Here is a 57,671-nt window from a genome sequence, read left to right on the forward strand (position 1 = left end):
TCGACTATTTACATTCTCAACGGTAATAATTTGATGTCTCTTAATCTTTAAATATTTCATTTGTATTTACATCAAGATAAATTTTTTTTTCAAGAGATAATCCACCACAGTAAATAAAGTAGACATCACGATCTTTATACCGAACTGATTTGACCCAACCACCTAGCTCTTCAAAATCACCAGGTTCGCATTCACCTTCAGAGATCAACTTAGCAACGGAATTGCGAAATGTCTCTTGGTATAGCTTAAGGTCATCAGATTTAACCAAATAAGAGTCCAATATCTCTTTGTTTTCTTTCTCAGAAATAATCACTTCATCATTCGATAGGCCAGACATGGAAACCCACTCTGCTGTTTGTGAGCCACCTTCTTTTAAAACAATGTAATCCGAGATGCGTCCCCAATCACCTTGCTTCTCAAGCACTTCTACTTTTTCACCTTTATAGAGATAGTCCGTTATTAACCCGTCAACCTCAGGCTGCTCTACCACCTTCAGCTTCCTATCTGATACATAAAACTCTGTCTGCTCTGGCTCCGGTTTTAGCTCGATAATGGGCTTTAAATCAGCTTCGGGTTGCTCAATCGTTTCAACAACTGGCTCATCAACCTTTTCTGGTGGCGTTGGGTCTTCTTTCATAACGAAGAAGTAATACGCAGTTCCTCCTCCGCCTAGTACTAACAACACAAGTAAAGCGATCAGCGCTTTTTTCATTCAATCCACCAGCTCTTCCGTTTGAAGTCAATGTCCAGTGTACCTCAACTCATTGTACAGCTCATCTATACTGTCTATAGAGAACACCATAAGTAGAGGAAGGTCATGAGTTTCTGGGGAAAAGTTCTGATCATAAGTGTGTCTGTTAGTACGAATACCGTACTTGCAAGCGGATGTAACAGTGAAGATTGGCGAACGCTGCTAGCTCGTCAGTTCGCTTTTGAAACCCGCTATAACCAATACACAAAAGAATTTAACCAAGTTCTCTCAACCTATGAGTCACAGACCCTACTGTCGAAACATTTCACTGGAGAGCAAGTCGTTGAACTTTGGGCAAAGTACGAGCAAAGATTTAACACACAGCTCAACAGTCACATGAATACCGCTTACGATATCTCCGAAGTTCTGCTTAAACAGTCATATGTAGTATCGACCGAGCTAGAAGGCGCTCGTTCTCTTGCTCGATTATGGGAAGCAATGGCTCAAGATTGTGATAAAGCCAAGCTAATGCGCCAATCAGAGAGTGCACTGTCACATGTAAAGAGCTCGCAATCTCTCTCGCAAGACCTTAATGTCCTGAGTGAGAAGTTCAGGCAACTATCGTCTAGGTATCGTCAGGAAGCCACAATGATAGATGCTGCTCGCCAATCAAATGAACGGGAAAGCGTGCAATCAAACTAACCGCTTCGCCAGATTTATCTGCAAAATCAGCTACGTCTGATGAAAGCGTATTCAACTCAGACTTAATCAACGCTTTATCAATAACTTGTAAAACTAATGTTCTAACTATCAGCAACAAAGTTCAATTTCCAATCAATGCAAGTAATTATGTGAGATATTCATCACAAAATAGATTTACAAACGCCAGAAAATTGTTATCATGAATCTTCATATAACTTAATAACAAGAAACATTTTGGCTAGGTAATATGCAAAAAACTATGGCTTTCAACTGCTTGAGTAACACGGAATGGACTGCAGAGATAAGAGGTAAACTTTTATCTGTAGCTAAACACATGGAAGAGTTCGGTTCAGTAAGTGAGCTAGAGCTATGTAAGATATTTGGAGAGACAATTTGGAATGACGGCGTGGATTATCATTCACATGCTTTTTCATTCAGAATTAATGCACAAACTGGGGATTGTTCAATCTCTAACTTTAAGTATCACTAAGTTTTGCACCTATCATATACGGAGTACCTTTCACGAGGTGCTCCGTTTTTTATTGCCGTGAGTTTGTCATTTTGTGGAAGATCTTTGGTCACCTTCGCATTGTTATCCAAAGATCAGCCCATTTCGTTTTCAGCTCACTCTACTCGATAACACTCATCCTTTCCTTCTGCTTAGTCGGTGTAAACAGGAAGCGGCGCGTTACCTTTCACTTGTCTTATCGCGAGATGAGTATGGATATCTTTAACATTAGAGAGACGTTGAAGCTTTCTGGTAAACGCTTCATAGGCCATTAGGTTCGGGCTAACGACTTCTAGCAGATAATCATAAGCGCCAGACACCACATGGCAGCTGATCACCTCTTCCATCTCGACAATGGCACCTTCGAATTTATCGATCGACACTTCTTGGTGGTTGTTTAGGCTCACTTCGACAAACACACTCATCGCCACACCTACCTTTTCTCGAGACAAGCTCACGCGATAACCGTCGATAATGCCTTTTTCTTCAAGCCTTTTGATACGTCTAGCACAAGGTGACGGGGATAAGCCGACTTCATCCGCTAACTCAGCCGTGGTCAATCTACCATCCTTTTGTAGCAACTCGAGAAGATGCCTATCAATCCTGTCCATAGCAAAAGCCACCCATTGGTTAAATTTGTTAATAATCCAAGGAATGTTAGCAGAAATCCTCAATGATAGATCAAGTTAGAACCAAACTTGCCAACTTGAGGCAGGTGCTCTCCCTCATAATGAGTCATCATTCACTTCCATTGTTTACTATGAATCTTGGCTATCTATCAATTACCGTCACTCTGCTCATCTGGGCAAGCTTTTTTCTTTCTCTTAAAGGCGGTGCGAATTCAGCTTTAACGCCCGCAGACATCGCACTGACACGCTTCCTTATTCCTGCCTTGGTCTTATTACCTTTGGTGTGGAAAGCGCGTAATACCATTACAGCAGTGCCTAACCGTTACTTAGCAGGTATGTTCATCGGTAGTGGCCTGCCTTATTTACTGGTTGCTGGCACAGCGATGCAATTCGTTCCAGTTTCTCACGGAAGTGCTTTAGTGCCCGGCACGCTACCTCTGTTTGTAACCGGGATTGCGGTGCTCTTTTTCAAGCAACCACTTAGCCGCCACCGAATCGTTGGCCTAGCTTTGGTGTTACTTGGTATTGTGTTGTTCTTGGGGAGCAGTTTGAGTAGCTTCAATTTTGAGCACACCAAAGGCCACTTACTGTTCCTGTGCGGGAGCTTAATGTGGGCAACCTTCACTATCTCAGCTCGCGTTGCCAACTTAAATGCTTTGGTCAGTGCGGGCTTTATCTCTCTCTGCTCTACTTTGTTATTAGCCCTTCTTATCCTGACAGGAACACTCCCTAGTCACTTAATGGACGCACCTTTCGCTCAATGGCCTTTTGCAGAGCTTGCCATTCATTCAGCAGTACAAGGTGTCGGAGCGGGTTTAATTGCCGCATTCACTTACCTATATGCGGTTAATACCTTAGGGGCTGAGCGTTCTGCTGCGTTTGGCAGCGCGACACCTGCCGTGGCGACACTATTGGCGATTCCATTGTTCAACGAGATCCCAGATGCGATGACCTGGCTTGCCCTTGGTTCTATTTGTATTGGTAGCTTGGTCGCGAGCAATATCTTCATGAGAAACGACCAATCCATGCAATATCAGCCGCCAAGTCATAGTAAAGCGTAGCGCTGTTTATATTCACCATTTCCGCTAGTTTTCAGGTATGCGGCATCCAGATAAGCCTACAAAGGTAGGCTTATCTAAAATCTGCTTTTTCTAAGCTCGCTTCTCCATTAAACTGTCCGACCTTTTTGCTGATTCAAGAGAACACCATGCAACGCGACTACACCTTAAATTGTTTAATCACCATGCCTCGTCATGAACTAGAAGAGTTTAGTTTAAGAATGATCCATCGCCTTGTTCCTGAAGACGCAATGACAGAATTGTTCACGTTCGAACAAGAAGAAGTGACCAGCGAAGAGCGCATGCAGTCGGCAAAATTCGATGCGATGCTGCGTATGACGGCAATTGCTCTTGGTGAAGTAAACCTAGCGTTTTCTGAGTCGGACAATTCACAACAGAACATTGAGCGCATGACTCGCCTACTACTTTGGCACTTCTACTCAATCTCTTTCAACCTTGAAGAAGCTATTGCGATTGAAGTGCACTGCGAGAAAGTAGAGAAGATCTTAAAGAACGCACCAAAAGATGCATTCGGTTGGGTTAAAGAGTTAACTGAGTTGCTTCACTTCTACGCAAAAGTAAATGAAGGCAACGAAGAGAAGAAAGACGCGTAACCTTGCTTAATCTTTAGCTGGCTGCAATTCAAAAACAGCCCAGCGAATACCAAAGGCAGAAAGAGCTATATCGAAGGCAAGTAAAAGCTTTGCTGAAATGAGTTCTCTGCCTTTGTTGTTTCTAACACACTGTGATGCAACATCAGTATAGACTGCGCGATCTTGGTTCCTATTCCCAATGAACCATTCGGTGCTTCCTGCTCCACCTCATTTTGAATCACGACCCTCACCCGCTTTGAATCCGGTTCTAAATCAACACTCAGTGAAACTGCTGTCCCACTTGGGCTATGCCTCAACGCATTATCTAGCAAGTTCAAAATCAACCTTTCAAGCAAGTCACTGTCACCAGCCGCTTTTACTCCATCAGGCATATCCACCTTAAGTTCGACATCTTTGTGGCGGTACTGGCTTTGAATCGTTTCTAAGCACTCACTCAGCAACCCATTCAAATCTATCGACGCGTATTGATAGGTAGGGACAGGATTGTCATGTTTGGCACTATCGAGCAGCGAATGCAGTTGTTCAGACAGTTTATTGCCATTGCGGTAAGCCACGTCAATCAGAGGATCTGAATGTGGATTTTGGATCTTCCATGTTTCTAAGTAACCCAACACACTCGACAATGGTGTTTTCAAGTCATGACTTAACTGCAATAAGCTTTGTCTGCGATGCGAAGACTGATACTCAAGCTGTAAGAATTGCTGCTGAATGTGTTTCGCCATCAACTGATAAGAACGTGCGATCGGCACCAACTCCGGTACTTGATGTATGAAGTTGGGGTCGAGGCGGAAATCTTGCTCTGCTTGCTGTTGTAGCTTATTGGTGACCTCTTCAATAGGGTTCAACAGGCTACGTTTCACGAGCAGGTAAGCGCCAATCGCAAAGCCTAAGATAGAGATCAGCATAAGTCCTGCTAGCGCCATATAAGGCGTATCGACTTGTGAATTGGCAATGACGGTATGGCGGTTACTGCCAATCAACACATACAGATACCCCACCGTAGAACCCAACTCTTCAATCGCAGCAACAGAGAATACCTTGTGAGAACCGGGGTTGATCGGGTCATCCCCAAGAATAGGATAAGGCTCGTTGTTTAAAAATTGTTTGATAGGCGCTAAGTCGATCTGGCTCGCTAATACTGTCCCTTCTGGCGCCGCGTGTGTCGTGATATTACCCTGACTATCGAGAAAGTAGATGTCGAAATCGGGACCAATCAACATCAAGGTATGAAATATGGATTTAAGGGCTTTTGGGTTGTAGTCCGTGCCAATCATCAGAGGGTTATCATCACGCATGTGCAGCGCGAGATCTTTATGTAAGCTCTGCTTAGTTCTTTGTTCTATGGTCTCTTTTTGCCAATGATAGGTATAGGCGATAACCACACTCACGAGCAGAAACCACAAACTGCTAAACAACACTAAACGCGATTTGAAACTCATGTTCTCTCCTCGATGGCTCTTAAGCTTAGGACGCGACACATAGGCCTAAACTTTCGATTCGAACTTATAGCCCACACCCCAAACGGTTTTGATGAAGTCATCGTCGCTATTCGGCATGGCCAACTTTGTTCTCAAGCGGTTAACCGTGCTACACACCGTGTGGTGATAACCAGAATGGTCGGTATTCCAAACGTGATTGAGCAGCTCGTCTTTGCTATAGACTCGCCCCGGTCGGGTGGCTAAAAAGTGAAGTAAGGTAAATTCGGTTGCAGTCAGTGGGACATCTTGATTATTCAATGAAACCTGATGACGCTCAGGTTGGATGGTAAGCCCGCCAAAACTCATTACGGGTTCGGTTGATTGTGCATCTTTCACTGTTGATTCAGAGTGACTTAAGCGACGCAATACGTTCCTCACGCGAGCTTGAAACTCGAGCACGCTGAAAGGCTTAGTAATGTAGTCATCAACCCCAGCTTCTAAGCCCGACACCTTATCTAGCTCAGTGTCTCTTGCTGTAAGCATTAGCACAGGCGTCCAGTCTTCTTGCTGGCGTAACAATCGACAGAAATCGAGACCATCGCCGTCAGGTAAGCCTCGATCAAGCACGATCAAATCAAACTGGCTTCTGTGATATAACGCTTGAGCCTTTTCAATTAAGTTGGTTCTTACAACATCATGCCCTTGGAACTTAAGGTGCATCTGCACCAGCTCAGCCAAATCGTCATCGTCTTCAACCAACAATATGTTTGCCATCAAATTTACCGCAGCACTATTCATTATCCCTGCTCTATTCGGAGTCTGCCCACCTTTCAATTGACCGGAACAGAGCAGGAATTCTTTCATCGTGTGTTCACCCTGTTACTCGGTGCGAGTAATAGTGATTCGTGCACCGGGATTAAGGAAACGATGGTTGCCACTTAATGCAGAAGTCGCCAAACCATCATCTTGGCTAATAACACCAGAGTGGAAGCTCACTACATCTGTGTCGTTTCTAACACTGTTAAAGCCCTCACCACCGCCTGCAGGCCCAGGAATCGTTGCTGCAAGTTCGTCATTGAGTTCCGTTCCTGAATCCCACACGTTCATATTCATCGTGAAAGTGTCACCCACCGCTAACGATTTCAGCGATAAACCAGATTCGCCAACAAACGCATCATTGGTGTTCACTAACATTGAAGCAACAGAGATATACCCTTCTTGATTCGGGTCGACGCGAATAGACACCGTGTCTTGTTCTCCGGAAAGAATCAGCCCATTGCCTGAGATGCCTTGATAAACATTGTCGTCGCTATTGCTGAGCGCGATGAGTTCAGCATTACTACCACCTTCAGCTAAGTATTCAAGGTCAACAGAAGCACTTTGGCCGATTTCAAACAGATCAAAACTGGTGTTGTGCGTCAGTACTGCAAGTGGCGACATAGGTTGGTTGGGCGTGAGGTTGGTAACACTCACATCGTAACGGTAGTAATCACCGTCATCATCAGGACAACCGGCTAACACGGCGACAGAAGCAGCGATAAATAAAATTCTAGCTTTCATACATCCCCCTTACTTCACAACGATCGTGATGGTTGCCACAGGGTTTAACCAGCGATGGCTGCTGCTATCGAGGTCACTAATACCGCCTGCAGCATCACTATCACCAATGTTGCCCGGATGAATATGTACCTTAGCGTTAGACACGGCAGTCTCTACACCTGTACCACCAGCGCCAAAGGTAATGAATGGTGGGTTTGGCATGCTGCCTGCTAACTCATCATTGGCTTCAGTCCCCGCATCATAACCATTCAGTGAGGCTTTATAGGTACCTGCTTGCGTTGGGATCTTCCAACTGTCTAATCCAACAAAGCCATCGTTGGTTGGCAATAACATCGCGCCGAGTGACAAGTAAGCTAAATCACCCGTATCGATATCAAACGTAGTTGCGACACCTGGGTTAAGAATGCCACTCGCAGGGTTCTCAACGACGACACCACCCGCATTGGCGATTACACCAGATAATCCCGAGATGTCTCCGCCTTCCGCCATGGATTCCAACTCAGCAGAAGCTGCCTCCCCCGTTCTAAACATGAACAAGCTTGAATCATGGGCCGCTGCCAAGATTGGCGTAAAGTAGATTCCTTTAGTTGCATTCGTCACTGTCACCTCAAGCTGGGCTGCCTGGGCTTGAACAGCTCCAAAAACGAACATCGCAGAGCCGATCACTAAGCTGATTTGAGTACGTTTATTCATTTTGATTCCATCCTTTACTGAGTCCTTTCGTGACTGGCAAATCAATAACATCGAAATACGTGTTATCTAGTCAGCCACGAACTGTGGTGGTGTTGACTCTAAGAATGACGCCCAAATCTATCAGCAACTTCATTGAATTCTCATAAAAGTCTCACAAGTTTATACAAACTTATTACAGCCCAGATAAGTACCCATAGAGCGCTGATATTTAAGTGAAATTAGTCGCCTCGCAAAGCAAAGCAAAGCAAAGCAAAGCAAAAGAGAAACATTAAAAAGAGAATAAGGAAGGAAGAAAACGCAAAAAGGCCGAATCGATTTACCGATTCGGCCTCTGTTTGGGTGTATTGTTGCTCGTTCTAAAAGCCGTGTAGGCCCCTAAGTGAAGCTAACAGTACAACATCAATTTAGAACGCGTAGTTTGCGTCAATAAGCTCGCTAACTTCAACTTTTGTTACTTCAGCACGCGCTTCAAGCCATTGTGCAACTTGCAGTTGCTCTGCTTCAGTTACAGAACGGTAACGCTCGATAGAACATAAGAAACCTTCAAACAGCTCAAGGCCACCGCCACCAAAGCATAAGCCGATGCTGTCGATGAAATCGATGAACTCGTCAATGAACACATCGTATTGGTCAAAATCAGCAATCGATGTCTTGCAGCTTACTTCAAAACCCAGAATCGCGAATTCACCTAGGTATAGCTTTTTGCGTAGGCGACGATTTTTGTTTTCGATTTTATCTAATTTCATAACTGTCTCTCTTTTCATTTGATTAAGCATTTATACACAGTTCTAACCCAATCCCCAAGTGTTTTGTCTTGCATGAGAAGTGTTATGGCAAAAATCGTGCTACAGAAACAAAAGCTTAATAAAAACTATAAAAATCTGTCACTTAACTGCTTCACGATTGGTCACACATTTACCCAACTTATTAACCAATCAGTTAGTACGAGGGTAAGTCATAAATAACGAATAATAAAATCAGCCAATAGGAAGCAGTCGCGATGAGCAAGGAAACATTTGATAGCACTCGTTTTAACAAGAGTAAAAACAAACCCTTCGAAGAAGTTCTAGATGCAAACCTTTCAAGAAGAAACGTATTAAAAGGCGGTTTAGGCATCAGTGCAATGACCGCTTTTGGCGCGTTTGGTTTAGCGGGTCACAGCACAGCTAACGCCGCAACAATGCAAGCAACAGGCGCGCAAAAAAGCACCGCAACTTTAGCGTTTGAATCGGTTAAAGGCTCATTGACTGACAGTGTTGTTGTGCCTAAAGGCTACACAGCACAAGTGCTCGTTCCTTGGGGCACACCACTTAACAAACATGGCAATGCTTGGTTAAAAGACGGTACAAACAACGCACAAGACCAAGCTAACGCACTGGGAATGCACCACGATGGCATGCACTTCTTCCCGCTTGATGGCAACAGCAACGATGGCTTATTGGTAATCAACCACGAATACATTGACCAAAAAGCATTGCACGCTAATGGCCCGACATACAATGAAGGCGCTCGTCCTAACATTGATGAAGTACGCAAAGAGATCAACGCGCACGGCGTAAGTGTGGTTCGCGTGAAGCTTGAAGACAACCAGTGGGTAATGGTCGATAACGACCCACTAAACCGCCGCTACACTGGCGCGACCGTAATGGATCTTTCTGGCCCTGTCGCTCACAGTGAGTTTGCCAAAACCAAATTCTCACAAGACGGCAGCCAAGCTCGCGGCACTTTGAACAACTGTGGTAATGGCTACACGCCATGGGGAACTTACCTGACGTGTGAAGAAAACTGGCCGGGTTATTTCGTTAATAAAGGCGAGACAACGCCAGCGCAAGAACGTATTGGAATCGCTACCGACAAAACGCGTTACGGTTGGGACACACTTTCAGGTAACAAACAAGAACGCTTAGACGAATTTGCACGCTTTGACGTAACACCAACAGGTGAGTCAGCGATGGACGATTATCGTAACGAAGCACACGGTCACGGCTACATTGTTGAGATCGACCCTTACACTGCAAACTCTCGTGCGAAGAAGCGCTCTGCTCTGGGGTGCTTCCGTCACGAAGGTTGTACCTTTGGTAAGTTAACCGAAGGCGAGCCAATCGTATTCTACTCTGGTCACGATTCTCGTTTCGAATACCTCTACAAATTTGTTTCTGAAGCGAAATGGGACCCGCGTGACGCTGAGCCAAGCAACCGCCTAAATGCTGGCGACAAGTACATGGACAAAGGCACGCTTTATGTAGCCAAGTTCAACGACGACGGTTCAGGCACATGGTTACCGTTAACTCTGAGCAGTAAAACCACCAATGGTGGCAAGCTAGGTGATACGTTTGATTCTCAAGCAGCACTTATCGTTAATACAGCAGGCGCAGCCGACCTTGTAGGCGCAACGCCAATGGATCGCCCTGAATGGTGCTCTGTAGATCCAATGACAGGTACGGCTTACCTAACGCTAACCAACAACAATAAGCGCAAAGAAGCCAATTCAGCGAACCCTCGCGTAAACAACAAATTTGGTCATGTTATCCGTTGGGATGAAGGCAAAACGGCGAGCGAATTCGATTGGGATATCTTTGTATTCGGCTCTCCTGCAGTGGAAGACAAATCTATCAACCGCTCAGGTCTAACAGACATGAACCAATTCGCGAGCCCTGATGGCTTAGCGTTTGATGCTCGCGGCATTTTGTGGATTCAGACTGATAACGGCGCAGACGAAGTAACAGGCTACACTAACGACCAAATGCTGGCTGTCGTTCCATCGCAGTTAACGGATGACCAAGGTAACAGCGCGGTAATTGATGCTAACAATCAAGCACAGCTAAAGCGCTTCTTTGTGGGTCCAAACGGTTGTGAAGTGACTGGCTTTACCATCAGCCCAGACTTCAAATCACTGTTTGTGAACATTCAACACCCTGCGAACTGGCCATCATCAGACGATGCAACGGCTCAGACTCAAGGCAACGTTCGTCCGAGAGCATCTACCGTTGTGATTCGCCGTGAGGACGGTGGTGAAATCGCGGTTTAATCGGTAGAACTGGCTAAGATCGGAAACATTTCTAACATCTAGCTATGTAAAACCAAAAAGAGCGATAAGGCCAAATGCCCTATCGCTCTTTTTCTATTCTATTCAATCTTCGGTTTAAGTAAGAATCCTAGCATTCAAGTTCATCGTCATACCAAGCTCTCGTTAATCACAGTTAACTCACGAACAACCACACACCAACACCCATCATCAAAGTGCCGGCAATGCGGTTCATCAACTTCACATTATCAGCCTTACCGAGCATGTGCTTAAGGCTCTTACCGCCTGTCGCGTACAGAGTCATACAAACAAACTCAGAAACAAGAATAATCGACACGAGAATGAACAACTGCGGTGCTAAGTCTTTACTGCTGTTAATAAAAGGAGGCAGCAGAGAAATCATAAACGCCCAGCCTTTCGGGTTTGCAATCGCAGTAACAAAGCCTTGAACCACCAGATCCCAATCATTGTTCACTTGGGTGTCTTGATTATCAGTACTGATCGCCAGTTTGCCTCTTGAGCGCCACATCTGAATACCTAGGTAGAACAAATATGCTGCACCAACGAACTTAAAGCCAGCAAATAACCACGGGTAGTTCAGCATTATTGAAGCAATACCCAATACAGCGGCGACCGACACAACAGCAACACCTGCCAGCTCACCGATCATCATCCATAATGTGCGCTTGTAACCAATACTCATACCAAGCGTTAAGGCCAAAGTCATACACATGCCGGGCGTGATTGATACAAAGAAAAACGTGGGGATGAAAGCCCAAAGTAGCGCGCTATCCATATTATTACCTTATCGACTTATTTTTATTTGATTGTTTAGCTTGTTGAGCTGTCTTTGTAAGGAGCGACCTTATACTTAGCGACACAACGAAAAAGAGCCACAATACAGTGGCTCTTTTTCATTACCAACCGTAATTTTACTTACGACGGTTTTTAATTCGCTTCATCATCGCTAGGCGACGTTCTGCACTTGCTTGGTCTTGTGGAGCATCATTCGCGTTGTTCTTACGACCTTGGCGGTTTTTGTATGCCGCTTTCGTGTTTAGCTTCTCAATGTAAGCATCACGTTTCTTAGGCTCATAACCTGGTTGCTCAACACGGCGAATACGTTGTTGAATCAGTTTCTCAACTTGAACAACTGTCAGTTCTTCTTCGCGGTTAACGAAAGAGACAGCATGACCTTGTTTACCCGCGCGACCAGTTCGGCCAATACGGTGAACGTAATCTTCAGCTAAGAAAGGCATGTCGTAGTTAATCACGTGTGGTAAGTCTTCAATATCAAGACCACGAGCCGCAACGTCGGTTGCCACCATCACACGTGCTTTACCTTCTTTAAAGTCATCTAGAGCACGACGACGAGCACTTTGTGCTTTATCACCGTGACACAGTACAGCTTTAATGCCGTCTAACTTAAGCTCTTTAACCACTTCATTTGCGGTTTCTTTGTAGTTCACAAACACCAACACTTGGCGCCAGTTTTTACGACCAATCAGCTCAGAAAGTAGCTCTGTTTTACGCTCTTGATCCACAGGGTAAACTACGTGACCTACCGTTGCAGCTGTTGAGTTTTCACGCTCAACACTGATACGTTTTGGCTTACGTAAGATATCAACCGACAGTTGGTTTAACTGAGTTGATGTTGTCGCAGAGAACATCATGATTTGTGGAGAAGTTTCTACATCTAACATGATCTTGCGAACCGCATTGATAAAGCCCATATCTAAGATACGGTCAGCTTCATCAAATACTAGGAATTCTAGGTTAGCAATAGACACGTTACCCGCTTCTAAGTGCTCTTCTAAACGGCCTGGTGTCGCAACCAGAATGTCCACACCCAGTTCTAATTGACGAACCTGTGAAGACATCTTGTTACCACCGTATACCGCAGAAACGCTTAGTTCTGTGTATTTAACGTAATCTTTAATGTTTTGAGCAATCTGCGCTGCTAGCTCACGAGTTGGAGCTAAAATAAGGCCACGAGCCGTTCCTCGAGATGCTTTTTTACCACTGTTCAGTAGATGCTGGATAACAGGCAATGAGAATGCCGCTGTTTTACCTGTACCGGTTTGAGCAGTAGCAAAAATATCATGGCCTTTACGAGCCATTGGAATTGCTTTTTGTTGAATTGGAGTGAGTTTTTCATAACCGCACTCAGTCAGCGCTTTGACTAATTCAGGAGCAAAACCTTGAGAGGAAAATGACATTGTTACGAGTTCCTTAAGCAGACAGCCTACATTCTTATTTCAGCCGAGCACTATAAAGTAATTAGAGTGATTTATCTCACATTTATCGTGATATAACGCAAATTTTCTCACTTAATCTGGTGTTTACCACACGAACCGCGAAGCAAACACCCGATTATTGGGCTCAAACAGAGAATAAACCCTATTTGATGCCACACAGCTTGAGCAAGATCTGCTCTAGGTCGCCCCAAGGCATAAGCTGTGAGTCGATCACTTCTAATCGTGATTCAAAACCATCAAGTGTGATTTCATTGACTGAAACAACTTGATTCGCGACGTTGAAAGCAAAGCAACCTTGGTCAGTGTTGACCACCGCTTTAACGCGCTCAGCCGTCAAATCAGACAGCATTGAGAATAGCGCATCGAAATCAAATTTATACTCTGCACCAAATAGCCAACCACAGCTGAAATACCCCTGCCCTTTGTTTTCCTTTCGGATGAACGCTTCGCCAGGCGGAAGTTCGAATTGAGGTTCTTGTTCAGCGTGATCATGATGGTGCGATTCAATATGAGTTGAAGCGCTACCGTATACACGTTCGATGTCCAGCACTTCCAAAGGCACTTCACCATCGTGAATCAGCTTATGGAATACTTTTGCGGGTGTTTGATCGGTCACCCAATCGTTAAATACATCGATGTCTTCAGAGTGAACAAGGTCAACTTTAGTACCAAGAATCACATCAGCACTGTCTAACTGATCATTAAAGTTCTGATTAGAGGTGTACTTTTCGTTGGATAAGTTACGCGGATCAACCAAACCTAGCGTCGCTTTAAGATCAACGTATGGCGTGTATTGATCTGAAGTCAGGGTCGCAATAACCTGCTTTGGGTGCCCTAGACCTGTTGGCTCAATCAGTAAACGGTCTGGCTTTTGACGGAGCAACGCATTAATGCCCACCGACATCGGCACGCCAGCAGTACAACACATGCAACCACCTGGTACTTCTTTAATCAAAGCACCTTGGTCTGTCATCAATGCACCATCAATGCCGATCTCACCGAACTCATTTACCAGTACAGCCCAGTTTTCATTCTCAGGTTTGTTTTTAAGTAAGTTCAAAATAGCTGTCGTCTTACCAACACCTAAGAAACCCGTAATTATGTTTGTAGGAACTTTTTTGGTCATATCAGTTCTCCTTTTTTAGGGAGTATATACACAATTACCGAAAAGTTGACCCCAATCACTTGTTTATACTCATATTGAATCGCAAAGCGTGGGTTCGCAAAATGGAGAGTCGGGCTGAGAAGCTGAAAATTGACCAATAAGGAATTAACATCAGGGAGAGGTGAGTGTTGGCTGATGGCTAGCAAAATAAAGAAAAGCAGATTTTGGATGCTCCAAACGAACTAAAGGCGTACTTCATGAGTACGCCTCACCCTCGTTACTCAATCGTGAGTTCGCGAATCAGGAAGCCTTAGATATCGACCTGAACATTTAACGAGGAACTAAAAACTTTGTTTCTGAATCCATCCAAATTGTGTGTAAAACCTCACTTCTCCTTGCGGTTCGTTATGTTGCTTTACGATTTAACTATGGTTCATTTTTGCGGTAATTCAAGTTACCACCCGAGAAACGATCAAAATTGTGACGGTGATTCCACTATATTGTCCATAGATCTTATTTATGTAATACACTACTTTCATAAATGAAATTCAACTTTGCATCTTTGCTGCTATAGGATAAGCAAGGGAGGCGTATAATTTACGACAGCCCCACCGCATCAACTCAGGAACCAACCTTCAATGACCAATAGAGAGAAATTTAAGCAATCCCTTTTAGCAAAAATGCCAAGGGGTGCTATTAACCAATTTCTTTCTAGAGACAAAGCTCCCGTTTCAGTTCTCATCCTCTCGTGCATTGTTGGTGTCCTTGCCGGTGTCGTTGGTACCTATTTCGAAGTTGCGGTTCATTTCATCACAGAAACACGTACCGATTGGCTAAAAGACGAGATTGGAAGCTATTTACCACTTTGGCTAGCTGCCTTTCTTATCAGTGCTGCATTCGCCTTTATTGGCTATTTCCTCGTTCATCGCTTTGCTCCTGAAGCCGCAGGATCTGGTATTCCTGAGATTGAAGGCGCAATGGACGGGATGCGTCCGGTTCGTTGGTGGCGAGTATTGCCCGTGAAGTTCTTTGGCGGTATGGGCGCTCTCGGTTCAGGCATGGTGTTAGGTCGTGAAGGGCCAACCGTGCAAATGGGCGGTAGCATTGGTCGTATGGTCACTGACATCTTCCGAGTAAAAGATGATGACAGCCGCCACTCTTTACTAGCTTCGGGTGCGGCTGGCGGTTTAGCTGCTGCATTCAACGCACCACTAGCTGGGATTATGTTCGTTGTCGAAGAGATGAGACCGCAGTTTCGCTACTCGCTTATTTCTATCAAAGCCGTCATCATTTCTGCCGTTTCAGCCAACATTGTATTTCGCTCTATCAATGGGCAGTCGGCTGTTATTACCATGCCTCAGTATCAACAACCGGATCTGAGTGCGCTTTGGTTATTCTTATTATTGGGCGTACTGTTCGGTATGTTTGGGGTGATATTCAATAAACTTATCACCCTTTCACAAGACATGTTTGTCGCAATACATAAGAACGACCGTAAACGTTACTTGATTACAGGTACTTTGCTTGGCGGGTGCTTTGGCCTATTGCTTCTCTATATTCCAGAGTTGACTGGTGGTGGTATTGGCATTATCCCAAATGTCACCAACGGCAATTACAGTACCAATATATTACTGCTTATCTTTTTAGGGCGCGTACTAACCACGTTACTCTGTTTCGGCTCTGGCGCACCGGGCGGTATCTTTGCGCCGATGCTAGCACTGGGCACGCTCTTTGGTTACGCATTCGGGCTTATCGCGGCAGCACTCTTTCCTGAGCTGAATATAGAACCGGGCATGTTTGCGATTGCAGGTATGGGCGCACTGTTCGCAGCTACTGTACGTGCACCGATTACAGGGATATTACTGGTTATCGAAATGACCAATAATTACTACCTGATCTTACCGTTGATCATCACTTGTCTTGGTGCCGTAATCATTGCCCAAATGTTAGGTGGTCAGCCGATTTACAGCCAACTCCTCAACCGCACACTAAAAAACGAGAAATTGAGACAACAAGATCTCCCTCAACAAGAGGAAGTTCGTTAATAACAAATAACTCATGAAACAAAAGCACACATTCAACGTGCTTAATGTCCCGATTTCGCATCAAAATCAAAAAAGCAAACGTTAAACTTGGTATCATCCACTCAAAATTAGTTGAGCGCCCTCAACATCTATTGAAGGCACAACTGCACGCTCTAACTAGAGCAAAAATTCTAATGTTTGATAAATAACTAAGTTGGAGCAAGTCGTTGAACTGGAGAAGATTAACCCAAGTAAAAAATGTGCCGCCATCACAGGCGTCTTTAGCACTTGGTGTTATTGGGCTAGGACAGGCGTGGGCACTGTATCTCCCGGGGGTTGGTGAGATCATTCGTCCTTATCTCGCCGCATTCGGCGCGTTATTATTACTGCCAGTTTTACTTCGTTATCTCACCAGCTTTAATACCTTCATCAATGATATCCGTCACCCGCTTAGTGGAAGCCTAATGGCACCAATGAGCATGGCACTGTTGATCCTGTGCGACTATTTAGCCGAGATCTCCACCATAATCGCCTACCCAATATGGTTCTGCGCTCTATTGCTGCATTTTACTATGATGGTGTTGTTCTTCAGTTTCCAGATCATCAACTTCAAAATGTCGAACATTGTTCCAAGTTGGTTCCTATATCCAGTAGGCTTGATCAGTAGTTCATTGGCAGGCACACAGTTTGGCCACACCGTATTTTCAGAAACGCTTGCAGCAACCTGTATTGGTATCTATTTCTTCATGCTCCCTGTGGTGCTATATCGCTTGGTGTTTGAAGGGAACCTTCCACGCAGAGCAAGGCCAACACTGGCAATCATGGCTGCTCCGGTAAACTTGTCTTTAGCCGCGTACTTGGTCAACTTTAACAATCCAGATCCTATTCTCACTGGCGCATTGTCAGGTATCGCCATCACCATGACATTGTTGATTTACCTATGTTACATCCGCTTAATGCGCTTGAAGTTTCAACCTTCAATAGCGGCTGTCACCTTCCCTTCTGTTATCAGTGCCATCGCCATGCATCGTTTAACTACATTTTTCGGTGCAGAATACCCACAATGGTACTGGCTACACAAGTTTGGCTTCTTCGAGCTCACCATCGCAACTATCTTAGTGATTTGGGTCGCAGGCGGTTACGTGAAAATGTACTGGCCCGAGCTTTTTGACCCCGATTACATGTCTAAGAAAGTGAAACGTTCTTAATCAACTCAAAAACACTTTCTAACTCGCTGAACACATTATTCATGCCAAACGGAAAAAGGCCTCACACTGTGAGGCCTTTGAATAGGCAAGGTTTTTAATAGATCAGGCGAGTGTTAACACAACTACCGAGAGATCTTAGAAGTTCGCGTGAGGGCCAAATACTTCATAGTGAACTCGTGAACGACAAACGTTTAGCGCGTCTAGTTGCTCTACGATGTTCTTCATAAAGCCAACCGGACCACAAATGTAGAAGTCGCTCTCTTCAAAACCTTTCGTGTCAGAAATAGACGCTAGGTTCATTTGACCTTCGTGCGTATTCTCACACGCAGATGCTTCTTTGTTCATGTACCAGGTTTTCGCTTCCCAGCCTTTATCGGCAACGATATCTTTCACACGTTTAGTGAATGAGTGTTGGCCTTCATTTTCACAAGCGTGTAGGTAAAGTACTGGCTCATTTTTCTCTTCAGTATTCAGGAACTCAAGCATTGACTGCATTGGCGTTACACCAACACCTGCAGAGATAAGCGTTACTGGCTTACTGCGCTCTTGATACATGAAGTCACCTGCCGGAGCGTAAAGGCTTACTTCATCACCGATAGCAACCGTGTCGTGTAGGTGGTTAGAAACCACGCCCTGTGTTTCTTGACCATGGCCTTCACGCTTCACAGAGATGCGGTATTGCTTACCGTTCGGCTTATCTGATAGTGAGTATTGACGAATTTCGCTGTATTGCGCGCCTTCTGGCTTAACTTCGATACCTATGTATTGACCAGGCGTGTAGTCTAGAACATCACCGCCATCTTTTGGTTGTAGAATAAAGCTTGTTACTAGTGCTGATTCTTCAATCTTATCTGCAATCACGAATGTACGTGCCGCTTCCCAGCCGCCAACAGCTTGTTTGCGTTGTAGGTAAAGTTCAGCTTCACGATCGATGAATACTTGAGCCAAGAAAAGGTACGCCGCTGTCCACGCTTCTTCTACTTCAGGAGTAAACGCGTCTGTTGCCAATTCGCGTAGTGTTTCAATCAGGTGTAAACCAACAATTTGGTAGTGTTCTGGTTGAATGTTAAAGCTTGTATGTTTGTGAGCAATGCGTTCAACCGCTGTTGTTAACGCTGCTAGGTTTTCAATGTTCTTTGCATATGCCGCGATAGCTTCAAACAGTGCTACGCCTTGGCGACCTGTTCTTTGGTGAGTCATATTGAAGATATCTTTTAACTCAGGGTTATGTGTGAACATACGTTGATAAAAATGCTGAGTTAAAGCCGGGCCTGCGCTCTCAAGTAGAGGAATAGTAGATTTGATGATTTCGATATGTGCATTGTTAAGCATGAATTTACTCCGAACACTGAGCCTTATGACCTATTATGTCATTTTGACTACTTAAAAATTAAGAATGACTTATCGATTTTCTGAAAGCTTAGTTATTCTTAGAAACTGAGTTATTTTGACTCGTTTTCATTTCAAAAAATCGCGAAACCTGATTAATGCCACCTGATTGATTGAGATCAAGAATAGTCTGTTTAATCAGCGCTATAATTGGGCTTCACTGTCTATTCAGCACAATCAGTGCCAACTTTTTCGAGCCCCGCCACCACTCGCTTTATTCTCAAAACCGCCTTTATAAAAATGTCAAAAAGACCTTTTTTTTAAGTCAATAAGACTCTATAGTGTATATAAACACACACAGTTAGAGTTTTTTATGCAAGATATCTCCGCATCTACCCTCATGGAAATGACCATTGGCCTCGCAAGTGGTGTGAACGATCAAGATCGTTTTAACCGCCTTATCGATGCCATTCGTAAAACCATCACGTGTGATTGTGTCGCGCTATTAAGCCTTCAAGGTGACACGCTAGTCCCCGTTGCAATGCAGGGGCTCAGTCGCGACACGTTCGGTCGTCGGTTCATCATTTCAGAGCACCCACGCTTTGCGGAGATATGTGCATCTCGCTCTCCTGTTCGTTTCGATTCTGACAGTTCACTGCCTGACCCTTTTGATGGTCTACTGATCGACCATGATGGCGACCTTCCAATGCACGCTTGTATGGGACTGCCTTTACTATTTGGCGATAAACTATTGGGCGTTCTGACGCTAGACAGCCTAAAACCAGACGTCTTCGCTAACATTCCAGCACGTAACCTTGAAGTATTAGCAGCCATTGCGGCGTCAAGCATGCAGATGGCATTGACCTTTTCTCAGCTTGAACACCAAGCAAAACAATCCAAACAGTTGTTAGAAGAGTTGAACGTTGAAGCTTGGGAACGCGACGGCGGTGAGTTGATCGGTAACAGTGACACCATGGTTGCACTTAAAAACGACATCGCTGTAGTAGCACCTTCAGAATTCAATATTCTGATTCACGGTGACACCGGTGTAGGTAAAGAACTGGTCGCTCGCACTCTGCACCATCAATCGCAGCGTAAGCGTAATCCATTGGTTTACGTAAACTGTGCTGCGATTCCTGAAAACCTAGTTGAAAGTGAATTGTTTGGTCACGTACGTGGCGCATTTACAGGTGCAGACAAAAACCGTTTAGGTAAGTTTGCGTTAGCCGATGGCGGCACACTGTTCCTTGATGAGATTGGTGAGTTGCCTTTGGCTGCTCAAAGTAAGCTCCTGCGTGCTCTACAAAACAACGAAATTCAACCTGTTGGCCAAGACAACATTCAAACCATTGATGTGCGAGTATTGGCAGCGACAAACCGAGATCTAAAACAAGAAGTTGAAGACGGTCGATTCAGAGCCGATTTGTACCACCGATTGAGTGTGTACCCTATCGCGGTGCCTGCACTGAAAGATCGTGGTGACGATATCAGCCTATTAGCGGGTTTTTTCTTAGAACAAGCGCGTCGTAAGCTTGGTATCAACCAAGTTAAGTTCCGTTCCGACGTTCTTTCTTTCCTAAACCGTTATGGTTGGCCGGGTAACGTGCGTGAACTTGAGCACGTGATAAGTCGTTCCGCATTGAAAGCGTTAGCGCGCAGCACCAATAAAAACCTGGTGACAATCACCAAAGAAGATTGTGGTCCTCTAGACCAAGATCAGCCAATTGCGACGACACAGGTGAAAAACACACCATTATCGACACCAACGATCGACCTTTCTGCAGGGCTACGTGGTGCAACGGACGATTTTCAACGCAGTATCATTACTGAGGTGTTGGAAGATGCCAACTTTAACTGGGCACAAGCAGGGCGAGTTCTGAAAACAGACCGAGCAAACCTGACTCGACTGTCTAAGCGTTTAGGGCTAAATGTGGCTAAGTCTCACACGATCGAACGGACAAAATAGATATTAGCGGTTTGTTGCGAGCATCTGACAAAACTTGTGTATATAATGCTGCAAATTGTAACGCTAATTTTAAATATGTAGAGAGAGTTATGAAGTTTATCCGTTGGTTCTTAGGTCGTGTGATTTTGCTATTAAATTTTATTTTTACCCCTCGTGGCGTGAAGCGTTCTCAAGAAGAACAAAGCCAAGTGAATGAGCAAGCAAAAACGCACACGTTATACCAATTCGAAGCGTGCCCATTTTGTGTAAAAGTGCGCCGCGCGATGAAACGTCAATCGGTTCAGTTTGAACTTCGTGATGCTAAAAATAACGAACAGCACCGTGCAGAGCTTGAAGCGGGCGGCGGTCGTGTGAAAGTGCCTTGTCTACGTATTGAGAAAGACGGAAAAACTGAGTGGATGTACGAGTCTTCAGACATCGTTGCTTACTTAGAAAAGCAGTTTGCATAAGCTGAAAAGCTAAGCGAAAGTCAGATACAAAAAATCCCTCAAATGTGAGGGATTTTTTATGTCTGTTATTTGCGTATTCTTCACTTGGGAACAAAAACGCTAAAGGTTATTTGGCGACGATCAGCATCAGTTCCACGCGGCGGTTACACGCCTTACCTTGCGGTGAAGCGTTGGTACATGCTGGAACATACTCACCAAAGCCGCGAGTGTAAATAGAACGACTCGATACATAGTTGCTCTCTAAGCGAGCTTTCACCTCTTTTGCACGCTGCTCTGACAAAGGATCATTAATACGATCTGTGCCTGTATTATCAGTATGACCTTCAATCACGATATCGATGTCTTGGCGCTGAGAAAGGTAACTACCAAGTGTGTCCAACCATTGGTTATAAGCCGGCTCTGGGAAGGCTGACCCTGTCTTAAAGTTCACGTGTTGCTCAAGCTTAACCATCACGTGGTTACCCGGCAGTACTTCAAAATCGATACGGTTTTGTCTTAAAAACACTTCTAGCGGATCATTCGTCGACACACCACGACCATAGTTAGTAGTTATGGTTTTTTGATGAGAATGGCTCTGCATTGAGTAACCGCGGTTGCTCGCTGTACCTGTAGTTTGAACCACACCCCACTCTGGGTGCATCAGGTCATAGTCGGTTTGCGGTGCCGTCTCTAACAGGTTATCACCTAGCATACCGGTTGGTAATGTTGTCTCACACCCAGCCAAAGCTATGCTTAACATTATCGCTAAATATCTCATTACTTCACCAACCACTCATGCAGATAAATCATTTACTAATGTCTATATCGGCATCGAGAAAAAAACTTTAGACAAAATGAGAACACATCTTAAAAAAGTGCTTTTGATCACAGTTAACCGTCAACTAGCCTGTCTTCGCTCGCTAGTTCGAACTGTTTGCATTTATTTACCTTATAATTGTTTTCCAATTCCGACTAAATAGTTAGAATCTCACGACTTCTTAACGCTAGAGTAAACATCATGTTTAAACCATTTACTAAATTCATCACTGCAATTGTTGCTGTACTTGTTATCGCCGGTTGTAGTGAAACAGACGAGCCACAAAAAGGTGTTCAATACGAAGCACTTCCTACCGCTCTAACAGAATTTAACTTGTCTCCGATCACTGAAATCTTCTCTCTAAACTGTGGTCACTGTCGTCAAATGGAAAGTGCAATTCCAGAGATTGAGTCGCTTACAGACCAAACCATTGGCAAGATGCACGTAACATTCAATGAAAGTGCTCAAATCAGCGCAATGATCTACTACACAGCAGTGATGCAGCTTGATGCAACGCCAGACCACGCTTTCATGGACGACTTATTCGGCGCTGTTCAAATGGGTGCAGACGCAACACCAGAGCAACGTCAACAAGCGCTAGAAACCGCTTTTACTTCTCGCGGTTTGGTTAGCCCTTACCAATTGAACAAAGAACAACAGGTAACGCTTTTTGACTATGTTAAAAAAGCAGAAAAAGTTTCAGTAAAAGGTCAGATCAACTCAGTACCAACGTTTATCGTTAACGGCAAATACCAAGTACTGACAGCAGGTCACCAAGACGTTGCTGGCATCGCAAAAACGATCAACTACCTTTTGACTCAACCATAAGCGCGGCTTTAGTCAGCTCATTAATAAACTAAGCAATAAATACAATAGGTTTTACTATGTCTAAATTTGTCATCCCGGTCATCGTCTTTCTTTTGGCGGGTTTCATGATTTACCGTACTTGGACAAATCATAAGTCTGGTGCAGAAAACTTCGAACAAGGTCAGCTGTTCCTGCTAGAGAACGGAAAAAAAGAAGGTGTGATCACGACTGAAAGCGGTCTTCAATACCTAGTTCTTGAAGAAGGTACAGGTACAGAGCACCCAACTAAAAACAGCAAAGTAACGGTTCACTACCACGGTACTCTGATTGACGGTACGGTTTTCGATAGCTCTGTAGAACGTGGCGAGCCAATCTCATTCGCTCTTAAGCAAGTAATCAAAGGCTGGCAAGAAGGTTTGACTTACATGGTAGAAGGCCAAAAGGTTCGCCTATTCATTCCAAGCACGCTAGGTTACGGCAAAGGTGGTACAGGTCCTATCCCACCATCAGCAACACTGATTTTTGACGTTGAGTTAATCTCTATCCAGTAATCTACTCGCTTGAAAGTGAGCATTACGTTAAGCCCCGACATGCAGAACATGCCGGGGCTTTTTATTCGTAAGTCATTGCTTTAAGGCACCTTATCACTGGAAACCATCCAGTTGACACGAATAATTAAGTAAAAACACAGCTGCTAGACGACTGGTCTAATTTAAATTATAGTATCGACCATGAACGAGAAAACGAATGACACACGCCTGCATATTTTGAATGTTGGCTATCAATTAATAGTGAACAACGGCTTCAATGGCGTTGGCTTATCACAATTGCTTAAAGAAGCGGAAGTACCGAAAGGATCGTTTTACCACTACTTTAAATCGAAAGAGCAATTTGGTGAGGCGTTAATTCAGCACTATTTTGAAAACTACATCACTAAGATTGAATCCATTTTAGTGCACGGTGAAGGCAACCATTATCAACGAATTCTGGGTTACTTTTCACTATGGGCGAAAACTGAAGATGGCACCTGTAACGCACACAAGTGTTTAGTGGTTAAGCTCAGCGCTGAAGTTTCTGACCTTTCTGATCCTATGCGCCAGGCTCTGCTAAAAGGTGCTGAGAAAGTCACAATAACCATTCAACAATGTATTGTTGGCGGTATTGAAGATGGCTCTATCTCGGTAGAAAACAGTCAAGAAGCGGCCCAGAACCTATACTCAATGTGGCTAGGCGCTAGTTTATTAAGCAAGTTAAGCCAAAGTTCACATAGCTTAGAATCGGCATTACGCCTTACCGAACAAATTTTAAAAGGTGAAAGCCATTAACGCGCACTGCGTTTTATTGGCATTGACTTTTTTAGCTCAAAAGAAATCACCCGCCCTCTTATCAATTTGATGACGGCGGGATTTTTAGGAAACAAAACTAGACGACTGGTCTAATTCTAAATAAACACAATATAAAATTAAGGACATCCAATGACTCAACAAGACAATCGTCGCATCGTATTGGCTTCTCGCCCTGTCGGCGCACCAACTCAAGATAACTTCCGCTTAGAAACCGTTGCCGCACCAAAAATCAATGATGGTGAAATGTTACTACGCTCGGTTTACCTATCTCTCGACCCTTACATGCGTGGCCGTATGAGTGATGCAAAATCTTACGCCGATCCAGTTGCTATTGATGAGGTGATGGTTGGTGCAACTGTGTGTCAGGTCGAAGCATCCAACAACAGCAATTATGAAGTTGGCGAATGGGTATTGGCTTACACAGGTTGGCAAGATTATGGCGTGTCGAACGGTGAAGGTCTTATCAAGCTAGGAAAAGCGCCAACTCATCCTTCTTACGCACTGGGCATCATGGGCATGCCAGGCTTTACCGCTTACATGGGTTTACTGGATATCGGCCAACCGAAAGAAGGCGACACGTTAGTGGTAGCGGCTGCAACTGGTCCAGTTGGCGCTACCGTAGGACAAATCGGTAAACTAAAAGGCTGTCGTGTCATTGGCGTAGCTGGCGGTCAAGAAAAGTGCCAGTACGCGAAAGAGGTTCTTGGTTTCGATGAATGTATCGACCATAAGGCAGATGACTTCGCAGAACAATTGGCGAAAGCGTGTGACAACGGCATCAACGTTTACTTTGAAAACGTTGGCGGCAAGGTATTCGATGCAGTAATGCCTCTACTTAATACAGGCGCTCGAATTCCTGTTTGTGGCCTTATCTCACAATACAATGCGACATCACTTCCTGAGGGTCCAGACCGTATGTCTAGCCTAATGGGTACTCTTCTAGTTAAGCGCATTAAGATGCAAGGCTTCATCATCTTTGACGACTACGCACACCGTTACAACGAGTTTGCAACTCAAATGACTGAATGGTTGTCTCAAGGAAAAATGCACTACCGCGAGCACCTAATTGAAGGCCTAGACGAAGCACCACAAGCATTCATGGGTCTGTTAGAAGGTCAGAACTTCGGCAAACTTGTTATCAAAACTAACGAACCAAAATAGCTCAAGGATAGAATAGGCAGAACTATGATTACTTTACATCACCTTAATAAGTCACGTTCTAAGCGCATCATCTGGCTACTGGAAGAGCTTGGTGTCGACTATCAAATCAAACCTTACCAACGAGACAGTGTCACGTTTTTAGCACCACCTGAACTGAAGTCTGTTCACCCTCTTGGTAAATCTCCAGTCATTGAAGACGATGGCGTCGTGATCAGTGAATCTGGCGCGATTACTGAGTATCTCATCGACAAGTTTGGCGGAGGTAAATTTGCACCAGCACGTGGCACAGCTGAATACGTTGAGTATTCTCAGTGGCTACACTTTGCTGAAAGTTCGGGGATTTTACCAATGCTGCTTAAGATCTTCGTGATGAAAGACGGCGCCGAAACAAACTTTCTTGGTGGTTACGCTGATGACGAAAATCAAAAGATCCTGACCTTCGTAAACCAATCTCTTGAAGGCAAAACCTACCTTGTAGGGGAGAAGCTCACTGGCGCCGATTTTATGATGTCGTTCATCGTTGAAATCGTCGGTAACTTTGGTGCAACTGCGCTTTACCCTAACATTGCTAAATACGGCGAACTTTTGGCGAGCCACCCTGCTTACCAAAAGGCGGAGCAACTCGAGTTAGAACACTCCAATTAATCGAGATTTTGTCTATTCAATGCTTCCATAGCATGAAAATGACTGTCTAAATGAAGCCAAAGCCGATTTATCTTTCGCTTTGGCTTCTCATTTACCTTCATTTCGACAACAATATCGAGCTCTAAACTGAATACCCATAGAGTTTGATCTTCATGTCAGCAAACCTTGCTCAATACACACCACTGCACACGTTAAACCAAACAGCGAATCAAACCTTATCGCTGCCAGAGCGTTTTACATTCCCGTATTACTATACTCCGCATCCACTGTGTGAAATAGCGATGCAGCAGCTTCAACAGTCACTGCTTGACTGTGGTGTGAATGAAACATCACAAGGTAATCTCTATGCCGTTCTTCTGGTTCAACACCCTCAAACTCAAGAATTGGGCTACCTTTCTGCGTTCTCAGGTTTGCAGCTAGATTCGTCTTTGGAGCCTCTGATATCGAGTACCGCCTTTGTTCCTTCTGCTTTTGATAAGCAGCAGTTTAAGGCGCTAAACACACATGGCTTAATCCTACAAGCGACATTAGCTAACGACATTACGAACCTAGAGCAAACTCATAACCTAAATGAACTGACTTCAATGCTAAGCGGGCTTAAAAACGACGCAAGCAAAGCAATAGAAGCCTTTCAGCTCACCATCGCCACCAACAAAGCACAGCGTAATGAGCTTAGAGCGCAAGCAGCTCAAGAGAAAGCTCTAGGAAACCCAGAATCTGCGGCCAACCTACTTAAGCAGTTAGGAAATCAAAGCAGCCAAGAGAAGCGCGACCTAAAAGCACTTCGTATCGAGTGGAAACAGAAGATCGCTGAAAAACAATCACAAGTAGACGCTATCGAGAGCGAGCTTAAAAGCCGTAAGAACGACTACCAGGCCATTTCTGCAGAGTTAGAAACACAGCGCTTGTCTCACTATCGTTTTATCAACCAAGCGGCAGAGTCAAAGAGCCTAGTTGAATTGTTGGATGGTAAAGACGCGCTTGAAGGCTCTGGCGACTGCTGCCTGCCAAAGCTGCTTAATTTTGCCTTTGAATACGGCTTTAGTCCGTTGGCTTTAGCTGAGTTTTGGTGGGGATTACCACCAACAGATATCATTCGACAACACGGGAACCTCTACCCAGTTTGCCAGAGCAAAAGCTTTGAGATCCTTGAACACCAGCTAAACGGCATTGATCTTGAAGATAATCCGCTTATCGTAAACCCTGCGATGGGTAAGTCGTTTGATATTGTTTATGAAGATGAAGAAATCGTGGTCGTGAACAAGCCTGAAGAGTTCTTGTCTGTTCCTGGTAAGTTTATCGAAGACTCAGTGTATACGCGTATAAAAGCGCGCTACCCAGGTGCTACAGGACCTTTGATTATCCATAGATTGGATATGTCGACATCTGGCTTGTTGGTCTTGGCGCTAACAGCCGAGTCCAACAAGCACATCCAAAAGCAGTTCATCGATAGAACGGTCGAAAAGCGTTACACCGCACTACTTGATGGCGAAATAACGGGTGAATCTGGTGACATCAGCCTTCCTTTGCGTGGCGATATCACCGACAGGCCAAGACAGCTCGTTTGTCATGAGCACGGACGTAACGCAGAAACGCATTGGCAAGCCGTCAGCACTAATAACGGCAAAACCAAGGTGCACTTGTATCCTAAAACAGGCCGTACCCACCAGCTACGCGTACACTGCGCTCACCCACAAGGACTTGGCGTACCTATTCGTGGTGATGATCTATATGGCTATAAGCGCGAACGACTGCACCTTCATGCGGGTTACCTAAAACTCATTCACCCAACAACCGGGGAATGGATGGAATTTGAAGTGCCTTCTGAGTTCTAAATCGACTCGTTCTCACACAAAACTAAATCAGTAAAACGAATCAGGGCTCTATATCAAATCGAGATATAAAGCCCTGACTTTCAAGAAATCGTGTATTGATATTAATAATATGGATCAACCGGCTGCCAACACAACCTAACCCATCACCTCTTTACGCTGGTCGACACACTCAAACGAGCCCATTTCGAACTCACGGCAGATCCATGGTCGGTTTTCATAGATAGTGCACATCAGTGTTTCCCTATCTACCGCTGAACACCAACCATCATCTAAACGTTTCATGGTTTCACCGCCCCACTCATCGTAAGCAATATGCTCTTCTGGGACACCGGTATCTGTGATGATCATAACCTCTAAACGACAACAGCATGCCTGGCAATTGGCGCAAGTTACTTCAGGTTCGGTGATGTTCTTTATCTCTATGGTCATAAGTAACTACACTGCTAAATTTTGCGTATAGTAATCGAAACCATCAGCGACTGCTAATAAAGAACGTTATTCACCTCGCTTTGTCCCGTTCTAAAACAACAAAAGGCGCTGTGATCAAATCACAGCGCCCAGTCGTTTTACTTTTCTCTCTGGTGCCAGTTCGTTTAGAACAGACTTGAGAAGAACAATTTAATGTAGTCCATCAAACGTTTGAACAAGCCACCCTGCTCAACCGATTCAAGTGCGATCAAAGGCTGAGTTTGAACATCTTCACCATCAACCGTGTAATGAACGACACCTAAAGTCTGACCTTCTGCAATCGGCGCTTTGAGTTCCGAGTTTAGTTCGATAGAAGCGGTTAGCTTTTTGCTGTCTGACTTAGGTAGCGTGATAAACGTGTCTTCTGCAACCCCAAGCTTCAATGTGTCTTGGTCACCAAACCATACTTTCTCTTCAGCCACTTGGTCCCCACCTTGGTGGACATTAAGCGTATCGAAGAATCGGAAACCGTAGCTTAAAAGCTGCTTGCTGTCTGACTCACGGCTTTTAACACTCGATGCGCCCATCACTACTGCAATAAGCCTCATTTCACCTTGTGTTGCCGAGCTCGCTAAGCTGTAGCCTGCACCAGAGGTGTAACCCGTTTTCATACCATCAACCGTCAAGCTTCTATCACGAAGCAAGCCATTACGGTTGTGTTGAGTGATGCCGTTGTAACTGAAAGAACGTTCGCTGTATAAGCCATAGACATCTGGAAGATCTTTAATGATTGCTCGGCCAAGTAGCGCGATATCGTAAGGTGTTGAATACAAGTCTTCCGCATCTAAACCGTGTGCATTGGCGAAATGGGTATTTTCCAATTTCAGAGAAGTCGCCCAAGAGTTCATCAAATCAACAAAGGCATCTTGAGAACCCGCGACGTGTTCTGCGATTGCAACACTGGCATCATTACCCGATTGAATAATCAAACCGCGGTATAGATCCATCATCGCCACATCGGTATTTACTTCTATGAACATTTTTGAGGAGTCTGGGAAATTCTTCGCCCAAGCGTTTTCACTGATTCTTACTTTGTCATCTGCAGAAATGTTACCTCGCTTCATCTCTTGACCCGCCACATAGCTGGTCATCAGTTTGGTTAAACTTGCAGGGTTTAGCTTGGTATGTGCATTTTTTTCGACGAGCACATCACCAGAATTAAAGTCGATTAACACATAGCCTTTGGCGCCTAAACTAGGCGGAGCCGGTACGATAGAAGGTGCGGCGATAGCTGCTGTGCTAACCATCGCTGCGTTACTTACAATGAATATACTTAATAGAGGAAGAGAGTATTTTGAGAACAGTTTCATTGAATTAAACCTAAGTTAACGTTTTGACCAGTATAGACAAATGCCAGCAAAAGAAGCGCGAACTTTACGTAGCTTTACGCAAATGTACCTTTAGTTACAAATAAAAAAGTATATTCTGCGATTTGTCTATTTTTTCAACTGTTAATATTGACCAGGAAAATACTCTCTTGTTCAAACATTCTTAATTTATCTTTGGCATCCGTCTAAATAGCATCTCAACAAAGCCAGAAATGCGCTGTTTGCTCTCGCTTGCTTCTAGGTCAGGCTTAATCCCCGATTGAGCTAACGCTTGCCATTGGATCATCTGAGAATTTGGTAGCGAAAATACAATGTATAATGAACCTTTTTCTGTGAGTTTTCCTTTGCCATCATAGAAAGGAACGCCCGTAGAAAGCTGTACCGCCTCGAAAATTGAATTGTCATTCAGCTCTGACTCTTCTGCCAGTCCAAATCCAACTACCACATCACCGATGCCACCGCCCGACTCCAAGCGATACCCTTTTTCCGTTAGCTGCGCTTCAATTGCGTCACGCACCATATCGGTAACCACAGTTTCATTGTACTTCTTAGAGAGGAATACCTGTTCCGATTGTGGGTGCCATGAATAAGTTGATACGCCATTTTTCATGAACTCAAAGTCGCCGCTGATCACGACACCATAATCATGGACGGGCGGCTGTTCTTGGGTAGTACAAGCTGTCAGCACAATGCTCATCAAGGTCACAAGCACAGCGGTCTTTATGCTTTTTGTTGCACAAATGGATCGTTTTATCATGGTTAGAGCCTTTACCTATATACCAATAACTATCAATTTAACCACCAACATAAATGGTAATTATGTTAGTAGAAAGTGCATTAAACGTTTGCGTAATCGCTAACCTTCACTTCTACCTATTTTGGGGGTTTAATCACAAAAACGGAGTTGGTATAGTCTACCCCGTAAAACATAACCAGACCATTCGAGGCACGGAGCTTCCTCAATCATCTCATGAAGAGAAGAATTGGTACCGACAAAGTATCGGCAAATTTAAGAGGGTCAAACAATGGAATTCAATATGGTTGAGATTTTAGGTTACGCTGCGTCTATTATGGTCGCAATTTCATTAACAATGAAAGATATCGTTCGCCTGCGTGTCCTTAACTTTATTGGCTGTGCACTCTTCACAGCATACGGCGTTATGATTGACGCTTGGCCAGTGGTTGCAACCAACGGCTTCATCGCATGCGTAAACATCTACTTCCTTGCAAAAATGCAAAAGGAAAAAAAAACGGAAGCGATGAAAGAAGCAAAAGCTTAATTTAGCGACTAGCGATTTCAAACTATTCTGAAAAAGCCCAAATAGAGCGATCTATTTGGGCTTTTTTATTCGTGTTGTTCTAAATAGATGTTTTTAGACTCAATATGACGAGTGATCTCACAGGTAAGCAATTCGATATTCGTTCTCTTTATAGATTTGGGTATTGTTACGCCCACTCGCTTTGGCTTTGTATAACGCTTGATCGGCTTTTTCGATTGTCCCTTCTATCTGGAATAACACTTGAGCATAACAACAACCAGCGCTAACCGTCACAGGTGAAACGACTCCCTGAACTTGCTCAATCCTCTTCCTCAAAGTTTCTGACAGTTCGAACAACTGTCGCTCATCGCAATCAAAGGTCACCAAAATAAACTCTTCCCCACCATAACGCGCAATCAATCTGTCTTTGCTAGACAAATGCTTCAACGTATCTGCTACTGCACAGATTACCCTATCGCCCTCTGCATGCCCGTATTGGTCATTCACTCGCTTGAAATGGTCTATATCCAACAAAATGACACCAACACCTTGTAAGGGGTATGGCGAGTTATCAGATATTTTAAGCTTTACCTGCTCAATGAAACTTCGGCGGCTATAAAGACCAGTGAGATAATCGAGGCTCGCAACATCCAGTACCTTTAAGTGGCGATGGCGTAAGTAAAGTACCAAAACAACAATAATGCTGAGCAAACTAACAACCAGCGTCACCAAGCTCAACAGCAACAAACTATGGTTCTTGTTCAGCTCTTGTTCTAAAACCCCAGCTGAAATCACCCAATTCAAATATGGGTAGAACTTATAAAATACGTTTTTGCTCGTTGTTCCATTCGAATCAGAAATCGAGTAGCTAAAATGCCCTTCGGGTTCAGTGCCCACTTTATTGATAAGTAACTCTGAAGAGTCGTCAATTAAGGCCTTTAAATGCTCATGTTCAACGCTAGGTTGCAGAACTAGTTCACCTTGTAAATCGACGATGTATACATAACCGCTATCGCCATAAGAGTACTTTCTTAGTTTGTCTTTTAATGCATCTAGATCAACCAAATACATCAACTCTTCTTTGTAGGTCGTCGCCACCAAAGTATTGCCACTTGGTAGTCTTATTGAATAAGCAACTTTGGCTCGTCGACTTATCTCGTGAGGGTTGGCGTGGAAGTATTCGATCATACCAGACTCAATACTGAGTTGTTTTTGTATATGGGTAAGATGTCCTCGCCTTTTTCCTTGCAAAAAAGGGTGATAAAGATGAACACCTTGTGGAGACGTCAAATAGATATAGCCTGACTGGCCAATGTGCAACTCACTGGCTATCTGGCTTATCTGTTCAATTTCTTGATCTTCGGCCGCATGCCACACGTGAGACGCAACAGTGTCCGTAATACCTTTTAAATAGGTTTTTATCGCTTCGTTTACTGTGGTGTCGACGATGTCATAGCTCGCATTCACAATAGTACGAAAGAAGAACTGATTGGAATCCAATAGTGATTCTTGGGTTCGATTAAATTGAACTGCAGAAAGGAGCAGAGAAACAACGGCTAGCACAATTGAGAAGCTAAGAATGTATTTACGTCTGACTTTCAAGATTACCCCATCATCTCTAATTTTAGGTAACACTCATATTTTTCTAATAAGCAGACTGTTTTATATCATGATTGATGTTTTTACTGAACGAATGTCTATATTTTAGAGCCTTTCAATGTGCAATCTGTGACTTATAACAAAAACGCCGAACTGTTTTCAGTTCGGCGTTTGCATTGTCATCTAAAGTCACACTAAACGACTGATAAATATAATCAAAGTTATTTGCATCTACCATTCATCATCATTGTGAAAATGTACTTTTAATGACTCCTATTATTGATATCAGCTATTAACTAATACGAGGTTACGAACACACTTTGGTCCAGCTACCATCACTACCTGGTTCAGAACTTGTCCACCAGTTAGCTTGGTAAATGCTACCGTTGTGAACCACTTGGTCACCCGTGTTTGCATGGCTTGGGTTACCTGCCCAGTCTTTCTGAGGTAGATCTGGGTACACAGTTAAGCCTGCAGTATCACAAGTACCAGGGTTTGTACCACCGTCGCCAGGGTTGCCGCCACCAGAACTGATATCACCTAAAGGTAAATCTGGTTGCTCAAAGCTGAAGGCATAATCGACACCACCTACGTTAACGGCATAGTTTGCAGGGCCTGAAATTGGCAAGTAATACACCATATCCAGCTCATATACACCACCAGCAGGCAGTTCTTTCCATGCAGGTAATGTGAAGGCCACACGGTGCATAGTACCGTCTAATCCGCCGATGTTATCCGCACGAGTATGACCCGAAGCAATCACAGTCAAACCACCACCAGATTGATCTTTCGCATTGTCTGGTGCAGATACTGGAATGTCGAACTGGAACTCAGTTCCGCCAGGCAGTGCTTGCCCCGTATTGTTGGTAAACGTGATCTTAGGATTAATTGGGTAGTTTTGGTCACCGACTTTGAAGCCACCAACCGATACTGCGATGTCTAGTGCTTCGGTAGGAATTGCACCAGTCGCGACTTTGTTTCCATATGGCGTTGCCGACTTAAACTTATCGTAGATAGCTTTAGTCATTGTGTTACCCATGTGGAACTCACCGTTACCGCTGTTACACGCTTGCTCTGTGGTATCAACCGTTGTTCGGTTGCCACTTGCATCAAGTACATAACAGTTGTAGTCGCCAGCCAGTTCCCAGAACATGATGCCGCCGATTTCTTTGTCGATAACGTAGTCCGCTTTCACGTTGATAGACTCTTTATCTTCCGTAGAAAGGAACACGCCTTTTTCAGCATTCCATAGCCAAGGTGCAACCGCCACGCTGTCGTAGTTACGCGTGTAAGTGCCTCTTAGAACATCCGTTGGATCGTTTACAGGATCTAGCTTGTAGGCGTCCGCATAAGAGCCCCAAATACCTTTCTCTAGGTTCTTCGCATGCCACATTGGGTTCGAACCTGCGCCCATTTCGTTTCCTTTAGGGTCGGTATCATGCCACATGTTATCGATACCAATCGCACCGTGACCACAGTTGTTCTTCTCACCTTCACCAGTACCAGCGGCACATTCAGATTGATTAGGCAGTGCAGCTCGGCCCCAAAGACCATTTTCACCACCTGTTACGCCCTGCCAACCACGCGTGTAATATGGAACACCGATGTTAATACGACCTGCTGGCATTGAACCACGGAAGTAATGGTAAGCCCAATCCGTGTTCAGGTAGCCGATACCACCATAAGCCGCAGTATCGTATACATTCCACTGCGCTAGTTCTGAATCTTTACCTGTATCAAACAAGGCTGCATTATGCCCAACGTGGTCGTTCCAAGCGCCGTGAAGGTCGTAAGACATGATGTTCACGTAATCAAGATATTGAGTGACATCGAATGTTTCCATACCGCGCAACAGGTAACCAGAAGAAGGTGCCGCGATAGTTAACATGTAGTGATTGCCATCTTCGGCAGACGCCACATCAAGCTTCTCACGCAATACTTTCATCAGCACTTGGTAGGAAGCCCATAGGTACTCACGACGCGGTTCCATGAAGTCTTTGTCGTATGGGTTACCCGCACCGGCCATTGACGTTGGGTACTCATAATCAATATCTAGGCCATCGAATTGATATTTACGTAGCATTTCAACCGCTGAAGTCGCGAATGTTTCAATGCCTTGGTGGTTGATAGATCCATCAGCATTGGTCGTCATAGTATAGAAGCCACCATCAGCAACTCGGCTTCCGTCAGTCGCGAAGTGACCGCCCGTTTCAGCCCAACCACCAATTGAGATTAGCGTTTTAACACCATGTTTTTTCTTCGCGGTTGCCAGCGCACCAAAGTGACCTTTGAATCCTAATGCAGGGTCGACTTCTACACCCGGCCACTCTTTACCTACAGCAGCATTATTTGGATCATTTACGTCACCAACGTTCACTTTGCCATCTGAACCGATGCTTACAAACGCGTAGTTAATATGTGTGAGTTGTTCCCAAGGAATATCATTAACCAGGTAAGCCGCTTGAGGGTCGTCTCCTGCACGCCAGCTGGTGAAGTAGCCAATCACACGGCGAGGGTGATCCGCGCCCATTTTCTCACGGCCTTCATCATCATAAATCGTACAGTAAGGAACATCGACACCTTGCGTTTGATACAAGCCATCAGGACGACATGTACTCACCGTTGGAGCGCCATTCACCGTTAAAGAAGCTAACGCTGAATCCGTTGTTGCACCTTGATCGTCGGTCGCTTTGGCGTAAACAGACAAGGTACCTGCTTGAGTGGTTGTGTAGTCAAGCGTGTACGGGCTTGTAGCCGCTGTTCCGACTAGAGAACCTGCTACATAAAAATCGACCTTATCAACCGTACCATCACTGTCTGCAGCCGTTGCAGTGAGTGTTACCACGCTACCGACATCAACAGAAGCCGCTGAAAGTGAAACTGATACTGTTGGCGCTTCATTACCTGGTTGTAGTGAATCAACAGAAATGGATACTGCACTTGCGACACTTGCCGCGCCTTCATTATCTGTTGCAACAACAGAAACCTGATGGTTACCCGACGTTGCAGCCCAAGCCGCTTCAAATGGTGCCGCAGTAGCTACAGCAACTGAAGTTCCATCGACAAAGAACTCTACTGAAGCAACACTGCCATCAGTATCGAGTGCTGTTGCACTTAAGACGACATTATCGCCCTCAACGATTACATCTGACGCGGTAGGTGCTGTTAACGAAGCGGTTGGGGCTTCATTTGGCGTGCCACCGCCTCCACCACCACTACACACATCAATCTTTTTCCATTGTGCATAGTCACCCTCGAATTGGCTTGGGTTGTTATTTTGATTCCAGTAATTCGCTGAGTACGCGCTGCCGTCATGTGAAACCTGATCACCACCGGTGTACACCGTGGCGGAATCCCACGCTTCTAACGTTGAACAATCAACAGCCGCGTAGCTGTTGAACGCCATTAAGCATGACGCGGTGAGAGTACTGAGTGTAAAAACCTTCTTGGCCACTCTTCCTTGGTTTAGGTGCATGTTAGCTGTCCCTTAAGTTATTGTTTCAAGATGCTTAATTTAAGTGTCATATATCTCATCACTTAAATTTCTTCGCAAAACAACTGTAGGTAACAGTGCCAATTTAACACCTAAAATATTCAATATTTATAAAATGACTCGCAATAATTTGTTTATAGCATGCAATGAGTCGACACTTATTTTGCACGAACAACTAATATTAAATTTATTTCGGTACGCTAAAAAATATCGCCTAATTCGCATCCTTAATTACAAAACTCTATTCATATCTACTTTATTTATTCGTTCTAAAATTTCGTTTTAAAACTAACCAAAAGGGAGTGATTTCGCCGTAGAACTGATTTCTTTTCTAAATTTGCCCACTTTTTCTTAACAATTGTGATAGTATCGCGGCTTTTTTTGACGAACCTCACATTTCCAATGCAAGTGTGGGAGAAATACATAGGCTCGAAAGAGCCAAATATAGCGAAGAAATAATGTCCAACTTGACGCAAGTCGCCAACGAAAACATCAACGCAGAATCTACTTCTATTAACTTCACTAAAGCCCAATCTTTGGGTGAAAAACTGGAGCTTGGAAATCCAGTATTTTGGCTAAGTGGGAGCTTTTTAACTCTCTTTGTCATTCTTGCCTTCACCAACACCTCGGTGTTGTCAGAACTTGTAAACATCGGCTTTAGTTACTCAACTAAGTGGTTCGGTGCTTTTTGGCAGGTTCTCTTACTACTCAACTTCATCATCGGCTTAGTGCTTGCACTAGGACGCACAGGTCACGTTCGTTTGGGTAAACTTGCCCTTCCAGAAATGACTACCTTCAAATGGATGTCGATTGTCCTATGTACGCTGCTCGCAGGCGGTGGTGTATTTTGGGCAGCAGCAGAACCTATTGCTCACTTCGTTTCTGCTCCACCTCTATACGGCAACGCTGATCCTCAAGCAATGGCATTCAACGCCCTATCTCAGTCTTTCATGCACTGGGGCTTTCTTGCTTGGGCAATCTTAGGTGGCTTATCCTCTATCGTACTGATGCACCTACACTACGACAAAGGGCTCCCTCTTAAACCTCGTACTCTGCTTTACCCGCTACTGGGCGACAAAGCGATCAATAGCTGGATTGGTAACGTAGTCGACGCATGTAGTATTGTTGCTGTTGCAGCAGGCACTATCGGCCCAATTGGTTTCTTAGGTCTTCAAATCAGTTATGCGCTAAGTGAACTGTTTGGCATCTCAGACAGCTTTGCTACGCAGAGCATCGTTATTCTATTCGCCATCGCCATGTACACCCTATCGGCATTGAGCGGCGTGAACAAAGGCATTCAACTGGTTAGCCGTTACAACATCATCTTGTCTGTATGCCTGATCGGCTACATCCTTCTTGTGGGTCCAACAAGCTTCATCGTTGATGGCTACTTGCAAGGCATGGGTGAAATGATCGATAACTTCATCCCAATGGCGCTTTACCGACAAGATACAGCGTGGCTAGGTGGTTGGACGGTATTCTTCTGGGGTTGGTTCTTAGGTTATGGCCCAATGATGGCAATCTTTATTGCTCGCATCTCACGTGGCCGAACAATTCGCCAAATGATCGTGTCTATCAGCATCGTTGCTCCGCTAGTAACCTGTTTCTGGTTCAGCATCGTTGGTGGTAGTGGTTTAGCGTTTGAATTAGAAAACCCTGGCGTAATTTCTAGTGCGTTCGAAGGCTTCAACCTTCCTGCGGTATTACTTGCTATTACTGCGCAACTGCCGTTCCCAACTCTGATTGCAATTCTGTTCCTTATCCTGACCACCACGTTCATCGTAACAACGGGTGACTCAATGACCTACACCATCAGTGTAGTTATGACAGGCACCACAGAGCCAAACGCAGCGGTACGCACCTTCTGGGGTATCATCATGGGTGCTGTAGCCATTGCGCTTATCTCAATGGGCTCTGGCGGTATTTCTGCGTTGCAGTCGTTCATAGTGATTACTGCCGTTCCTGTGTCATTCATCTTACTACCATGTTTATGGCATGCTCCTAAGATCGCGACACAGATGGCAAAAGAGCAAGGCATCGCTTAATACCAAAGCCAACTAACCTCGGTTTAGTGTTTCGAACAAAAAAGCCACTCAAGTGAATCACCTGAGTGGCTTTGTTTTATCTGCTCGGTACTTGTATCGGCGAAGCTTATTTCTACCGATAGTTCGGCTTATTGAAACTTTTCACCAGCGGCAACCATGAATGACATTTCAACCAACAGTTCAGGGTTTGCCAGTTCCGCTTTCACACAAGCACGGCTAGGCGCACAGCCTTCAGGGAACCATGCTTCCCACACTTCATTAAGTGCATCAAAGTTAGCGAAATCCGTTAGGTAAATAGTGACCGACAATACGCGAGATTTATCGCTATCTACCAGGCTCATCATCTCTTCAGCTTGCTCAAAGATTTGTTGAACCTGACTCTTAATGCCCGCAGATGTGTCCGACTCAGCAACTTCAACAAAGCTTGCAATACCATTAAAAACTGTCACATCAGACCAACGTTTGGTCGGGTTAATTCTATGAATCTTCACTTGCTATTCTCTTCTTATTGTTAGGATCTACATCAGGGTAATCTAATCCAAATCCCTAATATTGAAAACAAAAATAAGCTAGAAATTCCCCAATAAAGCTATCAAAAAACAATCCAACACATTGTTTCTCAAGTGGCTCGATGGCTAAACAGCTGATGGGTACACCATGGGAGATTTAGTGAAATAATCCGATTTTTATTGATACCGCGAAATTAAATTTTCACTCGTGCGGTCATGTTTTAGGACTTATTAATGGAGTACTTTTATGCATGTTCAAACCTACGAATTGAAGCAAAGCAATTTTGGATACAACCTAGGCGTGATAGGTGTCGCGTTGGTGTTAGCTTGGATTGGAATTTACAAGTTTACGCCTACCGAGGCGATGTTGATTGAGCCTTTAATTGCAAACCACCCAGCAATGAACTGGCTTTACAATTTATTCTCAGTCCAAGCCGTGTCTAATATGGTTGGTGGTGCCGAAATAATTGTCGCGATCGGACTGATGATTGGATTTAAGAAACCGCAAGTCGCATTTTATTCTGGCATTGCTGCGACGGCTATCTTTGTTGTGACACTGAGCTTTCTAATTACCACGCCAAACGCTTGGAAAGTATCGGATGGTATTTTGGTCACTAACTTCTTCTTAGTGAAAGATATTCTATTTTTAGCAATCGCGATCAGTGTAATCGAACGCAATAAACCTCAAAAGTAACGATAAAGCAATAAGGTTACCCTAGATCTAAAAGACACCTTATATCTTGAAATAAACAGGCCCGAAGCTGGCTAGAAGGACCCCGCCAGCTTCTGACATATAAGGTTTTACTTGGCAATACCATCATGATTGAAGCATTGTCTTGTTACCAAACCCCATTTTTCGTCTTGGTATTGGTCTTCCACATAGTTACCTGAGGTGTAGTCATTAACGACTTCTCTCCAGAACTTAACAGCATGATCTGCGCCCAATACTTGCTTAATCTCCCAACTGCCTTTTAGGTGTTCAAACAGCTCAGAGATAAACTGCTTCCCGACTTTATTTTTTCGAAAATAAGGCACCACATAGAAATCACAAATCTCAAACTCGTTTGGCGCTTTGGTTTCAATGGCGGTTAATGCAGCAGGAACTCCATCAATGTAGAGTAAGTACCCCGTTACGGCATCACCAAGCGTCGGGTAAATCTCAAACAAGCCATACTCGTCTGGTTTGTCTCCGATAATCTTTGAAAACTCAGCCGCATAGCCCTGATATAAATTCGCGTATACCTGCTGATTACCACTATAGACTGTCACAATGTTCATAAACTGATCTCTGTATTGTTTCGCACCACAATGGTGTGAGCTCATCTTTCCGAGCCTATTATCTCATTGATTATAGGAAAAATAATAGATATCAAATACCCACTTACACGGATATTGCCTTGCGGTAATAGTTGGCATTCTGTTGTTGTCCTTTGAATACTGCGTAATTTTGGACACGCTCAACGAGCTCGAAACCCGTATTTGTTAGTACTTTATTTGAACCGACATTACCTACTAATGCATAAGCATCAATATATTTTAGGGATGAGTGCTTAGACAAGTAGGTTAGCAGCTTTCTGACCGCATTAGAGGCGACACCTTTAGAACCAAAAGCTCGACCAACCCGATAGCCGAGCTCCCCGCTTTCACCATTTTTGCTGATATCGCGAACGTTGATTCTTCCACAGATAACGCCGTTGGCGTCCTTAATTAGCATTGGGATCAACTCACCATTTTGGTATTCCTTAAGGAAGAGCGTAACTTGGTCGGCAACCCCTGAATCAGAATAGAAACTGTCATCCCTAGCAGGAACAAATTGATTAAACCACTCTCTATTTTCGACTTCAAACTCGAAAAGAGGACCAACATCACTTGGTTGAAGTAAGTGTATAGATATATCCATAAATAACTCTACAAGGCTCCCTTAAAGTACTGTTTTTCAGATTTCGAACTCTCTGTGTTTCTATCTAGGTTGATGGGAGCTAACCATCGCTCAGAGTATTGGCGTGACCAAAAGCAATCCCATTACCGCCATAGATAACAAAGCACCACTGAAAAAACTCGGTGCATGAAATGGTCGAACTTTTGATTTAACGACCTCTCTCTCAATCGCTTCTTGGTAAGTTTTAACGGAGAGTTCCTTGACGTAATTACTTTGCATAATAAGCTCCTTCTGAATAAGTAAGAGAAGCTTAAGGCTTGAAGTTAGGTTGAGGTAAAGCGAAAAATCATATTAATTCACATCGTTAAACGAGTTACTCCAAGATCACCCTCCAAACATCGTTGTTCACGCCCCCCACATCCACTAACTCTCCAGTTTTCATATGAATTGACGTGTTTAATTGTCGAGTCGAGCGTGGCTCTTTCGTTTCTCGAATCACAAGCATATCGACCAAGTAGCCAGAGTCTTGCTTTCGTACTAAGCCCGAAAAAGTCACACTTTCAGCCCTATCGGCGAGTACTGAATTAAATGTGTTATCTTCTAATACGCCTGCGGAGATGGATGTCTCGCCATAAAACAACGTGATACTTGTTGGGTCAGGTTGTATAGCTTCATTGGACGCGCAGCCCATTAGAGCTAGGCACAGCATTAAAATAATTCGAAATTGCATAAACTTGTTTTTCGTTTTCTCGTTAAACGCTTTTTTTGTAAAAATACCATGACGATGATTCAAACCACTGCGTCTTTCAGCTCAGCTTCTAGTGATTTATTGTGTAAGTTGTCAGCCTCTGCGGACTGGATGGTTCCAGAGATAAGGTCTTCGAAGAGATCTAACTGCCCTGCGGGGATGAGTTGATTTTGTATCGCCCTACGTTTGTTTGAATCAAATAACCGCTCTGCCACCCAGCCGATTAAGTAGACCAGAGAAAGACACCCACCAGCTGTAGCAATGTTGCCTTCGATGACTAAAGGCAGATCTTGAACGTTGCCACCCATTGCTTCTAATGTTGGTTTTGCATGCGGGTTTGTTGTTAGCCTCTTACCTTTAAGTAAACCGAGTTCGTGCAACACAAAAGATCCCGCGCAAATAGACCCGATTAACTGCTCGCTCGGATCCAGCTGTAATGAGTTCATGAACTCTGGCTCTTTCAATGCAGCGGGAATACCGCGATAACCACTTGTTATCAGCACTACATCTTGCTGCGCTACTTCACTCAAATGGCCATCGGTTTTCACCGTCATACCCAAATGTGAGCGATGCTCAGGCTTAGTTCCAAGAACCTTAACCTCCCAAGAGTCCGTCGTTCTTCCTAATAAGTCATACATCAAGAAGAAGTCTACATCTGTGAAGTCATCAAATAATACGATTCCTACTTTGTACATAATACATGCCCTTGTTGATTACTCTCGAAAGATGAGAAGCGTTAATAGTGAAGCGATTCATAGAAAGGTGATATTAACCACCACATACTTGAGGTCAAACTCGATCCACAATTATTTATGGCCCCTAGGTAACAGCGACGAAATTAGACCATTTTCTTTTGACTTCAGGAGTCAACGCTAGAGTAAACTCATAACCTAAGTGATTCTCACGTGTTATTTCAAACCCTAATCGCTTATGAAACTGCACCGACAGTTCATTTAAGCGTAAAACATTGCTTACTAATACCCTTGAATCACGATCTTTCAGTATGTTTACAATGCCACGAAATAGAGCAAGAAAAGCGGCTTTACTTCTGTGGTCTGGGTGCACCACAAACATAGGGACAAACCACTTGCCATCGCCTAAATCACTTAACGTGGTGTAGCCAATTAGCTTATTATGTCGCCGATATTCGACAAGCAGTCCTTGTTCCATCGATTGGGTGCGCGATGCTAAATACACATCTCTATCTATTGGAAAGCCCGCTTCTTTTGAAATTGACTCCAATGTCATCACGTCCAGTTCTAAATATTCTTGCATTACTGCCTCTTACCTGTACTTAAAAGAATTGCTGAACAAAACACGCAATAAACGCCGGTAAGCCAGCAATAAACAACACTAAGCCCGTATGATAATTCATTCGGTAGTGTTCTTGTTGGTCTTTAGCAAAATCGTGCCCGTCGACCATTTTGTAGACTTTGTCTGTAATAGGATCATCTAAGCGCGTTGTTTTGCTATGAACCCCTCCTTCCCACAGAAGTTTTGCCAAAATCCAAATGACTATAACGACAAAAAATAAGAAGTCGACGAGTTGAGTAGAAGCAAAGAAAGGAAAAAACTGCGACAGCACATAAACGACCATTGCAGCCATCAAATTGATAAGCACCACTTTCTTTAACAAATCGAGCAAATGAACCTCCTCCAGAATCTTAGTACCCAGTAACAGGTATTTATAAAATTTAGATTTCTCGGTCAATCAAAAATTATGCGCAAGATTGCACTATATGAAGTGCCGCATGTTTAACAACCTTTATTGCTGATAGGAAGCATTACACCGCTCGTGGTGATGTATTGAGGTGACGCTTACATTCGCGCCCAATTTGTGATGAATTAGAGTCATTGATTCGATATACACTGTCGCTTAATCGCAGGCCTTCAAACTGAATCAGCTCTAATTCCAAGTTAGGAACTAGAGCCGAAATTTCAACGCTGTTATCGATGTGTGTAACGATGTTTAAGCAACAATGTCTTGTGGAGGTGTACCTTCGCAGTTAGAAACGACGGCATCAATTTGAATTAAAGCATTCATAGGAATCTTAGAAACCCCAACCACCGTTCTTGCCGGTAAGTCAGCCTTAAAGAATGTCGTATAGACCTCGTTCACCGCATCAATATCTGAAATATCTTTAAGTTGAATATTAATTTTCACCGTATCGTCTATGCAATGGTCAACACTTTCAATGATCGCCTTAATATTTTTAAGACACTGTTCAGCTTGCTCTTTAATACTACCAGCAACCACTTCATTGGTTTTCGGATCTACAGGAAGTTGACCTGAAATATGATTGTAGTGAGAGAAAGCAACGGTGTGCGAATAAGGCATGAATGGTGCGTCAGCAGTGTTATTTGCTTCAATAACCAGTAAGCAAGTATCCTCTGGTAGTTGTGGCGGTGTGCCATCGCCATGTGAAACCGAGGTATCGATTTGTACTAAAGCGCCCATTGGTAATTCAGATGCCTGTACAACCGTTCGCGCCGGAACATAACTTGGGAAGAACTTGGCACAAGCTTCGTTTACCTTTTCTGCATCTTCGATATCATTTAGGTAAATCGTGGTTTTCACCACATCATTCATAACATGGCCAATGCTTTCTAGAATCATTTTAATGTTTGCTAAACATTGAGTTGTTTGCTCTGTGATTCCACCTGAAACCAACTCACCAGTATTCACATCAATCGGTAATTGAGCCGAAAGATTATTGTAGTGAGAAAAAGCCGCAGTCTGAGTCGATAAAACACTCTGAGGGGCTTTATCCGTGTTTCTTGATACCTTAACTAACGCACATGGTGCCTGTGGTGTTGTACCTTCACCATTTGAGATAAGAGCGTCCATTTGAACTAGCGCATCGCTCATTGGTAGAGCGGCAACACCAACCACAGTGCGTGTCGGAAGGCTATTACTAAAGAAGCCCTTATAAACTTCATCGATAGCTTCCATATCGGAAATGTTCTTAACGAAGATATTAATTTTCACCACATCATCCATTACATGGTCGATGCTTTCAACAATCGCTTTAATATTATTCAAACATTGCGTTGCTTGATCTTTAATATCACCGATGACTATTTCACCTGTTTTAGGGTCTATAGGTAATTGAGCAGAAAAGTTATTATAATGAGAAAAAGCAACTGTTTGTGTAGATACATTGTTTAGCGGAGCATTTTCAGTATTTCTTGAAATTTTAATGATATCGCTACTCATCGGCGTGATCCTTTTAATAGAATAAGAATACGTATTTATATTGAACAATCGTATTGGAATGAATAATTAAAGTAGCGCCATGTTAGGTGAATAACTTTGGGTTGAACGTGACATGCATCAGACTATCACTCAACTAATATTCAGTGACTTATGGGATAATTAGTCATCGAAAGACTAATTATCCACGTAACTTAGGTTGGAGGACTACTCATCTCTCTCTATTTTTAAGTATATCCAACAATATTGAATACTTTCCCACGAAATATGATGGGTAACTTTTAAAATTTAGATCGTGTTTGTTAACTTGTTCACACTAAAATACCCTTAACCGATAAGTTTTATAAGTTACGGTCTTATATCCATGCATAAATTTTTAGGCTATCTAAGTAATTATTTTAAATAACGTGTTTAATATGGTCACGTTAATAATATATTTAATAAAAACACCACCTGTTTCAGAATATAGATTTTCGAGGAGGGAAAACTATACAGCTCTTGGTGTTGTATTAAAGTGACGCTTAAATTCTCTGCTGAATTGAGATGGGCTCGAATAGCCGACTCGGCGTGCGGCATCACTGATTCGCAGACCTTCTAACTGGATCAGCTCCTTGGCTTTGTTGAGCCTTACCTTCTTCAAATATTGGAGTGGTGACTCGAAAGTGACATTACGGAAAGCATTATGAAAAGCAGACACACTCATGTTTGCTTCGTCAGCTAGCGACTGAACAGTAATGGTTTGGTCATACTCTTCATGCACTTTAGACAATGCTTTAGCGACGCGTGCGTAATGGCCATCATGATGGGCTAAATCAAACAGTACGCGGCCTTCAGAGCCTGTTAAAGCGCGATAAACAATCTCCGTCACCATTGCATCACCCAAGATGTTGGCTTCAATATCGCAATGCAGTGTCTTCGCCAACCTAGTGAAACTCTCTAGCATCGCCGTTTCCATTCGAGTGGACTCTAAGCCACTCGAGTTCTGTTTGTGCTTGTTACAGTAACTCTCCAGAAAACCTTGCTCTTCGAGCTTTTTCACTAAGCTATGTAAACGCTGAGAATCTATGTTGATCGACAAACCCAATAACGGCTCACCATCAACCGGTAACGCTTCACATTCCAATGGCATTGGCACCCCCACCACAAGGTAATCACCAGCCGCGTAAGTCACCGGCCTGTCGCCTATGTAGATATTCTTTTTACCCTGTCCAAGCATGATGATACCTGACTGATAAGTGAATGGTTGGCGCTGATTCCCACCACTACTGCGATACAACCACACACCCTCAATCTCTGTTTGTCTGATCCCTTCAAGGTCATCCCAACCTTTAAGTTCAACGTAAGATTGCAGTAACTGAGCGAGTGTATTCATAACAGGCGATGTTCCATTCAAAGAGTGATGTTGGTTTGCACAAAAGCCCAAAGAGAATATCAATTATGTAGAAATAGGCAATTAGTTTGGAGAAATTGACCTTCACCACCCTAATTCCGTGTACTAATATGCAAATAAAGAAATTGAGCACTACAACAAAATAAAAATTTTAGCTTTACACAAGGAACTGACGATGCAATTTACCTATGTTAACCCTACTGTTATCCACTTCGGCCAAGGTCAAATCAACGCTATCAGCCAAGCCGTTGATACTTCAAAGAAAGCGCTTGTCATCTACGGTGGCGGTTCAATCAAAAGCAACGGTGTTTACGACCAAGTAGTCGCAGCTCTTAAAGATCACGCTTGGATTGAGTTTTCTGGTGTTGAAGCAAACCCAACCAAAGAAACATTAGACAAAGCAGTCGCTATCGTTAAAGAGGAAAACGTAGAATTCATTATCGCTGTTGGCGGTGGTTCAGTAATCGATGGTTCGAAATACGTTGCAGCAGCAGCGAAATACGACGGTGACGGTTGGGACATCCTAACAGGCAAGCACCAAGTCACCGAAGCAACGCCAATCGGTGCGGTACTGACGCTTCCGGCTACAGGTTCTGAATCAAACATGGGCGCAGTAATCACTCGTAAAGCGACTCAAGAGAAGCTGGCTTTCCTAAACCCTGCGGTACAGCCTAAGTTTGCAGTTATGGACCCAGATGTAATGAAGTCTCTACCAGAGCGCCAGTTGGTGAATGGTCTGGTTGATGCTTGGGTTCACGTTTGTGAGCAATACATCACTATGCCTGCTAACGCGATGGTTCAAGACGGCTACGCAGAAACATTGCTGAAAAACCTTCTTGTACTGGGTAAACAATACGACGAGCGTGATAACGACGCATGGCGTGCAAACCTAATGTGGACAGCCAACCAAGCGCTAAACGGCCTTATCGGTACTGGCGTTCCTCAAGACTGGGCAACGCACATGATTGGACATGAGTTCACGGCATTGTGGCATGTCGACCACGCACGTTCTCTAGCCATTGTTCAACCTTCACTACTTCGTAACCAGATTGAAGCGAAACGCACTAAGCTAGAGCAGATGGGGCGTAACGTATTTGGCCTAGAAGCGGGCGCAGATTTAGCAGAGCGCACTATCGACGCTATCGAAGCCTTCTATCACAGCCTTGACGTAGCAACCATGTTTGATGGCTACGAGGCGAATAAAGAAACGGCTATCGACAATGTGGTTGCACAGCTAGAATCACACGGCTACCTACAACTTGGTGAGAACCAAGCGATCACGCTAGAAAAAACTCGCGAGATTCTAGAGTCTGCAATCCATTAATGGTTAAAATTAAAGCAAAGAAATCAGGTTTTTAAATAAAATCGCGATAATTTAAAAATTTATGTAGCGAAACTGAACCAAATTCTTTGACCTTGCGTATACCCTCAAGCAGCGTCCTAATTCGGCGCTGCTTTTTATTTGCCCTACAAGATGCTATTAAATTCTCATAAGTTCCTAATTTTATGTGCAATCATATTTCTATATTGTTAAGGTAAACCTGTCTCTTTACTAGGTATGAACAACGATTTGAACAATCTTAAGGAAATGGTTAAGTTTAAGTCACTTAACAAGTGGTATGGTGATTTTCATGCCCTAAAGGATATCGATCTTAATATTGAACAGGGAGAGATTGTGGTGATTTGCGGACCATCTGGTTCGGGTAAATCCACTCTTATCCGCTGTATCAATCAGCTAGAACCGTTCGAAAGTGGCGAACTTTCCGTGTTAGAACAGTCACTTCCCTGCAAGTTCAACACACCAGGCCAAGTTGGAATGGTGTTTCAGCACTTCCATTTATTCCCCCATCTTACTGTGCTCGAAAACCTGACTCTGTCTCCTATTCGCACGCTCAAAAAAAGCAAAGAAGAAGCAGAGAAAACCGCCATGCATTATCTCGAGTGTGTACACATCGCAGAGCAAGCGAATAAGTACCCGGCTCAGCTTTCAGGTGGCCAACAACAACGTGTGGCAATTGCGCGCTCTCTTTGTATGAAGCCAGAACTACTACTATTTGATGAACCGACATCTGCTCTTGATCCGGAAATGATCAATGAAGTACTGGATGTAATGGTCGAACTGGCAAGTGAAGGCATTACCATGGTGTGCGTGACACACGAAATGGGCTTTGCAAAACGCGTTGCCGACCGAGTCATCTTTATGGACGAGGGACAGATCGTGGAATCAAATACACCACAAAGTCTGTTCGAAAATCCTCAACACGAACGTACTCAAGCGTTCCTAAATCAGATTCTGACTTACTGATGCTGCTGAAGATAGTGAAGCCCGCCCACTCTGCCTTGGTACAAATTGTGGTGCTTGCGGCAGCCGTTGTTTGGATCCTCGATTCTGGTGCTCAGGCGATGGGATACAGCTGGCAATGGGATCGAGTACCTGACTACATCGCTTTCTATGAAGATGGTGAATGGTGGCCTGCAGAATTGATGGAAGGACTACTCGTTACCATCAATATCTCTCTGATTTCTTTAGTTGCAACACTGGTGATTGGCTTAACCACAGCCCTATTGCGAAACTCCCATTCAGTGGTTGGTCGCACCCTCGCTACCAGCTATGTGGAATTGATTCGTAATACACCATTGTTGGTACAAATTTACCTGCTCTATTTTGTATTCGGCCCTGTAATCGGTCTGGATCGCTTTAGCACAGCTGTTTTAGCTTTGGCACTTTTTCAAGGGGCATACACCGCTGAGATATTTCGTGCTGGGTTAAATAGTATTTCTAAAGGACAATTTGAAGCAGCTCAATCTTTGGGCTTATCAAAGACCTATACTTATTGGGATGTAATTCTTCCTCAAGTGGTGCAACGTACGCTGCCACCTCTTACCAACGAAGTGATCTCCCTTATCAAAAACTCTTCGATTGTGAGTGTCATGGCTATTTTCGACCTGACAACCGAGGCCAGAAACATTGTTTCTGAAACCGCGATGCCATTTGAGATCTGGTTCTCTGTGGCGATCATTTATCTTGCACTTACACTTTCACTTTCTGCCGTTGCAGCTTGGCTTGAGCATAAGCTCGGAGCCAACTGGCGAACACAATAAGGATTTATCAGCATGAAGCTATTTAAAACCGCTATCACTGCTTTACTTGCGCTTGCCGTAAGTTTGCCTGCACTTGCGTCTGAAACGCCTAACTTAGACAAAATCAACGATCGTGGTTCCCTACGTGTTGGCATGTCGACTTTTGTTCCTTGGGCAATGCGTAACAAACAAGGCGACCTTGTCGGCTTTGAAATCGATGTGGCAAAACGCCTTGCTGAAGATTCAGGTTGGAAAGTTGAATTTGTACCGACGGCATGGGATGGCATTATCCCTTCACTGCTGTCGAACAAGTTTGACGTAATCATTGGCGGCATGTCGATTACCGAAGCGCGCGCTAAGAGTGTTCTTTTCACTGAACCATATTCTCACTCTGGTGTTCAACTAGCGGCTAACAAAGAGCTAGCAGAAGGCTTCAGCAAGATTTCTGATTTCGACTCTCGCCGAGTGAAAATTGCTGCTCGTCGTGGCGCATTTACGGTTCAAGTTGCTCGTGAAACCTTCCCGAAAGCGAAAGTACTTCAGTTCGATGACGACGCTCAAGCGTTCCAAGAAGTACTAAATGGCAATGCACACGCGGTTATCGCTTCAAGCCCTAAGCCAGAGCACGAAGCAATCAAGAACGCTGATACGCTATTCATTCCATTTGATGAACGTCTATCAAAAGGTAACGAAGCATTCGCTGTTCGCCTAGGTGAAACCGACAAAGCGGAGTTCTTCAACGAGTGGATCAAAGCACGTACTGAAGATGGTTGGTTGAAAGAACGTTACGAGTACTGGTTCTCTACTCTAGATTGGCAAGATCAGATTGCTCAAGGTCAGTAATCGACGGCTAATTAGACGCTAAATAACTAATCAAGGCGGTACCTTGCTGGTACTGCCTTTTAAGATACACCCGAGATAGCTATGAATTCATAGTCCATTCTCACAACACATTAATAATCATTGTTTAAACAGGAATGACGTGAGTAGTACTAGCGCATTATCAACGCCCAAGCCCAACCTTCACATGAAGCCTTGGTATCAACGCCTCAATCTATTAGATGGAGTATTGTTTGTCATCATTTGTGCGTTTGCAGGTTGGCTTTATTATCGCTCTGCTGTCGGCATTAACTATCAGTGGCGATGGGAAGACGCGTTCACGCTGATCTTCATTCCACCTTCTCAAGGTAGCATCCCTTACTTCTTCCAAGGCCTAGTCGCAACACTACGTTTAAGTTTGTGGAGTATGGTGTTGGCCTTATCTTTCGGTACCCTGCTTGGGATCGCAAGACACTCTAAAATCGCTCTATTTAAGACGCCAGCTCTGCTTTTCATCCAATTGGTTCGAAATATTCCACCACTGGTTTTTGTGTTTATCTTTTACTTTTTTGTCTCTAACCAACTGATTCCTTTACTTGGTTTAGAAACCCTTTTGCGTGAACACAATGGCGACATCAACCAACTGCAAGCTTTTCTATTTGGCCCTGCCAACCTTTGGGAAAACTTAGCTTCTGGCGTTATCTGTATTGGTTTGCTCTCTTCGGCGTATATCGCTGAAGTGATTCGCGCTGGCTTGGAAAGCATTCCGAAAGGGCAATGGGAAGCTGCGGACTCACTTGGTTTGTCCGTCTTCTCAAAATATCGATACGTGGTAGGCCCACAGGTATTAACCGCGATTACCCCCCCTTTGGCTGGCCAAGCAATTTCGTTGGTAAAAGATACATCGATTGTCTCTCTGATTTCGATTCAAGAAATGACCTTCGTTGGCACCGAGATGGCCAACTCATCCGGTTTGATCTTTGAAATCTGGCTGATTGTCGGCGCGGTTTACTTCGCGTTATGCTTCACTCTGTCGCGCATTTTCAGAACCATAGAGCAACGCTCAAGTGCTTATCTCAACCGCTAATTTGCACTAGTCATTCGGTTGCTTCAGTGGCACTTCAGTAACCTCTGCTTGCCCTTAGCCTATAATATTCATCAGCTTTTCCTGATTGGTTTAACTCATTGACCAATCAGGATTAATCGTTTCAAAACTCTCTTCTAAAGCACAGCAAACCCTTCATTTAAACACTATACTTTGAATACTAAATCCCATCGGATTCTCTCAAAGGTCAAACCAACATGGATAATCATAAAGAAAGAGCATTTTATGCCGTTGTCGGCGCATTAGTTGGGGACGCTGCCTCTATGGGGCTGCATTGGTTATATGATCAAGAGAGGATCATACAGGTAGCGGGTTTCGAGCCTGAGTTTCGTTCGCCAAACGAATCCGATTATCAAGATAAAGGCTATTTTGCTCACCAAGGAAAATCCGCAGGCGACCAATCTCAATACGGTGCTCAACTATTAGCAATGGTCGATAGCCTAGTCGACAATCAACACTATGATGAAGCAAGTTACATCAAACATTTCCGCTTCTGGTTTGATTTCGGTGGCAGTTGGCAAGGTTACATAGATAAAGCGACGCGCATGAGCTTGCTGAACATCCATCAATTAGAATTAGCAAACGCCCCTATTACTTCGTGTGGCGCTGACGACACGCAATTGCCTGCAATTTCAAAAATCATCCCTTTAGTGGCTTGTACTTATACGTCTCACACCTTACCAGCAATGGTTGAAAGCGCGGTTCGAGTCACTAATAACAACGATAAAGCAGTAGAATGGGCACAAGCCATCACCCTACTGATTCAAGCTGCGATACAAGGTAATTCACCATTGCAATCCGTAGAAATGGTAAGACAGACCTGCAGCAGGTTTATACACGATCAAATCGATGAAGCATTGGCAGAACCTCAACTTTCAATCACTGACGCGGCAAAGAAATTTGGATTGCATTGTGAATTGAGTGCCGCATTCCCCTTGCTGATTCGCATCATTGCAGGCGCTCAAAGCTTTAAACAAGGTATTAGAGATAACATCTTATGTGGTGGTGATAGTTGCGGGCGTGCGATTGTGATTGGCGCAGTACTAGCGGCTTGTTTCTATGAAGAACAAGGAGCAATTCCGAAAGAATGGCTGAAGCAAGTTGAGCTCAATGGTGGTGTATTGTCTTTGCCAATTGAGTAATTTCCACAATAAAGAATAAAACTAAAGCGCCTCTCGATTCCTTGCTCGAAAGGCGCTTTTCTTTTCACTATTCACTATTCACTTCAACGAATGGCTTAAACGGATAGCTTCAGTTTCGGATTATAAACTTCGCGGATCCCTACGACCGCTGGTTTGTCACTCTGACTGAACCTATTTCGTTACACATTCCTAGAACTGATACGCGGCAGAAAGCTTGTAGTTACGACCAGGTTCATAGTCATCGAGGGTAAAACCCCTCGCCGTACCTGAACGAGATGCGTGTGAGGTATATTGCTCGTCAAACACGTTGTCGATCCCAAAGGTGACAGACAATCCGTCCACGGTAGATGGCACCCATTGTGCGTAAAGGTTATGCACGTCGTAGCCTTCTTTGATTGGCTGACCATCAAATACGTTGTCTTCATCCTTAACAAACATCGAATTCCAACCAAAAATCGTTTCCAACGCTTCAGATTGATAGTCCAGTGTTAAAGTGATGCTATCGCCCATATCAATACTACGACCATTTCCACCTGCGACAGCGCCGCCCGTGTCTTTGTTTTTAGTATCAGAACGTGCGTAAGAGAGTTTGCTGTTAAACATCTCGTAGCCGTAAGATAAGCTCGCTTCGAAGCCTTTTATCTCCACATCACCTAAGTTGTAGATCAAGTAACTTTGGGTTGCAGGTTGGTACTCTTCGGCAATGTAATCATCAATATTGGTTTGGAATATAGTTAGGTTCGCGCCAACAAAATGATCATCAATGCGCTTGTCGAAACGAACGCCACCCTGTGTGTTCTGCCCCGTTTCGGCTTTGATATCGTCCGCTAAGTATGCGGCATCTTGATACGCAATAAAGGTTTCCATCAACTCTGGGCCTTTAAATAGCGAACGTGTGCTCGCAAACAGCGTCCAATCTTGTGTCACATCCCATTGCGTCGCTAGAGACCAAGTTACGTCATCGAAATCGTCATTTCCTGTCTCTGCTTTACGCTGATAATCATCAAAGCGAATACCCGCTGTGATCGAGAGGGCTTGAGTAAAGTAGAACTGGTCTTCAACAAAAAGTGCGGTAGAAATGGCCGACTCATCCATAAACTTACTGCTGCCGTAATAGCTGCTTGATGACTTGTCCATGTAATCAAAACCGTAAGTCGCAACATTATCAAACGACATCAAACGATAGTCCGATTGGAACTTAGCATTCACGCCAAAGTTCTGATTCTTTGCCGTGTTTTTAGACAAACGGTTCGAAGGCCAGCGTGGTGCCATAACAGTTTCATCACGCTTAATTTCAGTTTGAGTGTTGTAAAGCGTCACGTCACCTTGATGAGTATCGCCACGTAGCTCATAGCTTGCAGTGACGGTGTCACGGTCGTAATCGGTTGGGATCAGAATATCGTTAGACAGACCTTCATTAGCGCCACCCGACATATCCGGGCGCGGGCTGTAATCGCCGCTATCGCGGTAGAGATCATAAGCGAGTTCAAAACGGTGCAAGTCGCTCGGTTCAAAACCAATCTTACCAAGAATGTTGTATACGTCCCCTTCTGAACCAAAGGTCTCATTGCCGTCACCATCTTCAAAGTTATCACGGCTCATGTAGTGGCTATAGAGCATGGCATCAACGTTATCCGACAATAAGCCATACACAGTTAAAGAGCCTTGTTGACTGGCGTTAGTGGCATAACCGCCATAGACACGAGCTCCGAATCTTTCGTCATAACGAAGCAGGTCTTTTGCATCTTTAGTTTCAAACAACACAGAGCCACCGAGTCCATTTTGCGTAACTGAGTTGTTACCTACTTGGATATCGGCCGATTTCAAAATGTCTGGGTTAAGGGTGAGGTTGCCAATATGGTGGAACATGTTGGCGTGCTGAGAAGAGCCATCAAGTCGAATATCGAGATCCGTTTCGCTCAAGCCGCGAATCGTGATTCTTTGGTTCACCGAGTGTGTCCCCCCAACATCAACACCCGGAATCTCTCTCAGCAGATCAGACATATGGTCAGCTTGCTTAAGTGACATATCATCGGCAATGATCGATTCAGTGTTGCTTGATACTTTTGTTCCCCACACCACCACTTCGTCAAAGTGCGATGTGCTCTCTTCTGCTATCACAGGGCTACTAAACGCACTGGCTATGGCAAGACAGAGGGTTGAAAGCTTGATTGTTGAGCTGTCTGGGTTTTCCATAAATTCAATCCTAGATGTAAATGATAATAATTCGCATGTATGGTAGAGTTGTAATTTATAAATGCACAGATGATTTGCTTATGCGAAAACGCATAGCTGTTATGAGGAAAGGTCAAATGGGTGAAGTAACGTCAGAGCAAACTAAACTTGCCGAAACGACTGTAGCGAAAGCGAATGTGATAGCCAAAAAGTCTACGTTAACCAAGAAGGTCGCTCTCACTAAAAAGTTAGAACAGACTGAAAAGCAGATCATCGTGACACAAGGTCAAACTAAGCAGACTTCACTCGCTGAGGGGAAATTTCTTTCTTACCAATACAATGATCAGATTTTTGTGCATGGTGGCCGCTGTATTGAATTGGTCGACAGTAATATCGTATCTACGGCCCACTCCGCTATTTTGATTACTATCCTTCTAGAAGGAAAACTCACCTTTGGCTACGACGATTTGGAGTTCGACCTCGATGCCAGCAATGGACCACAAGGCGTGGTAGTGAACTTGGCCAAACCAGCCAACTTTAGACGCTCGTTAATTCAAAATAACAAGATGAATAAGATCAACATCTTGGTTAAGCCACAATGGGTAACACCACGTTTAAGTGACCACTGTTCAAGTAAATCATTCTTAGATTCGCATAAGGCCTTTTACGATGTGCAGTTCAACGCTGACATCATTCAACTCGCCAATACACTCACTAGCCAAGCGACACCTGCCAACTTCCAAGACAAGCTTGTCGTAGAGACGTTAACCCAGCAGTTACTTGCTCAAACCCTGTCGCAGATGCCGATTCAATGTTGCCAAAAGTGTACCTCTGAGGACATTCACACTCGTCCTAACGGCACGGATCAACACGTTGATTTTGACCAAAACGATAACCAAGTTTCGGCTGAAAAAGGGTTCGATGCCAAGATTGAAGACATCATCAGCTACATTGAGATAAACCTAGATCAACCGCTCAGCCTAGAAAGTATTGCGAGCAAATTCTCGATGAGTATCTCCTACCTTCAGCGTCGATTTAAGCAGTCTTACAATCTAACCATCAACGGCTATATCCGACACAGACGCCTAGATATCGCGCGACAACACTTAGAACGAGGCTTGGTATCAATCACTGAAGCAGCCTATGAAGCGGGTTATCAGCACCCTTCTAACTTCACCAATGCATTTAAGAAAGCGTTTGGTGTTCCACCTCATGCGCTTGCGAAACACTCTGCATCAAGGGGGAATTAGCTTCTGACGTAAAGAATCTATTTGTTTTTAATAACTGGAACACACTGCGATAACTCGCTCTTCAACCAAGCTACGAATGAATTGCCTGACTCATCCTGATTGCTATCTTGCGTGAGCAATATGTACTGGTGACCAGAAGGTACGAAGCCAAACGGCGCGATCAAGTTACCTCTTTCAAGATCGTCGGCGACAAGTGGATAAGACCCAAGCGCTATGCCTAACCCATCGACAGCCGCCTGAAAGCAAAAGTAGAAGTGTGCAAATGTTTGGTTCGCTGGAGCTTTTGACCACTCTCCACCATTAACTTTATCTTTAGTGATAGCACTCCAATGACTCCAAGCATCTGGTCGTGTACTGCTATGCAGTAATTTCACATCATCTAAGTTATCTTTTACCTGCTGCCAATAACCCGGGGAACACACAGGGCCTACCCACTCTTCAACTAGCGGTATCTGTTCGTAACGCTCGGTTAATTTAAAGTCATCTCGGCGAATCGCCATATCGAGTCCTGTCGCATTCAAGTTCACAGGCCCACCAGCAGTCGACAAACGAACATCAATACCTGACTCAGCGTAAAAATCGCCTAAACGAGGCATCAACCAACGCATGGTTAATGTTGGTTCACACGACACCTCGAGCGCGTGGTTTTTCAGTTGGTTAAGCTTTGTTACGCCTGTATCCAAAGCCTGAAACGCTTGCTCTGTGTAGCCCTTGAGTAACTCACCCTCTTTGGTCAAACATACATTACGCCCCTGCTTACAAAACAGAGTATGAGCCAGGTGATTTTCCAGAACCTTGATCTGTTTGCTCACCGCACCATGGGTAATATTGAGCTTTTCTGCCGCTTCGCTGTAACTCATCGAATGCGCGGCGACATGAAAAACATGAAATGCTTTAAGATGCCTCATATATGATTATTTCTCACAGGTTAATGGAATTCATTTCGATTATAGGTAGCAAATAAAAACCATACAATGGCCGCTCATCAAATAAGAGAATTGGAGTATTTATGGAATGGTTGAGCTTAGCGGTGTTAGGGCTATTAATTGTTATAAGCCCAGGTGCTGATTTCGTTTTAGTTTTGAAGAACAGTGTCAACCAAGGAAGACAAGCTGGCATTTGGACAGCATTAGGGGTCAGCCTAGCGATTTGTGTTCACATCAGTTATTCGATGCTGGGTATTAGTTACTTAATCTCACATAATGAACAGATTTTCGACATCATTCGATACGCAGGTGCCGCTTACCTTGTTTACTTAGGGATCAAAGGAATTATAAGTGCAGACAGCAAACTTGCCCCTATGGAAGGAACGACGCAGAGCATCAGTGTTTGGCATTATTTAGCCCAAGGCTTTTTGTGTAACGTACTCAACCCTAAAACCATGTTGTTCTTCTTGAGTATCTTCAGCCAGGTCATTTCACCTGACGCTGAAAACCAACATATCGCACTCGGTTACGGGCTTTACATGATTGTCCTTCACGGCTTGTGGTTTGGAATTGTTGCAGTGTTATTTACTTCAAATACGCTCCAAAAACACTTGTTGAAAGCCAAGAAAAGGCTCAATCAAGCGTGTGGATTTGGCCTTTTAACATTCGGGGCATTATTGGCGGTTAAGTCTTAAACCACATGCAAAACTATGCCCCTAAGACGATAATCTAAAATTCAAAGCCACTTCATATCATTTGAAGTGGCTTTACCATTTCACTATCAGGGAAGATGGTGTTGAGTTGCTTTTCTTCTAGCGACAGATGCTGGTTCAACACGCCTTTGATTACACCTCGCATGTCGATGGTTGGTTTGAGGTCTCGCCCTTGATACAGATTCTCTTGGCTTAATCCCGGCCAGCTGGCGATAACTTGCCCACTTGATGTGCTAGAACTCGATATGTTTGAAGCCTTATTAGCCATCGCACCACCAGCAACCAGCATAACGTTACCAGTGCCATGATCGGTGCCTTTTGTGCCGTTTTCCTTAGCTGTTCGACCAAACTCACTGGCCGCGATGATCACCGTATTATTCCAGCGTGACCCTAACGATGCCTTAAGTGCCGCTAACCCTGAATCCAGAGTTTTAAGTTGATTACTCAACCTACCGTTAACGTTGCCTTGATTGGCATGCGTGTCCCAACCACCTAATTCTAATGCTGCAATGTTTGGCCCATTTTCAGCAGATAAGATGTCGCCCGTTTTACTCATCAATGACTTGAATTGTTTGCCAACGCCTTGGTCACCCACCAGCTCATCGATTTTCATGACGCGTTCAAAGTTGGCAGACAGCATTTGGTCACTTTGGAAGAGTTCTTCAAGTAGCTCTGTTTGTTTGTCACGTGTTTTTAAGCGG

At 44.1% G+C, this 57,671-nt stretch carries 56 protein-coding genes (1 of these 56 running past the window's edge); 26 read left to right on the forward strand and 30 right to left on the reverse strand.

From position 1 onward, the window contains the following. Positions 1-40: 40 nt before the first annotated feature. On the reverse strand, positions 41-712 hold the full coding sequence (locus OH460_RS18280) for an SH3 domain-containing protein (protein WP_269999071.1): 672 nt from the start codon (positions 710-712) through the stop codon (positions 41-43). 105 nt (positions 713-817) lie between these two features. Here OH460_RS18280 and OH460_RS18285 point away from each other — a divergent pair, with 105 nt between their 5' ends. Together OH460_RS18285 and OH460_RS18290 are read left to right on the forward strand one after the other, a co-directional pair. After that, positions 818-1,393 carry a hypothetical protein gene (locus OH460_RS18285; protein ID WP_269999072.1) on the forward strand — a complete coding sequence of 192 codons (576 nt, stop codon included), beginning with the start codon at positions 818-820 and terminating at the stop codon, positions 1,391-1,393. 247 nt (positions 1,394-1,640) lie between these two features. After that, positions 1,641-1,883: a hypothetical protein gene (locus tag OH460_RS18290; RefSeq protein WP_017062621.1), complete on the forward strand. Its 243-nt coding sequence runs from the start codon at positions 1,641-1,643 to the stop codon at positions 1,881-1,883. Between the two features lie 170 nt (positions 1,884-2,053). Here the strand turns inward: OH460_RS18290 and OH460_RS18295 are convergent, their stop codons facing one another. Beyond that, positions 2,054-2,512 carry an Lrp/AsnC family transcriptional regulator gene (locus OH460_RS18295; RefSeq protein ID WP_102423585.1) on the reverse strand — a complete coding sequence of 153 codons (459 nt, stop codon included), beginning with the start codon at positions 2,510-2,512 and terminating at the stop codon, positions 2,054-2,056. Positions 2,513-2,661: 149 nt separating this feature from the next. On the opposite strand from OH460_RS18295, the gene OH460_RS18300 reads away from it, so the two are divergent. Together OH460_RS18300 and OH460_RS18305 are read left to right on the forward strand one after the other, a co-directional pair. After that, positions 2,662-3,591 carry a DMT family transporter gene (locus OH460_RS18300; protein ID WP_269999134.1) on the forward strand — a complete coding sequence of 310 codons (930 nt, stop codon included), beginning with the start codon at positions 2,662-2,664 and terminating at the stop codon, positions 3,589-3,591. 146 nt (positions 3,592-3,737) lie between these two features. Continuing rightward, positions 3,738-4,202 (forward strand): hypothetical protein, encoded by a 465-nt coding sequence (locus OH460_RS18305; protein ID WP_008219313.1) that lies wholly within the window; start codon positions 3,738-3,740, stop codon positions 4,200-4,202. Between the two features lie 65 nt (positions 4,203-4,267). Here the strand turns inward: OH460_RS18305 and OH460_RS18310 are convergent, their stop codons facing one another. From OH460_RS18310 to OH460_RS18330, 5 genes are all read right to left on the reverse strand, one after another. After that, the gene (locus tag OH460_RS18310) at positions 4,268-5,641 is read right to left on the reverse strand and encodes a sensor histidine kinase (RefSeq protein ID WP_269999073.1); all 1,374 of its coding nucleotides are present in this window, start codon (positions 5,639-5,641) and stop codon (positions 4,268-4,270) included. 45 nt (positions 5,642-5,686) lie between these two features. Beyond that, positions 5,687-6,418, reverse strand: a complete 732-nt coding sequence (locus tag OH460_RS18315) for a response regulator transcription factor (RefSeq protein WP_269999135.1) — start codon at positions 6,416-6,418, stop codon at positions 5,687-5,689. 81 nt (positions 6,419-6,499) lie between these two features. Continuing rightward, entirely contained in the window at positions 6,500-7,180 is a 681-nt protein-coding gene (locus OH460_RS18320) for a spondin domain-containing protein (RefSeq protein ID WP_269999074.1), read from the reverse strand. A 9-nt stretch (positions 7,181-7,189) separates the two neighbouring features. After that, positions 7,190-7,873, reverse strand: a complete 684-nt coding sequence (locus OH460_RS18325; protein ID WP_269999075.1) for a spondin domain-containing protein — start codon at positions 7,871-7,873, stop codon at positions 7,190-7,192. Between the two features lie 404 nt (positions 7,874-8,277). Continuing rightward, on the reverse strand, positions 8,278-8,619 hold the full coding sequence (locus OH460_RS18330; RefSeq protein WP_008219317.1) for a YggL family protein: 342 nt from the start codon (positions 8,617-8,619) through the stop codon (positions 8,278-8,280). 254 nt (positions 8,620-8,873) lie between these two features. Here OH460_RS18330 and OH460_RS18335 point away from each other — a divergent pair, with 254 nt between their 5' ends. Then, positions 8,874-10,901, forward strand: coding sequence for a PhoX family protein (locus OH460_RS18335; RefSeq protein ID WP_269999076.1), 2,028 nt, complete (start codon positions 8,874-8,876; stop codon positions 10,899-10,901). Positions 10,902-11,073: 172 nt separating this feature from the next. Here OH460_RS18335 and OH460_RS18340 read toward each other — a convergent pair whose 3' ends face one another. The 3 genes from OH460_RS18340 to OH460_RS18350 all read right to left on the reverse strand — a co-directional run bounded on the left by OH460_RS18340 (position 11,074) and on the right by OH460_RS18350 (position 14,282). Next, positions 11,074-11,694 (reverse strand): LysE family translocator, encoded by a 621-nt coding sequence (locus OH460_RS18340; RefSeq protein WP_105058271.1) that lies wholly within the window; start codon positions 11,692-11,694, stop codon positions 11,074-11,076. Positions 11,695-11,830: 136 nt separating this feature from the next. Beyond that, positions 11,831-13,117, reverse strand: coding sequence for a DEAD/DEAH box helicase (locus tag OH460_RS18345; RefSeq protein ID WP_004740103.1), 1,287 nt, complete (start codon positions 13,115-13,117; stop codon positions 11,831-11,833). Positions 13,118-13,298: 181 nt separating this feature from the next. Then, the gene (locus OH460_RS18350) at positions 13,299-14,282 is read right to left on the reverse strand and encodes a CobW family GTP-binding protein (RefSeq protein ID WP_061030839.1); all 984 of its coding nucleotides are present in this window, start codon (positions 14,280-14,282) and stop codon (positions 13,299-13,301) included. Between the two features lie 617 nt (positions 14,283-14,899). Here OH460_RS18350 and clcA point away from each other — a divergent pair. Beyond that, entirely contained in the window at positions 14,900-16,306 is a 1,407-nt protein-coding gene (gene clcA / locus OH460_RS18355; RefSeq protein ID WP_105058272.1) for a H(+)/Cl(-) exchange transporter ClcA, read from the forward strand. A gap of 206 nt (positions 16,307-16,512) precedes the next feature. Further along, on the forward strand, positions 16,513-17,493 hold the full coding sequence (locus OH460_RS18360) for a TDT family transporter (protein ID WP_171730738.1): 981 nt from the start codon (positions 16,513-16,515) through the stop codon (positions 17,491-17,493). A gap of 135 nt (positions 17,494-17,628) precedes the next feature. Here OH460_RS18360 and hmpA read toward each other — a convergent pair whose 3' ends face one another. Further along, positions 17,629-18,825, reverse strand: coding sequence for an NO-inducible flavohemoprotein (gene hmpA / locus OH460_RS18365; RefSeq protein ID WP_061030836.1), 1,197 nt, complete (start codon positions 18,823-18,825; stop codon positions 17,629-17,631). 370 nt (positions 18,826-19,195) lie between these two features. Between hmpA and norR the strand changes: the two genes are divergently transcribed. Further along, positions 19,196-20,788 carry a nitric oxide reductase transcriptional regulator NorR gene (gene norR / locus OH460_RS18370; protein WP_061030835.1) on the forward strand — a complete coding sequence of 531 codons (1,593 nt, stop codon included), beginning with the start codon at positions 19,196-19,198 and terminating at the stop codon, positions 20,786-20,788. A gap of 89 nt (positions 20,789-20,877) precedes the next feature. Then, positions 20,878-21,237, forward strand: coding sequence for a glutaredoxin family protein (locus OH460_RS18375; protein WP_269999077.1), 360 nt, complete (start codon positions 20,878-20,880; stop codon positions 21,235-21,237). 106 nt (positions 21,238-21,343) lie between these two features. Here OH460_RS18375 and OH460_RS18380 read toward each other — a convergent pair whose 3' ends face one another. Then, positions 21,344-21,976 carry an OmpA family protein gene (locus tag OH460_RS18380; RefSeq protein WP_008219336.1) on the reverse strand — a complete coding sequence of 211 codons (633 nt, stop codon included), beginning with the start codon at positions 21,974-21,976 and terminating at the stop codon, positions 21,344-21,346. Positions 21,977-22,234: 258 nt separating this feature from the next. On the opposite strand from OH460_RS18380, the gene OH460_RS18385 reads away from it, so the two are divergent. The 6 genes from OH460_RS18385 to OH460_RS18410 all read left to right on the forward strand — a co-directional run bounded on the left by OH460_RS18385 (position 22,235) and on the right by OH460_RS18410 (position 27,827). Beyond that, complete coding sequence (locus OH460_RS18385; RefSeq protein WP_269999078.1) at positions 22,235-22,861, forward strand: thioredoxin domain-containing protein; 627 nt, start codon at positions 22,235-22,237, stop codon at positions 22,859-22,861. Positions 22,862-22,917: 56 nt separating this feature from the next. Continuing rightward, positions 22,918-23,391 (forward strand): FKBP-type peptidyl-prolyl cis-trans isomerase, encoded by a 474-nt coding sequence (locus OH460_RS18390; protein ID WP_269999079.1) that lies wholly within the window; start codon positions 22,918-22,920, stop codon positions 23,389-23,391. A gap of 180 nt (positions 23,392-23,571) precedes the next feature. Continuing rightward, positions 23,572-24,165 (forward strand): TetR/AcrR family transcriptional regulator, encoded by a 594-nt coding sequence (locus OH460_RS18395; protein WP_008219345.1) that lies wholly within the window; start codon positions 23,572-23,574, stop codon positions 24,163-24,165. A gap of 150 nt (positions 24,166-24,315) precedes the next feature. Then, the gene (locus tag OH460_RS18400) at positions 24,316-25,347 is read left to right on the forward strand and encodes an NADP-dependent oxidoreductase (RefSeq protein WP_269999080.1); all 1,032 of its coding nucleotides are present in this window, start codon (positions 24,316-24,318) and stop codon (positions 25,345-25,347) included. A 24-nt stretch (positions 25,348-25,371) separates the two neighbouring features. Next, positions 25,372-25,992 carry a glutathione S-transferase family protein gene (locus tag OH460_RS18405; RefSeq protein WP_269999081.1) on the forward strand — a complete coding sequence of 207 codons (621 nt, stop codon included), beginning with the start codon at positions 25,372-25,374 and terminating at the stop codon, positions 25,990-25,992. A 152-nt stretch (positions 25,993-26,144) separates the two neighbouring features. After that, positions 26,145-27,827, forward strand: coding sequence for an RluA family pseudouridine synthase (locus OH460_RS18410; RefSeq protein WP_269999082.1), 1,683 nt, complete (start codon positions 26,145-26,147; stop codon positions 27,825-27,827). 135 nt (positions 27,828-27,962) lie between these two features. Here OH460_RS18410 and OH460_RS18415 read toward each other — a convergent pair whose 3' ends face one another. The 3 genes from OH460_RS18415 to OH460_RS18425 form a co-directional block, all read right to left on the reverse strand. Then, complete coding sequence (locus OH460_RS18415; protein WP_080566553.1) at positions 27,963-28,256, reverse strand: YkgJ family cysteine cluster protein; 294 nt, start codon at positions 28,254-28,256, stop codon at positions 27,963-27,965. 164 nt (positions 28,257-28,420) lie between these two features. Next, positions 28,421-29,605, reverse strand: coding sequence for a D-alanyl-D-alanine carboxypeptidase family protein (locus OH460_RS18420; protein ID WP_186170624.1), 1,185 nt, complete (start codon positions 29,603-29,605; stop codon positions 28,421-28,423). Between the two features lie 181 nt (positions 29,606-29,786). Beyond that, complete coding sequence (locus OH460_RS18425) at positions 29,787-30,380, reverse strand: DUF4136 domain-containing protein (protein ID WP_105058277.1); 594 nt, start codon at positions 30,378-30,380, stop codon at positions 29,787-29,789. Between the two features lie 268 nt (positions 30,381-30,648). Between OH460_RS18425 and OH460_RS18430 the strand changes: the two genes are divergently transcribed. Then, positions 30,649-30,903: a YgjV family protein gene (locus OH460_RS18430; protein ID WP_029627241.1), complete on the forward strand. Its 255-nt coding sequence runs from the start codon at positions 30,649-30,651 to the stop codon at positions 30,901-30,903. A gap of 117 nt (positions 30,904-31,020) precedes the next feature. On the opposite strand, the gene OH460_RS18435 is transcribed toward OH460_RS18430, so the two are convergent. Together OH460_RS18435 and OH460_RS18440 are read right to left on the reverse strand one after the other, a co-directional pair. Then, on the reverse strand, positions 31,021-32,484 hold the full coding sequence (locus OH460_RS18435; RefSeq protein ID WP_239937189.1) for a sensor domain-containing diguanylate cyclase: 1,464 nt from the start codon (positions 32,482-32,484) through the stop codon (positions 31,021-31,023). A 304-nt stretch (positions 32,485-32,788) separates the two neighbouring features. Next, the gene (locus OH460_RS18440) at positions 32,789-35,956 is read right to left on the reverse strand and encodes a chitinase C-terminal domain-containing protein (RefSeq protein ID WP_171730744.1); all 3,168 of its coding nucleotides are present in this window, start codon (positions 35,954-35,956) and stop codon (positions 32,789-32,791) included. Positions 35,957-36,432: 476 nt separating this feature from the next. Here OH460_RS18440 and OH460_RS18445 point away from each other — a divergent pair, with 476 nt between their 5' ends. Beyond that, complete coding sequence (locus OH460_RS18445; RefSeq protein ID WP_137408318.1) at positions 36,433-38,019, forward strand: BCCT family transporter; 1,587 nt, start codon at positions 36,433-36,435, stop codon at positions 38,017-38,019. Positions 38,020-38,147: 128 nt separating this feature from the next. On the opposite strand, the gene OH460_RS18450 is transcribed toward OH460_RS18445, so the two are convergent. After that, positions 38,148-38,510 (reverse strand): RidA family protein, encoded by a 363-nt coding sequence (locus OH460_RS18450; protein ID WP_004737330.1) that lies wholly within the window; start codon positions 38,508-38,510, stop codon positions 38,148-38,150. 265 nt (positions 38,511-38,775) lie between these two features. Between OH460_RS18450 and OH460_RS18455 the strand changes: the two genes are divergently transcribed. Continuing rightward, entirely contained in the window at positions 38,776-39,222 is a 447-nt protein-coding gene (locus OH460_RS18455; protein ID WP_269999083.1) for a DUF417 family protein, read from the forward strand. A 107-nt stretch (positions 39,223-39,329) separates the two neighbouring features. Here the strand turns inward: OH460_RS18455 and OH460_RS18460 are convergent, their stop codons facing one another. The 9 genes from OH460_RS18460 to OH460_RS18500 all read right to left on the reverse strand — a co-directional run bounded on the left by OH460_RS18460 (position 39,330) and on the right by OH460_RS18500 (position 45,741). Next, positions 39,330-39,806 carry a GNAT family N-acetyltransferase gene (locus OH460_RS18460; RefSeq protein WP_004737327.1) on the reverse strand — a complete coding sequence of 159 codons (477 nt, stop codon included), beginning with the start codon at positions 39,804-39,806 and terminating at the stop codon, positions 39,330-39,332. 103 nt (positions 39,807-39,909) lie between these two features. After that, entirely contained in the window at positions 39,910-40,428 is a 519-nt protein-coding gene (locus tag OH460_RS18465; protein ID WP_269999084.1) for a GNAT family N-acetyltransferase, read from the reverse strand. 90 nt (positions 40,429-40,518) lie between these two features. After that, on the reverse strand, positions 40,519-40,686 hold the full coding sequence (locus OH460_RS18470) for a hypothetical protein (RefSeq protein WP_171750658.1): 168 nt from the start codon (positions 40,684-40,686) through the stop codon (positions 40,519-40,521). 94 nt (positions 40,687-40,780) lie between these two features. Next, entirely contained in the window at positions 40,781-41,137 is a 357-nt protein-coding gene (locus tag OH460_RS18475; protein ID WP_269999085.1) for a hypothetical protein, read from the reverse strand. Between the two features lie 59 nt (positions 41,138-41,196). After that, complete coding sequence (locus OH460_RS18480; RefSeq protein WP_116871459.1) at positions 41,197-41,850, reverse strand: DJ-1/PfpI family protein; 654 nt, start codon at positions 41,848-41,850, stop codon at positions 41,197-41,199. Positions 41,851-41,974: 124 nt separating this feature from the next. Continuing rightward, positions 41,975-42,430 (reverse strand): GNAT family N-acetyltransferase, encoded by a 456-nt coding sequence (locus OH460_RS18485; protein ID WP_269999086.1) that lies wholly within the window; start codon positions 42,428-42,430, stop codon positions 41,975-41,977. Between the two features lie 19 nt (positions 42,431-42,449). Then, positions 42,450-42,800, reverse strand: a complete 351-nt coding sequence (locus OH460_RS18490) for a hypothetical protein (protein ID WP_269999087.1) — start codon at positions 42,798-42,800, stop codon at positions 42,450-42,452. Between the two features lie 324 nt (positions 42,801-43,124). Next, positions 43,125-44,372 carry a RidA family protein gene (locus tag OH460_RS18495; RefSeq protein WP_269999088.1) on the reverse strand — a complete coding sequence of 416 codons (1,248 nt, stop codon included), beginning with the start codon at positions 44,370-44,372 and terminating at the stop codon, positions 43,125-43,127. A 484-nt stretch (positions 44,373-44,856) separates the two neighbouring features. Continuing rightward, positions 44,857-45,741, reverse strand: coding sequence for an AraC family transcriptional regulator (locus OH460_RS18500; protein WP_008216159.1), 885 nt, complete (start codon positions 45,739-45,741; stop codon positions 44,857-44,859). A gap of 193 nt (positions 45,742-45,934) precedes the next feature. On the opposite strand from OH460_RS18500, the gene OH460_RS18505 reads away from it, so the two are divergent. The 6 genes from OH460_RS18505 (at position 45,935) to OH460_RS18530 (ending at position 51,906) form a co-directional block, all read left to right on the forward strand. Beyond that, on the forward strand, positions 45,935-47,083 hold the full coding sequence (locus OH460_RS18505) for an iron-containing alcohol dehydrogenase (protein WP_105058288.1): 1,149 nt from the start codon (positions 45,935-45,937) through the stop codon (positions 47,081-47,083). A 234-nt stretch (positions 47,084-47,317) separates the two neighbouring features. Then, positions 47,318-48,064, forward strand: a complete 747-nt coding sequence (locus OH460_RS18510) for an amino acid ABC transporter ATP-binding protein (RefSeq protein ID WP_032553986.1) — start codon at positions 47,318-47,320, stop codon at positions 48,062-48,064. Next, the gene (locus tag OH460_RS18515) at positions 48,064-48,861 is read left to right on the forward strand and encodes an amino acid ABC transporter permease (protein WP_269999089.1); all 798 of its coding nucleotides are present in this window, start codon (positions 48,064-48,066) and stop codon (positions 48,859-48,861) included. The genes OH460_RS18510 and OH460_RS18515 overlap by 1 nt, the downstream gene beginning before the upstream one ends. Positions 48,862-48,873: 12 nt before the next feature. Continuing rightward, positions 48,874-49,683, forward strand: coding sequence for a transporter substrate-binding domain-containing protein (locus tag OH460_RS18520; protein ID WP_061030815.1), 810 nt, complete (start codon positions 48,874-48,876; stop codon positions 49,681-49,683). 139 nt (positions 49,684-49,822) lie between these two features. After that, the gene (locus OH460_RS18525) at positions 49,823-50,746 is read left to right on the forward strand and encodes an amino acid ABC transporter permease (protein ID WP_269999090.1); all 924 of its coding nucleotides are present in this window, start codon (positions 49,823-49,825) and stop codon (positions 50,744-50,746) included. 215 nt (positions 50,747-50,961) lie between these two features. Further along, entirely contained in the window at positions 50,962-51,906 is a 945-nt protein-coding gene (locus OH460_RS18530) for an ADP-ribosylglycohydrolase family protein (protein WP_269999091.1), read from the forward strand. Between the two features lie 189 nt (positions 51,907-52,095). Here OH460_RS18530 and OH460_RS18535 read toward each other — a convergent pair whose 3' ends face one another. After that, a complete protein-coding gene (locus OH460_RS18535) occupies positions 52,096-54,102 on the reverse strand; it encodes a TonB-dependent siderophore receptor (RefSeq protein ID WP_269999092.1) in 2,007 nt (668 codons plus the stop codon). 20 nt (positions 54,103-54,122) lie between these two features. On the opposite strand from OH460_RS18535, the gene OH460_RS18540 reads away from it, so the two are divergent. After that, on the forward strand, positions 54,123-55,331 hold the full coding sequence (locus tag OH460_RS18540; RefSeq protein WP_269999093.1) for a helix-turn-helix domain-containing protein: 1,209 nt from the start codon (positions 54,123-54,125) through the stop codon (positions 55,329-55,331). Positions 55,332-55,348: 17 nt separating this feature from the next. On the opposite strand, the gene OH460_RS18545 is transcribed toward OH460_RS18540, so the two are convergent. Beyond that, positions 55,349-56,239, reverse strand: a complete 891-nt coding sequence (locus OH460_RS18545; protein ID WP_269999094.1) for a LysR family transcriptional regulator — start codon at positions 56,237-56,239, stop codon at positions 55,349-55,351. A 101-nt stretch (positions 56,240-56,340) separates the two neighbouring features. Here OH460_RS18545 and OH460_RS18550 point away from each other — a divergent pair, with 101 nt between their 5' ends. After that, entirely contained in the window at positions 56,341-56,952 is a 612-nt protein-coding gene (locus OH460_RS18550; protein ID WP_269999095.1) for a LysE family translocator, read from the forward strand. Positions 56,953-57,004: 52 nt separating this feature from the next. On the opposite strand, the gene OH460_RS18555 is transcribed toward OH460_RS18550, so the two are convergent. Next, a protein-coding gene (locus tag OH460_RS18555; protein WP_269999096.1) for a DUF1501 domain-containing protein crosses the window boundary here: on the reverse strand, positions 57,005-57,671 show its 3' portion. It continues 572 nt past the right edge of the window; only the last 667 of its 1,239 coding nucleotides appear in the window; its start codon lies beyond the right edge, outside the window — the gene reads right to left on this strand; it ends in the stop codon at positions 57,005-57,007.

Source organism: Vibrio sp. Makdt, from assembly GCF_027587015.1.
GTDB classification, from domain to species: Bacteria; Pseudomonadota; Gammaproteobacteria; order Enterobacterales; family Vibrionaceae; genus Vibrio; species Vibrio chagasii_B.

Excerpts from the sequence above, each read along its gene's own strand:
- OH460_RS18305 (WP_008219313.1), top strand. The coding sequence starts at position 3,738 with ATGCAACGCGACTACACCTTAAATTGTTTAATCACCATGCCTCGTCAT.
- OH460_RS18505 (WP_105058288.1), top strand. The coding sequence starts at position 45,935 with ATGCAATTTACCTATGTTAACCCTACTGTTATCCACTTCGGCCAAGGT.
- OH460_RS18390 (WP_269999079.1), top strand. The coding sequence starts at position 22,918 with ATGTCTAAATTTGTCATCCCGGTCATCGTCTTTCTTTTGGCGGGTTTC.
- OH460_RS18345 (WP_004740103.1), bottom strand. The coding sequence starts at position 13,117 with ATGTCATTTTCCTCTCAAGGTTTTGCTCCTGAATTAGTCAAAGCGCTG.
- OH460_RS18415 (WP_080566553.1), bottom strand. The coding sequence starts at position 28,256 with ATGACCATAGAGATAAAGAACATCACCGAACCTGAAGTAACTTGCGCC.
- OH460_RS18535 (WP_269999092.1), bottom strand. The coding sequence starts at position 54,102 with ATGGAAAACCCAGACAGCTCAACAATCAAGCTTTCAACCCTCTGTCTT.
- OH460_RS18540 (WP_269999093.1), top strand. The coding sequence starts at position 54,123 with ATGATAATAATTCGCATGTATGGTAGAGTTGTAATTTATAAATGCACA.
- OH460_RS18445 (WP_137408318.1), top strand. The coding sequence starts at position 36,433 with ATGTCCAACTTGACGCAAGTCGCCAACGAAAACATCAACGCAGAATCT.
- OH460_RS18520 (WP_061030815.1), top strand. The coding sequence starts at position 48,874 with ATGAAGCTATTTAAAACCGCTATCACTGCTTTACTTGCGCTTGCCGTA.
- OH460_RS18320 (WP_269999074.1), bottom strand. The coding sequence starts at position 7,180 with ATGAAAGCTAGAATTTTATTTATCGCTGCTTCTGTCGCCGTGTTAGCC.
- OH460_RS18420 (WP_186170624.1), bottom strand. The coding sequence starts at position 29,605 with ATGAAACTGTTCTCAAAATACTCTCTTCCTCTATTAAGTATATTCATT.
- OH460_RS18350 (WP_061030839.1), bottom strand. The coding sequence starts at position 14,282 with ATGACCAAAAAAGTTCCTACAAACATAATTACGGGTTTCTTAGGTGTT.
- OH460_RS18300 (WP_269999134.1), top strand. The coding sequence starts at position 2,662 with ATGAATCTTGGCTATCTATCAATTACCGTCACTCTGCTCATCTGGGCA.
- OH460_RS18310 (WP_269999073.1), bottom strand. The coding sequence starts at position 5,641 with ATGAGTTTCAAATCGCGTTTAGTGTTGTTTAGCAGTTTGTGGTTTCTG.
- OH460_RS18280 (WP_269999071.1), bottom strand. The coding sequence starts at position 712 with ATGAAAAAAGCGCTGATCGCTTTACTTGTGTTGTTAGTACTAGGCGGA.
- OH460_RS18470 (WP_171750658.1), bottom strand. The coding sequence starts at position 40,686 with ATGCAAAGTAATTACGTCAAGGAACTCTCCGTTAAAACTTACCAAGAA.
- OH460_RS18405 (WP_269999081.1), top strand. The coding sequence starts at position 25,372 with ATGATTACTTTACATCACCTTAATAAGTCACGTTCTAAGCGCATCATC.
- OH460_RS18335 (WP_269999076.1), top strand. The coding sequence starts at position 8,874 with ATGAGCAAGGAAACATTTGATAGCACTCGTTTTAACAAGAGTAAAAAC.
- OH460_RS18460 (WP_004737327.1), bottom strand. The coding sequence starts at position 39,806 with ATGAACATTGTGACAGTCTATAGTGGTAATCAGCAGGTATACGCGAAT.
- norR (WP_061030835.1), top strand. The coding sequence starts at position 19,196 with ATGCAAGATATCTCCGCATCTACCCTCATGGAAATGACCATTGGCCTC.
- OH460_RS18430 (WP_029627241.1), top strand. The coding sequence starts at position 30,649 with ATGGAATTCAATATGGTTGAGATTTTAGGTTACGCTGCGTCTATTATG.
- OH460_RS18550 (WP_269999095.1), top strand. The coding sequence starts at position 56,341 with ATGGAATGGTTGAGCTTAGCGGTGTTAGGGCTATTAATTGTTATAAGC.
- OH460_RS18480 (WP_116871459.1), bottom strand. The coding sequence starts at position 41,850 with ATGTACAAAGTAGGAATCGTATTATTTGATGACTTCACAGATGTAGAC.
- OH460_RS18380 (WP_008219336.1), bottom strand. The coding sequence starts at position 21,976 with ATGTTAAGCATAGCTTTGGCTGGGTGTGAGACAACATTACCAACCGGT.
- OH460_RS18500 (WP_008216159.1), bottom strand. The coding sequence starts at position 45,741 with ATGAATACACTCGCTCAGTTACTGCAATCTTACGTTGAACTTAAAGGT.
- OH460_RS18410 (WP_269999082.1), top strand. The coding sequence starts at position 26,145 with ATGTCAGCAAACCTTGCTCAATACACACCACTGCACACGTTAAACCAA.
- OH460_RS18295 (WP_102423585.1), bottom strand. The coding sequence starts at position 2,512 with ATGGACAGGATTGATAGGCATCTTCTCGAGTTGCTACAAAAGGATGGT.
- OH460_RS18530 (WP_269999091.1), top strand. The coding sequence starts at position 50,962 with ATGGATAATCATAAAGAAAGAGCATTTTATGCCGTTGTCGGCGCATTA.
- OH460_RS18545 (WP_269999094.1), bottom strand. The coding sequence starts at position 56,239 with ATGAGGCATCTTAAAGCATTTCATGTTTTTCATGTCGCCGCGCATTCG.
- OH460_RS18330 (WP_008219317.1), bottom strand. The coding sequence starts at position 8,619 with ATGAAATTAGATAAAATCGAAAACAAAAATCGTCGCCTACGCAAAAAG.
- OH460_RS18440 (WP_171730744.1), bottom strand. The coding sequence starts at position 35,956 with ATGCACCTAAACCAAGGAAGAGTGGCCAAGAAGGTTTTTACACTCAGT.
- OH460_RS18485 (WP_269999086.1), bottom strand. The coding sequence starts at position 42,430 with ATGCAAGAATATTTAGAACTGGACGTGATGACATTGGAGTCAATTTCA.
- OH460_RS18425 (WP_105058277.1), bottom strand. The coding sequence starts at position 30,380 with ATGATAAAACGATCCATTTGTGCAACAAAAAGCATAAAGACCGCTGTG.
- OH460_RS18375 (WP_269999077.1), top strand. The coding sequence starts at position 20,878 with ATGAAGTTTATCCGTTGGTTCTTAGGTCGTGTGATTTTGCTATTAAAT.
- OH460_RS18285 (WP_269999072.1), top strand. The coding sequence starts at position 818 with ATGAGTTTCTGGGGAAAAGTTCTGATCATAAGTGTGTCTGTTAGTACG.
- OH460_RS18395 (WP_008219345.1), top strand. The coding sequence starts at position 23,572 with ATGAACGAGAAAACGAATGACACACGCCTGCATATTTTGAATGTTGGC.
- OH460_RS18455 (WP_269999083.1), top strand. The coding sequence starts at position 38,776 with ATGCATGTTCAAACCTACGAATTGAAGCAAAGCAATTTTGGATACAAC.
- OH460_RS18290 (WP_017062621.1), top strand. The coding sequence starts at position 1,641 with ATGCAAAAAACTATGGCTTTCAACTGCTTGAGTAACACGGAATGGACT.
- OH460_RS18340 (WP_105058271.1), bottom strand. The coding sequence starts at position 11,694 with ATGGATAGCGCGCTACTTTGGGCTTTCATCCCCACGTTTTTCTTTGTA.
- OH460_RS18325 (WP_269999075.1), bottom strand. The coding sequence starts at position 7,873 with ATGAATAAACGTACTCAAATCAGCTTAGTGATCGGCTCTGCGATGTTC.
- OH460_RS18495 (WP_269999088.1), bottom strand. The coding sequence starts at position 44,372 with ATGAGTAGCGATATCATTAAAATTTCAAGAAATACTGAAAATGCTCCG.
- OH460_RS18465 (WP_269999084.1), bottom strand. The coding sequence starts at position 40,428 with ATGGATATATCTATACACTTACTTCAACCAAGTGATGTTGGTCCTCTT.
- OH460_RS18475 (WP_269999085.1), bottom strand. The coding sequence starts at position 41,137 with ATGCAATTTCGAATTATTTTAATGCTGTGCCTAGCTCTAATGGGCTGC.
- clcA (WP_105058272.1), top strand. The coding sequence starts at position 14,900 with ATGACCAATAGAGAGAAATTTAAGCAATCCCTTTTAGCAAAAATGCCA.
- OH460_RS18400 (WP_269999080.1), top strand. The coding sequence starts at position 24,316 with ATGACTCAACAAGACAATCGTCGCATCGTATTGGCTTCTCGCCCTGTC.
- OH460_RS18385 (WP_269999078.1), top strand. The coding sequence starts at position 22,235 with ATGTTTAAACCATTTACTAAATTCATCACTGCAATTGTTGCTGTACTT.
- OH460_RS18510 (WP_032553986.1), top strand. The coding sequence starts at position 47,318 with ATGAACAACGATTTGAACAATCTTAAGGAAATGGTTAAGTTTAAGTCA.
- OH460_RS18315 (WP_269999135.1), bottom strand. The coding sequence starts at position 6,418 with ATGAATAGTGCTGCGGTAAATTTGATGGCAAACATATTGTTGGTTGAA.
- hmpA (WP_061030836.1), bottom strand. The coding sequence starts at position 18,825 with ATGCTTAACAATGCACATATCGAAATCATCAAATCTACTATTCCTCTA.
- OH460_RS18515 (WP_269999089.1), top strand. The coding sequence starts at position 48,064 with ATGCTGCTGAAGATAGTGAAGCCCGCCCACTCTGCCTTGGTACAAATT.